Consider the following 55461-nt stretch of genomic DNA (forward strand, 5'->3'; position numbering starts at 1 on the left):
ACGTATGGATGATCAGCCCGGCGTAACGCTCATCCAGGTCGAAGCGCCCGCGCTGCCAGAACCACGCCACCAGTTGCAGCAATGGAATGACGAACGCGCAGGCAAACACCAGCCCGCACCAACTGCTGGCGGCCAAAGCCTTGAACCCGCGCAGGTGATAAAGCGCTTTGCCCCGTGGCCGCTCGTTGCTCGCCCGGCTGGCGCCACGCGCACGGCGCTCGCCGTACAACAGCAACATCACCACCAGCAGTAACAGGCTGGCCAGTTGTGCGGCGCTCGACAGGCTGAAGAAGCCGTACCAGGTTTTGTAAATCGCCGTGGTGAAGGTATCGAAGTTGAACACCGACACTGCGCCGAAATCCGCCAGCGTCTCCATCAATGCCAAGGCCACACCGGCACCAATCGCTGGCCGGGCCATTGGCAAGGCCACGCGCCAGAATGCTTGCCATGGTGATTGGCCGAGCACTCGCGCAGCCTCCATCAGACCTTTGCCCTGGGCCAGAAACGCCGTGCGCGCCAGCAAATAGACGTAGGGATAGAACACCAGCACCAAGACCAGAATCACCCCACCGGTGGAGCGCACGCGCGGCAACCGCAAGCCACTGCCGAACCACTCGCGAAGCAGGGTTTGCACAGGACCTGCGAAATCCAGCAGCCCGACAAAAACGAACGCCAGCACATAGGCCGGGATCGCAAACGGCAGCATCAATGCCCAGTCCAGCCAACGTCGCCCGGGGAATTCGCAGAGGCTGGTCAACCACGCCAGGCTCACGCCCAACAACGTGACTCCAACCCCGACGCCGAGGATCAACGTCAGGGTGTTGCCCAGCAGGCGTGGCATCTGGGTGTCCCACAGGTGCGACCAGATCTGCATATCGACGGTTTGCCACGACAGCAGCAACACACTCAGCGGCAGCACCACCAGGGCGGCAATGACGAAAACCAGCGGATACCAACGGCGTTGGGCGGGATGGGCCAAGGAAAGTCTCTAAAAAGTGCGGAGCCGACGCAGTAATGCAGCCGGCCCCATTTTGTGGCGAGGGAGCTTGCTCCCGTTGGGTTGCGAAGCAGCCCTTGGTCAGCTACTTCATTTCTTCAGCCAAAGCGTGTCAGCCAATTTTACGACCGCTTCGCGCTCGAACGGGGCGGTGCGGCGTTCCGACAAGCCCCCTCGCCACAACAACAGTGGAGTCAGTTCCAGCCGGCGCGGTCCATCAGGCGAATGGCTTCTGCCTGGCGCAGGCCAGCGACTTCAACCGGCAGAGTGTCCGGAATGAACTTGCCCCAGGCCTCGACTTCAGCGGACGGTTTCACGCTCGGGTTGGCCGGGAATTCCTGGTTAGCGTCAGCGAAGATCTTTTGCGCTTCAGGTGTGGTCATCCATTCCACCAGCGCCTTGGCGGCTTCCGGGTGCGGGGCGTATTTGGTCAGGCCAATGCCCGACAGGTTCACGTGTACGCCACGGTCGGCCTGATTCGGCCAGAACAGTTTGACCGGCAGATCCGGCTTCTGCTGGTGCAGACGGCCGTAGTAGTACGTGTTGACGATACCGACGTCGCATTGCCCGGCGTTGATCGCCTGCAGTACGGCGATGTCGTCAGAGAACACGTCAGTGGACAGGTTGCGCACCCACCCCTTGAGGATCTCTTCGGTTTTTTCGGCACCGTGGGTTTCAATCAGGGTTGCGGTCAACGACTGGTTGTAGACCTTCTTCGCGGTACGCAGGCACAAACGACCTTCCCACTGCTTGTCAGCCAGTGCTTCGTAGGTGGTCAGGTCCGAGGGTTTTACCCGGTCGGTGGAATAGGCGATGGTCCGCGCCCGCAGACTCAGACCGGTCCAGGCGTGAGACGCAGCACGGTATTGCAGGGGAATGTTGGTGTCGATCACCTTGGAGGTGAACGGCTGCAGGATGCCCATTTGCTCGGCCTGCCAGAGGTTGCCGGCATCGACGGTCAGCAGCAGGTCAGCGGTGGCGTTCTGGCCTTCGGCCTTGATGCGCTGCATCAGCGGCGCTTCCTTGTCGGTGATGAACTTCACCTTTACGCCGGTTTTTTGGGTATAGGCATCGAAGACCGGTTTGATCAGCTCGTCGATACGCGAGGAGTAGACCACCACCTCGTCAGCGGCCTGGGCAGTGGTGCTGATCAGGGTCAGGGCGAGGGCTGTCAGTAGACGCTTCGGTGCCAACATGGGAGCGGTCTCTCGAAATCAAAAATGAGCCGAAATGATAAGGACTCACATTTAGCTTCTCAACCGATCACGCCGTGGAGGAGTTACCAGATGTTGCACCATCGGGGATTGAGGGTGAATGTGCCGCCGCCTTCGCGAGCAAGCCCGCTCCCACATTGGAATGCACTTCCCTGTGGGAGCGAGCTTGCTCGCGATGAGGCCATCAGCCTCACCAAAGACTTCAGGCCTTGGCCAATGCCGGCAGATCCCCGATCAATCCAAGCGCTTCGCGCACGAACAGCGCCTTGGCTTCGGGCATCTGGTCGACCATTTTCAACCCGGTATTACGCAACCAGCGCAGCGGCAAAGGGTCAGCCTGGAACAAGCGCTCAAAGCCTTCCATCGCCGCCATCAACGCCAGGTTGTGCGGCATGCGTCGACGCTCATAGCGGCTGAGGACTTTCACATCCGCCAGGCGCTCGCCACGGCTGGCCGCCTGCAGCAGCACTTCGGCCAGAACCGCAGCGTCGAGAAAACCGAGGTTGACGCCCTGCCCGGCCAACGGGTGAATGGTGTGAGCGGCGTCACCGATCAGCGCCAGGCCTTCGGCCACATAGCGCTTGGCGTGGCGCTGACGCAACGGCACGCAAAGTCGCGGGTCGGCGCTCAGCACATTGCCCAAACGCCCTTCGAAGGCGCGTTCCAGCTCACGACAGAAACCTTCGTCATCCAGCGCCATCAGACGCTCGGCTTCGCTCGGGGTGGTCGACCAAACGATCGAGCACCAGTCTTGCTGACCGTCACGCTCCAAGGGCAGGAAAGCCAGCGGGCCGTGGTCGGTAAAACGCTGCCAGGCGGTCATTTGATGCGGCAGCGAGCTGCGAACGCTGGTGACGATGGCGTGATGCAGGTAATCCCATTCGCGGGTCGCGACACCCGCAAGACGACGCACCGCCGAGTTGGCGCCGTCCGCCGCGATCACCAGCGGTGCACGCAGTGTGCGGCCATCGGCCAGGGTCAGCAGCCAGTCGTCGCCGGAACGGCGCATCTGTTCCAGGCGCGCATTGGCCAGCAGTCCGAGGTCGCAATCATGCAGGCGATCGAGCAGTGCATCCTGCACCACCCGGTTTTCGACGATATGCCCCAGTGCCTCGGCGTGGACGCTGGTGGCCGAGAAATGAATCTGCCCGGTGCCGCTGCCGTCCCAGACGTGCATATCGGTATAAGGGCTGCTACGCCGGTTGACGACACCGTCCCACACGCCCAGACGCTCGAGGATCCGCTGACTGGCGGCCGACAAGGCGCTCACTCGAGGCTCGAATGCCGACTGCGCATCGAAGGGTTTGACACTCATGGGGCTGCCGTCGAGCAGCAGGACTTCCAGCCCGCTGTTCTGTAACGCCAGCGCCAACGCGCTCCCGACCATTCCGGCCCCGACAATCAGCAGATCTGCGCGCATTTCCATGCTTTAAGCCTGTCTCGCTTGCGGCGTGAGCCGCACGTAAAGGGTTTTATCGACCACGCTGCCCGCGCCGTCCTGAATATCGAAACACCGGGATGACCACTCAACCATCGGAACGTGTTCCCAACCCCATGGCTTGCCGGGCGAACCAGCGTTTGGCCGGCGGCAACAGGTCGAGGCCCAACAGGCCGATGTTGCGCCCCAGCGAAACCAGCGGCTGGGTACTGCCGAACAACCGGGTGACCTGATCGGAGAAGCCCACGGTGAGGTTCTGGTCCAGGCGCTGGCGTTCGCGGTAAGCCTGCAAGGTGGCGAAGTCGCCCGGTGCACTCGGGCTGGCGAGCAGCGCTTCGGCCAAGGCCTGGGCGTCGCGCAGCGACAGGTTGAAGCCCTGGCCGGCAATCGGGTGCAGGCTGTGGGCAGCGTTGCCCAGTACGGCCAGATGCGGACGCACCTGCTCTTCGGCCTCGATCAGTGACAATGGGTATAGATTCCGCGCGCCGACCTGCTTGAGCGTGCCGAGGCGATAGCCGAACACGCCCTGCAACTCGCTGAGGAAACTGCGTTCATCGAGTGCCGCCAGACGCTGCGCGTCCATGCCCAGGCGAGTCCAGACCAGCGCGCAGCGGTTTTCCGGCAGCGGCAGCAAGGCCATCGGGCCGTCATCGGTGAAGCGCTCGAACGCCATGCCGTTATGGGCTTCGCTGGGGGTAATGTTGGCGATCAACGCACTTTGGTTGTACGGACGCTTTTTGACACCGATCCCCAGTTGCTCGCGCAAGCCCGAACGACCGCCATCGGCCAGCACCGCGAGCTCGCACTCCAGTAGGGTTTCATCGTTGAGGGTCAGGCGGTAGCCGTCTTCCAGCGGTTCCATGCGCGTGACTTCGGCCGGGCAGCGCCAACTGACCACGTCCTTGTCCAGCCCCTGCCAGAGGCATTGGCCCAGCCAGGCGTTTTCCACCACGTAACCCAAGGCCGGAACGCCCTCTTCCATGGCCGACAGTCGCGCTGTGGAGAAGCGCCCACGGTCGGAAACATGGATCTGTTTGATCGGCTCTGCACGGCGGGAGATTTCCTGCCACAGGCCCAACCGCTGATAAATCTGCCGAGCGCCGAAAGACAGCGCCGAGGAGCGCGCGTCGTAGCTTGGCTGGTAGCTGTCGCCGGGGGCAAACGGTTCGATCAGTACGATCTTCCAGCCACGAGCACGGGCACCGGCCTGCAAGGCCAACGCCAGGCTGGCGCCCACCAGACCGCCACCGATGATTGCCAGGTTGACCCGGTTCATGCCGCCCGGGTCCGGGCAGCGGCCATCAAGGCCTCGATCTCGGCGACCGTTCTCGGCACGCCGTTGGTCAGGATTTCACAGCCCTGCTTGGTTACCACTACGTCATCCTCGATGCGCACGCCAATGCCGCGCCATTTCTTCGCCACGTTCAGATTATCCGGGGCAATGTAGATGCCCGGCTCGACGGTCAGCGCCATGCCGACTTCCAGCACCCGCCATTCACCGCCGACCTTGTACTCGCCGACGTCATGCACATCCATGCCCAGCCAATGGCCGGCGCGGTGCATGTAAAACGCCTTGTAGGCTTCGCTGGCAATCAACTCATCGACATCGCCCTGCAACAAACCGAGCTTCACCAGGCCGGAGGTAATCACTTGAACCGTCGCCTCGTGCGCCTGGTTCCAGTGCTTGTTCGGGGCGATCTGGGCAAACGCGGCGGCTTGCGATTCCAGCACCAACTCGTAGATCGCCTTCTGTTCCGGCGAATACTTGCCGTTGACCGGCCAGGTGCGGGTGATGTCGCTGGCGTAACAGTCGATCTCGCAACCGGCATCGATCAGCACCAGATCGCCGTCCTTGAGCAGCGCGTCATTCTGCTGGTAATGCAGGATGCAGCTGTTGCGTCCGGCGGCGACGATCGAACCATAAGCCGGCATTTTCGCCCCGCCTTTGCGAAACTCGTAATCGAGCTCGGCTTCCAGGCTGAACTCATGCAAGCCGACACGGCTGGCCTGCATGGCGCGGACGTGCGCCTGCGCGGAGATCCGTGCGGCTTCGCGCATCACCTTCACTTCTGCCGCCGATTTATACAGGCGCATGTCGTGCAGCAGATGATCCAGCGCAACGAATTCGTTCGGTGGCTGGGCGCCCAGGTTCGCCTTGGAGCGGATCACATTGATCCAGTCCATCAGGTGACGGTCGAACTCCGGATTGCTGCCCATGGCCGAATACACCCGGTCGCGGCCTTCGATCAGGCCCGGGAGGATGTCGTCGATGTCGGTGATCGGAAAGGCATCGTCGGCGCCGAAATCCCGGATTGCACCTTCCTGCCCGGCACGCAGGCCATCCCACAGCTCGCGTTCGGCGTTGCGTTCACGGCAGAACAGAATGTATTCGCCATGCTCACGGCCGGGTATCAGCACGATGACGGCCTGAGGCTCGGGGAAACCGCTGAGGTACTGGAAGTCACTGTCCTGCCGGTAAACGTGCTCGACGTCGCGATTACGGATCGCCACGGCCGCAGCCGGCAGGATTGCGATGCTGTTGGGTTCCATCTGCGCCATCAACGCCTTGCGGCGGCGGGTGTATTCCGATTTAGGGATATGAATCATGGGCAGATGGAAGTCCCTTGCAAACGATCAGTGCAGAGAAGGTTTGGCAGCAGCGGCTTGCGCCGGTTTTTTGGTCTCGGTGAACAGCAGCAATGGCGCGACCCGCAGGTACTCCATGACTTCCATATAGTCGCTTTCGCCGTCGTCGGACTCTTCCAGCGCGTCTTGCACCTGAGCGATAGCCGCGAGATCCTGCAGGACTTCGGTGGCTTCAGTGCTCAGCATGCTGCTGTCACGGCAGTTCAGGCCGAAACCGCTAAGGAAACCCTGGCACCATTGGCCCAGCGCTGCCGCGCGCTCGGTGAGCGGTGCGTCATCGGTCGGCAACAGCAGAACGACGGTCATGTCATCGCTGGTCAGCTCGCCCTTGACCATCTCTTGCAGGCCGATCAGGGCGTTGCGGACGTTGTCTTGTGGTTCGCCTTCGAGCAGCTCGGCGGCATCGACCAGCCAGCCATCGGCTTCAAAACCGGCGCCGGCGCAGCTGCGACCGAGCAGCAGGCCGTGCAGTTCGGCAGGCGAGACAGGATGGCCGCTGGTGCTCAGCAGGGTGGCGAAGGCTTGATACGGAGAATTCTGAATGGGCATGGGCAGCTAGGCGCCAGACGGCGCTATGTCTAGAATGAAGGCCTTGTATCCTACATCGACAGACTCGCCAAGACTATTAAAGGCTGTCCGCCAGCAATCAGACAAATCCCGTGGAACACGTATGGAAGACACCGACTTGCAAGCGCTGATGGCCAGACTCGAGCTGCTAATTACCCGAGTCGAGCAACTTAAGAGCCAGAACGGACTCTTATTAGCTCAGGAAAAGACCTGGCGCGAGGAACGCGCGCACCTCATTGAAAAAAACGAAATCGCCCGGCGTAAGGTCGAATCGATGATTTCGCGCCTCAAGGCCCTGGAGCAAGACTCATGAGTTCAAGCAATAGCGTTACCGTGCAGATCCTCGATAAAGAGTACTCGATCATTTGCCCCCAGGAAGAGCGCAGCAATCTGGTGAGCGCCGCCCGTTACCTGGACGGCAAGATGCGCGAAATCCGCAGCAGCGGCAAAGTGATCGGCGCCGATCGCATCGCGGTGATGGCCGCGCTGAACATCACCCACGATCTGTTGCATACGCGAGAACGTCCTGACGTACAGGCCAGCGGCTCGACCCGCGAGCAGGTGCGTGATCTGCTTGATCGGGTGGATCTGGTGCTCGCCACCGATCCGGATGTCAGCAAAGGCTGATTCCCGAGGGAGGTTGCGGTATACTCGCGCCACTCCCTGGGGTGCTTGCCAGTTGACGATGTCCCTGAGCCGATTCGCACTACCCTGGAAGTTGCACGTTGGGCTGGTGTGCATGTCCGCTAGACGGAAAGCCTTAAAGCCTACTGCATCTTCCACCTTGAACTTTCGGGTTCAAGGGCTAAGTCGACAGCGGTTCATCCGGGGAGCCTGGATTCAAGCCGATGCCGGTTTTTGCCGGCATCGGCTTTTTACGATGTCACCGCCCTGGTGCCCTCGACACTCGAACAGCCCATGACGATGACCGAACCTGCGCCGCTATCCCGCCCGCAACTTCGACGCATGCTGCGCCAGGCACGTCGCGCACTGAGCAACAGTGAGCAACGCCAGGCTGCTCGCGGGCTGTATCGACAATTGGCGCAACACCCGCTGTTCCGCCGCGCAAAACACATTTCCCTGTACCTGCCTACCGACGGTGAAATCGACCCGCGCCTGCTGCTGCGCGCCGCTCAACGCCGGGGCAAGGCGACTTACCTGCCCGTACTCAGCGCCTGGCCGCGAACCAAGATGGTCTTTCAGCGCATTCGCCCCGGTGAAAAGCTGCGGCCCAACCGCTTTCGCATTCTTGAACCTCGGGTCAACCAGGCCAAGCAACGCAAGGTCTGGGCACTGGATCTGGTGTTGTTGCCGTTGGTCGGCTTTGACGAACACGGCGGACGCCTGGGGATGGGGGGCGGTTTCTACGATCGCAGCCTGGCCTATCTGGCACGTCGCAAGACCTGGCGCAAGCCGACGCTGCTGGGCCTGGCCCATGAATGCCAGAAAGTCGAAAAGCTGGATCAAGCGAGCTGGGATGTACCGATGCAAGGAACGGTGACTGACAGGAAGTGGTATTTCGCGGACTAGATCTGGACGCCACTGCCATCAGCGGCGTCGCTTGCAGCGGTTTTAGCGCTTGTGCGGCTTTAGAGGTTGTTTCTGTTGTTGCGCGACTTCGATCGGTGCATCAGTCTTGTTCGCCCACAGGCTTTGCGCATAACCCGTGGTTACGACGCCCAGGCCGAACACAATCACTAAAATCCACAGTAAATCCGGTTTGCGTTTCATCGATTGCCCCCCTCAAGGCATGTCGCACACGATGACAGCAACGGTACCGAAATAGGCCGTGCTTGCCGCGTCTCGCTTAAAAGTCCGGCATTTTGCGGTAACGTGAAGCGACACGCAAACGCTGACGTCAACCGACCGTCGGTTTGTCATAAAATCGCCGGGTAACGTTCCCGACCACCGATTTCGGAGCAAAACAGATGGCCTACTGGCTTATGAAATCCGAGCCCGACGAGCTCTCGATCAAAGGCCTGGAGAAGCTCGGCGAAGCCCGCTGGGACGGCGTTCGCAATTATCAGGCACGTAATTTCCTGCGGGCCATGGCGGTCGGCGACGAGTTTTTCTTTTACCACTCCAGCTGCCCCGAACCGGGCATCGCCGGGGTCGGACGAATCATCGAAGCAGCGTATCCGGACCCAACGGCGCTGGAACCCGAGAGTGCTTACTTCGACCCGAAGGCCACACCCGAGAAAAATGCCTGGAGCGCGATCAACGTCGCCCATGTCGAGACCTTCTCCAAGGTGTTGAAGCTCGATTACCTGAAACAGCAGACGGCACTGGCAGAGATGCCACTGGTGCAGAAAGGCTCGCGATTGTCGGTGATGCCAGTGACCGCTGAGCAGTGGGCGGCGGTGATTGCTTTACGCTCGTGAGCAATGCGGCGACTGCACGAATGCTATCGCGAGCAAGCTCGCTCCCACACTGAATCGGTGTCCATCCACAATGTTGTGAACGGCACTAACCCCCTGTGGGAGCGGGCTTGCTCGCGAAGAGGCCCGCCCGGACAACGGAAGGCTTATTGAATGATCAGGTTGTTGAACAACAGATCGTCAACCACCGGCTTGCCGGTTTCGTCATTCATCACTTGCTGGGTCTGCTTCAAGGCTTCCTGACGCAGCTTTTCTTTCGCTTCGACGTTGTTCATGGTTTCAGTGGTTTGCTGGGCGAACAGTGCAACCAGCTGATTGCGGATCAATGGCTCGTTGGCCTTCACAGCCTTGACCGCTTCGTCACCGGTTACCCGCAACGCCACATCAGCCTTGTAGACCTTGAGCTTCGGGGTGCCATCCAGCCCGTAGTTACCCACGAACGGTGGGCTCAGGCTGATATAGCTGACTTTCGGCGCTTCGCCTTCTTTGGCTTCTTCGGCCATCGCTGCCACAGGCAGAGACAGGGCCAGCATCAACATGATCCACGCTTTCACAATTCGCTCCTCATCCGGTTTGCGGCCTAGCATAACCACCCGCAGCCCAAGCACAAAGCTTATGGCTGCCTATCAGGGGCGGGCATGCTCGTTGACCCGTTGACTCACACACCTACACTTATCGGCCATCACTCCCAAAGGAATAGCCCTGATGAAAGCCGTGCTGTGCAAAGCCTTCGGCCCTGCCGAATCGCTGGTGCTGGAAGAAGTCGCGAGCCCTGTCGCCAAGAAGAACGAAATCCTCCTGGACGTGCATGCGGCCGGGGTGAACTTCCCGGACACGCTGATCATCGAGGGCAAATACCAGTTCAAGCCGCCCTTCCCGTTTTCGCCGGGCGGTGAAGCGGCTGGAGTGGTGAGCGCGGTGGGCGAAAAAGTCAGCCACCTCAAGGTGGGTGACCGGGTCATGGCACTGACCGGATGGGGCAGTTTTGCCGAACAAGTCGCGGTGCCGGGCTACAACGTGCTGCCTATCCCGCCGTCGATGGACTTCAACACCGCCGCCGCCTTCAGCATGACCTACGGCACTTCGATGCACGCGCTGAAACAGCGCGGCAACCTGCAACCCGGGGAAACCCTGCTGGTGCTCGGCGCTTCGGGCGGTGTCGGCCTGGCCGCCGTGGAAATCGGTAAAGCCATGGGTGCCCGGGTCATCGCTGCCGCCAGCAGCGCCGAGAAACTCGCCGTGGCCAAGGCTGCCGGCGCCGATGAGCTGATCAACTACAGCGAAACCAACCTCAAGGACGAAATCAAGCGCCTGACCGACGGCAACGGCGCCGACGTGATCTACGATCCGGTAGGTGGCGACCTGTTCGACCAGGCGATCCGCGCCATTGCCTGGAACGGCCGCCTGCTGGTGGTCGGTTTCGCCAGCGGACGCATCCCGGAACTACCGGTGAACCTCGCTCTGCTCAAGGGTGCTGCTGTACTCGGGGTGTTCTGGGGCTCCTTCGCCCAACGCCAGCCGCAAGACAATGCCGCGAATTTCCAGCAACTGTTCGGCTGGTTCGCCAAAGGCAAGCTCAAGCCGCTGGTGTCGCAGGTTTACCCGCTGGCTCAGGTCGCCAATGCCATCAATGATCTGGGTCAGCGCAAGGCCGTTGGAAAGGTGGTGGTGCAGGTACGGTGAACCAGACTCCCTGCTACGCTTCGAGTCTGTTTACCCATCACAGGACGGAGGATGAGCATGATGCTGCGCACATTGTTATTGGGTCTGGCCGTTTTACCTGCATTGGCGATGTCAACGCAGGCAACGGCAAATCAAAGTGACAAGACCGCTCAGGGCCTGAAAAATGTCACCGTACTGATCGTCCGGCACGCGGAAAAACCCGATCAGGGCATGGGGCTCAGCCCTCGTGGCGAGCAGCGCGCCGAGGCTTATGCACATTATTTCGACCCGCTGCAGCTGGGCAGCAAGAACCTGGTACCGCAACGCCTGATCGCCACCAGCGACAGCAAGTCCAGCGCGCGACCACGGCTGACCCTGACACCGCTGTCCCAGCGTCTGCACCTTCCGATCGAGCAACCCTATGCCGATGATGAAGTCGACAAACTGGTCAAATCGCTGGGCAAGAACAACCAGGCCCCGGTTGTATTGATCGCCTGGCATCACGGGCACATCGACAATCTGATCGAAGCGTTCGGTGGCGATGGCCAAGCGTTGACCGGGCAGAAATCCTGGCCGGAAGACGTCTATGACTGGCTGATCGTATTGCGCTTCGATGACCAGGGAAGTTTGGTCGAATCCCACAGCAAGAAGATTCAGGAACATCTGCTGCCCGGAGATGGCAGCTGATTACCCGGATCGCCCCCCTTCCTTCCACCTGAAGAGCGCATGTTCATAAAAGAACATGCGTTCCCGTTCACTTCTCTCGATTTCCTTGACGACAAGCGGTGCTTTTTTCGGTAACGAAACTGTAACATTCGCATCCGCAGTCAAAACAAGAAATTTGGAGCTCTTGAATGTTTGCTTTCTTTCGTCCTGCCGCACATCAGGCTCCATTGCCTGAAGAACACGTAGACAGCACCTACCGGCGCTTGCGCTGGCAAATCTTCGCCGGGATTTTCTTTGGCTACGCCGGTTATTACCTGCTGCGAAAGAACTTCTCCCTGGCCATGCCGTACCTGATTGACGAAGGCTACACCCGTGGTCAGTTGGGTCTGGCGATGTCGGCGATCGCGATTGCCTACGGTTTGTCGAAGTTTTTGATGGGGCTGGTGTCCGACCGTTCCAACCCGCGTTACTTCCTGCCCTTCGGCCTGCTGGTATCGGCCGGGGTCATGTTCATTTTCGGTTTCGCACCGTGGGCAACGTCCAGCGTAACCATGATGTTCATCCTGCTGTTCATCAACGGCTGGGCCCAGGGCATGGGCTGGCCGCCAAGTGGCCGGACCATGGTGCACTGGTGGTCGCAGAAGGAACGCGGTGGCGTGGTGTCGGTCTGGAACGTCGCGCATAACGTCGGCGGTGGCCTGATCGGCCCGTTATTCCTGCTTGGCATGGGCCTGTTCAATGATTGGCACGCAGCGTTCTACGTCCCGGCCGCCGTAGCGTTGCTGGTGGCCGTGTTCGCCTTCATGGTGATGCGCGATACCCCGCAATCGGTAGGCCTGCCGCCCATCGAGAAATACAAGAACGATTACCCTGAAGGCTACGACGCCAGCCACGAAGACGAATTCAGCGCCAAGGAAATCTTCGTCAAATACGTGCTGCGCAACAAAATGCTCTGGTACATCGCCATGGCCAACGTCTTTGTCTACCTGCTGCGCTACGGCGTACTGGACTGGGCGCCGACCTACCTGAAGGAAGCCAAGCACTTCGACGTGGATAAGACCTCGTGGGCGTACTTCTTCTACGAGTGGGCAGGTATTCCGGGCACGCTGCTGTGCGGCTGGATGTCGGACAAGATCTTCCGTGGCAACCGCGGCCTGACCGGCATGGTGTTCATGGCACTGGTGACCGTGGCGACTCTGGTTTACTGGCTGAATCCGGCCGGCAACCCGACCATCGACATGATCGCGCTGTTCTCCATCGGCTTCCTGATCTACGGCCCGGTGATGCTGATCGGTCTGCAAGCGCTGGAACTGGCACCGAAGAAAGCCGCCGGCACTGCGGCAGGTTTCACCGGCCTGTTCGGGTATCTGGGTGGCTCGGTCGCGGCCAGTGCAGCGATGGGCTACACCGTGGACCATTTCGGCTGGGATGGCGGTTTCGTGTTGCTGGTCGGTGCATGCCTGTTGGCAATGGCTTGCCTGGCACCGACCTTGTGGCACAAGCAAGTCGCCAGTCAGGGCCGTGAAGCGCTCGCTTAAGCCTTACAGCGCTTGAGCCGCGCCTCCAGATTCCGGTCTGGCATGGCGTGGCTGCGCAGGGCGTGTGCGGTCTGCTCGACATAATCGCGAGTGGTGCCGTAACGCCCGCAAGCGCTTTCGAACACCTGGCTCAGCACATGGTCCGGCAAGTTACCGGCATAGCTGGGCAGGTGCCGCTCCAACACAAACCCCAATGCCTGAACCTTGTTTCCGTCTTCCAGCCGGCAATTGAGCCAGTGCGGGCGATAAGACGGCACCGGCATTTCGCGCTGCCAAAGCGCGTACAGCGAGGCTTCCAACTGGTCATCCGGCAGCCGATAGGCAAAGCCGCTGCAAGAGCCGCCGCGATCCAGCCCAAACACCAGCCCTGGCATTTCCGGCGTACCGCGGTGTTCGTGGGACCACAGGTACAAACCGCGATGGTAACCATGCACGCGTCCGCGCACCCGCTCGACGGCGGTGCATTCCGGGCGCCAGATCAATGAACCGTAAGCGAATAACCAGACCGGCCCGCCCTTGTGCCGGGCCATGGTGGCCTGCATCGAGCTGAGCAATTGTTCGTGAGTCAGCTGCGCGCCCAGATCGAGCCGCGGAGGGTAAGCCAGATTCAAACAAGCAGATTCAATGGCGGTCATGGCAAAAGGTGTTCAGTCCCACAAGTATTACAGGATGTAAGCAAGATTAACGTCATAGAACATATAGCAGTAAACGTAAAACGAAAAGTACTAAAGGACGTATGACCCTTCTATATCAAGGACTGCGCCAATGAAGGAGCCCGGTATATAGCCTAATACTCTTTGGAAAATATCCTAAATACCCGAATGAAATATGCATAAACCTTGTGTACGTTCAGAATCAACCGTCATTTAACAGATCTTTCTGACGTATTCGTCTGATACCCTGCCGCCCCTTCTTTGAATGCAGGCGTATAGCAGCCTCCACAGGCGCAAGCCGAATTACCAATAGAGGTCGCAAGATGAAAAACCTGAGAATGTACGGTCTGCTGTTGTTGGCGCTGGCCACCCCGGCGCTGGCAGTCGAAAGCCCAACTCAAGAAGACAAGGGATTCTGGTATCTGCAGGCCAGTCTCTATACCAAACACTATTCGCCAGACCCCGATCACAATAACAATCAGGATCTGATCGGCCTTGAACGCAATGAAGCATCCGGCTGGTTGTTTGGCGCCGCGACTTTTCGTAACTCGTTCAGCCAGCGTTCGTATTACGCCTACGCGGGGAAGCGTTACGAGAGCGCCAACTATCCGGTGTATATAAAGCTGACCGGTGGATTACTCCAGGGTTACAGCGGCGAGTACAAGGACAAGATTCCGCTCAACCACTTCGGTGTGGCGCCCGTGATCATTCCATCACTGGGCGCTCATTACGGCCCGGTCGCCGCCGAGCTAGTTCTGCTCGGCTTTAATGCAGCCATGATCACCACCGGGGTACGTTTCTAGCTTGCTTGCGGCCGGGGCGCGTAGGCGAAGACATCAGCGCGCATCTGGTGCGCGTCCATCCCGGCGTTGACCAAGGCGTCCAACGTGCCGTAAACCATCGCCGGCGAACCGCTGGCATACACATGCAGGGATTTCAGGTCGGGGAAATCCTCGCAAACCGCCTCGTGCAGCATGCCGCAACGCCCTTCCCAACCGCACAGATCGCTGACGACCTTGTGCAGGAACAGGTTGGGCAGCTTCAGCCATTCATCCCAATGCTCGATCTGATAGAAGTCTTCCGGTCGCCGCACGCCCCAGTACAGGTGCACCGGATGCTTGAATCCCTTGGCCCGGCAATGCTCGATCAGGCTGTGGATCTGCCCCATGCCGGTACCGGCGGCCATCAACACCAGCGGACAGTCAGGCAACTCGGCCAGATGCGTATCGCCGAAGGGCATTTCAATGCGCACCATGCGATTGCGCTGCAACTGCTCGATCAGGCTGAGCGCACTGGCTTCACGCGCCAGCACATGCAGTTCCAGATCTCGTCCTGAATGCGGCGCAGAGGCCAGCGAGAAGGCAGATTTCTCGCCATTCTCGCGCTCGAGCAGCAGGTACTGCCCGGCGTGATAGCGCGGCGGCTTGCCTGCCGGTGCCCGCAGTCGAACCCGCCAGGTGTCACCGCCAACGTCTACGCATTCAGTGACCTGACACGACAGGCTGCGCACCGGTAATTCTCCCAGCGCAAGGACGCCATCCCACAATACGATGCAGTCTTCCAGCGGCTCTGCTATGCAAGTGTAGAACTCGCCGTGATCGCGCACATCGCCGGTCTGTTTGACCCGACCTTCGACCAGCAACGCCGCGCAAACGTGGCAGTTGCCATTACGGCAGCTTTGCGGGCACTCATAGCCCAGGCGCCGCGCCCCATCGAGAATCCGCTCGCCGGGCAGTATCTCAAGCACTGCTCCGGACGGCTGCAAGGTTACACGCATCAATCTATTCCTAACTGATTCCAGATGGCATCGATCCGGCGTGTCACCGCCTCATCCTTGACGATTACCCGGCCCCACTCACGGGTGGTTTCGCCAGGCCATTTATGCGTGGCATCGAGCCCCATCTTCGAGCCCAGGCCGGAAATCGGCGAGGCGAAGTCGAGGTAGTCGATCGGCGTGTTATCGATCATCACCGTATCGCGCTTGGGGTCCATGCGCGTGGTGATGGCCCAGATCACGTCGTTCCAGTCGCGGGCGTTGATATCGTCGTCAGTGACGATAACGAACTTGGTATACATGAACTGTCGCAAAAACGACCAGACACCGAGCATTACCCGCTTGGCATGGCCGGGGTACTGCTTTTTCATGGTCACGACGGCCATGCGGTACGAACAGCCTTCAGGCGGCAGGTAGAAGTCGGTGATCTCCGGGAACTGCTTTTGCAGGATCGGCACGAACACTTCGTTCAGCGCCACACCGAGAATCGCCGGCTCATCCGGTGGACGGCCGGTGTAGGTGCTGTGGTAGATCGGCTTGATCCGGTGGGTGATGCGTTCGACGGTGAACACCGGGAAGCTGTCGACTTCGTTGTAATAGCCGGTGTGGTCGCCGTACGGACCTTCATCGGCCATTTCGCCTGGATGAATCACGCCTTCAAGGATGATCTCGGCGGTGGCCGGCACTTGCAGGTCGTTGCCACGGCACTTCACAAGCTCGGTGCGGTTACCACGCAACAGGCCGGCGAAGGCGTACTCGGACAGGCTGTCCGGCACCGGCGTTACCGCGCCGAGAATGGTTGCAGGATCGGCACCCAGCGCCACGGATACCGGGAATGGCTGGCCCGGATGTTTTTCGCACCACTCGCGATAGTCCAGCGCGCCGCCACGATGGCTCAACCAGCGCATGATGACTTTGTTGCGGCCAATCACTTGCTGGCGATAGATGCCGAGGTTCTGGCGATCCTTGTTCGGGCCTTTGGTGACCGTCAGGCCCCAGGTAATCAGCGGGCCGACGTCGCCGGGCCAGCAGGTCTGCACTGGCAGCATTGCCAGGTCGACGTCATCGCCTTCGATGACCACTTCCTGGCAGATGGCGTCCTTGACGACTTTCGGCGCCATGGCAATGATTTTGCGGAATATCGGCAGCTTGGACCAGGCGTCTTTCAGCCCCTTTGGCGGCTCCGGCTCTTTGAGGAAGGCCAGCAGTTTGCCAATCTCGCGCAGTTCGCTGACGGCTTCGGCGCCCATGCCCAAGGCTACGCGCTCAGGCGTACCGAACAGGTTGCCAAGCACGGGGATGTCATAACCGGTCGGGTTTTCGAACAGCAGCGCCGGGCCCTTGGCCCGCAAGGTGCGATCGCAGACCTCGGTCATTTCCAGCACTGGTGACACCGGAACCTGGATGCGCTTGAGTTCGCCGCGCTGTTCCAGGCCGCTGATAAAGTCGCGCAAGTCGCGATACTGCATGCGTTAGCCTCGTTTTGGCCATGGCGTTCGGGGGCATGAGTTTAGCCTCGAACCCATCCGTTCAGAAGAGTGACCAGGCAAATCATCAAAGGTCAGATAGCAAAAAGCCGGGTTTCCCCGGCTTTTGCTGGCCTGATCGATTTACTTGCGTTTCATCGACAGGAAGAACTCATCGTTGGTCTTGGTCTGTTTCAGCTTGTCGACCAGGAACTCGATGGCAGAGACTTCATCCATAGGATGCAGCAGCTTGCGCAGGATCCACATGCGCTGCAGCTCGTCGTCGGCAGTCAGCAACTCTTCGCGGCGGGTGCCGGAGCGGTTGATGTTGATCGCCGGGAAGACGCGCTTTTCAGCGATCTTGCGATCCAGAGGCAGCTCCATGTTGCCGGTGCCTTTGAATTCTTCGTAGATCACTTCGTCCATCTTCGAGCCGGTTTCAACCAGCGCGGTAGCGATGATGGTCAGCGAGCCGCCTTCTTCGATGTTCCGTGCGGCACCGAAGAAACGCTTTGGTTTCTCCAGGGCGTGAGCATCGACACCACCGGTGAGGACCTTGCCGGAGCTCGGGATCACGGTGTTGTAGGCACGCGCCAGACGAGTGATGGAGTCGAGCAGGATGACCACGTCTTTCTTGTGTTCAACCAGGCGCTTGGCCTTCTCGATCACCATTTCGGCAACCTGCACGTGGCGGGTTGGCGGCTCGTCGAACGTCGAGGCAACCACTTCGCCGCGCACGGTGCGCTGCATTTCGGTTACTTCTTCCGGACGTTCGTCGATCAGCAGCACGATCAGATGAACTTCAGGGTTGTTACGCGCGATGTTGGCAGCGATGTTCTGCAGCATGATCGTCTTGCCCGCTTTTGGCGGAGCAACGATCAGACCGCGCTGGCCTTTACCGATCGGAGCGCACAGGTCGATGACACGACCGGTGAGGTCTTCGGTGGAACCGTTACCGGCTTCCATCTTCATGCGCACGGTCGGGAACAGCGGGGTCAGGTTCTCGAAGAGAATCTTGTTTTTCGCGTTCTCGGGACGATCGTAGTTGATCGTGTCGACCTTGAGCAGTGCGAAATAACGCTCGCCTTCCTTTGGAGGACGGATCTTGCCAACGATGGTGTCACCGGTGCGCAAGTTGAAGCGACGGATCTGGCTCGGCGAGACGTAGATATCGTCTGGGCCGGCGAGATAGGAGGCGTCTGCAGAGCGGAGGAAGCCGAAGCCGTCCTGGAGAATCTCCAGCACGCCATCACCGGAGATTTCCTCGCCGCTTTTCGCGTGCTTTTTCAGCAAGGAGAAAATCACGTCCTGCTTGCGCGAACGGGCCATATTTTCTATGCCCATCTGTTCGGCCAATTCGAGCAGTTCGGTAATCGGCTTTTGCTTGAGTTCAGTCAGATTCATATAGGAATGACGTAATCATTTATGGAGGGGGGGAAATTAAGCTTTTGGCTTAATGAGGCCGCGCCGCAGAGAAGGCGACAGGATCGCGTACTTATTCGAAAAGGAGAGCGTCGGCGACGGCTTGCAGGGGGCGCTGGAGAAACCAGTGCGGGGCCGAATGTAACACCTGAGTTTCGGAGCGTCTAGCCCTGAATAACGAAAAAGCCCCGCTATTTGCGGGGCTTTTTGGATGACTCTTGCAACGACGCTTAGATGTTGGCGTCGAGGAAGGCAGCCAGTTGCGACTTCGACAGCGCGCCAACCTTGGTCGCTTCGACGTTGCCGTTCTTGAACAGCATCAGGGTCGGGATACCACGTACGCCGTGCTTGGCCGGGGTTTCCTGGTTTTCGTCGATGTTCAGCTTGGCAACGGTCAGCTTACCTTTGTAGGTTTCAGCGATTTCGTCCAGAACCGGAGCGATCATCTTGCATGGGCCACACCACTCAGCCCAGTAGTCGACCAGTACAGCACCTTCGGCCTTGAGTACGTCAGCTTCGAAGCTAGCGTCGCTAACGTGTTTGATAAGATCGCTGCTCATGGAAGTCTCCAGGTTGTAAGCAAAAAAACGTGGCCCATCATAGCCGCCCTTCCCTCGTTCAGGAAGCCGCAGATGATTGAGTCTCGCTATGGCGGTGCATGAGTTTGGGTATAGCTCAAGTCACGCGGTGGCGGGGGTCACGAAGGAAATTCCAGTGCGCAGGGCCGCGTTGCGCACGTGCTCCTGCATAGCCTTCTGCGCAGCCCCGGATGCCCGGCGGGCCAGCGCCCGAAGGATCTTGCGGTGCTCCTGCCAGGTTTCCATGGCCCGTTCGGCCCGGATGAACGGTAGTTTCTGGCTCTCCAGAAAGAGCTCGGCACTCGCCGTCAGAATGCTCAACATCGCCTGATTACCGCTGGCCAGCAGGATTCGCCGATGAAATTCGAAGTCCAGCCGCGCCGCCGCGTCGAAGTCTCCGGCGCGCAACTCGTCGCGCATCGCGGCGACGTTATCTTCAAGGGCATCGAGCTCATCGGCGCTCAATGTCACCGCCGCCAACCCCGCCGCAAAACCTTCCAGGGCATAGCGCAGTTGAAAGATATCCACAGGCGAGGCTTGAGCCGCGAACGGCCAACTCACTCCCGACACTGCCGGGGATGGCTCGATTGCCTGCACGAACACCCCTTTGCCTGGCTGCACGCTGATCACTCCCAAGGCACTCAAGGATGACAACGCCTCACGCAGCGACGCCCGGCTCACGCCCAATTGCAGGGCCAGATCACGCTGCGAAGGCAGCACGTCCCCCGGCCCGAAACCCTGTTCGGTAATCAGTTTACGGATGGCGTGCAGCGCCACTTCAGGTACGGCGCGGGAGATTGAATTCATGGTTTTTTCAGACGAGCCAGACCAGTGAGCGGCTAGTTGTAAAGCTAATCGCCGAGTCAGGCAAGTCATGCCCCACAGGGGTTCGGGCGCTTTGGTCGATGCCCGATGAAGGTGCGAAAAAACCGGCAACTGTTCAGACCAGTAAGACCGATCAACACCAGTAAATCCGTGGCTTTGCAGGTATTTCGCTGGAGGTTGGCATGGGCTGTGCTCTGTCGATTCGCAGAAATCACTTGCCGAATCCGGAGAATTGCCATGACCCAGCGTTGCAGCGCCCTGCTCACTGCCCTGTTCGCCAGCCTGATGTTCTGTCAGCTCCCCGCCCATGCCGACGGCCTGGAGGATGTGGTCAAGCGCGGCACGCTCAAGGTCGCCGTGCCTCAGGACTTCCCGCCGTTTGGCTCGGTGGGTCCCGACATGAAACCCCGCGGCCTCGACATCGACACCGCTGCGCTTCTGGCCGACCAGCTCAAGGTCAAACTCGAACTGACGCCGGTCAACAGCACCAACCGCATTCCATTCCTGACCACCGGCAAGGTCGACCTGGTGATCTCCAGCCTTGGCAAAAACCCTGAGCGCGAGAAGGTCATCGACTTCTCCCGCGCCTATGCGCCCTTCTATCTCGCGGTGTTCGGCCCGCCAGAAGTTGCCATCAACGGCCTGGATGAGCTCAAGGGCAAAACCATCAGCGTCACCCGTGGCGCCATCGAAGACATCGAGCTGACCGCCGTCGCCCCGCAAGGCGCAACCATCAAGCGCTTCGAAGACAACAACTCGACCATCGCCGCCTACCTCGCAGGGCAAGTCGACCTGATCGCCAGCGGCAACGTGGTGATGGTGACCATCAGCGAACGCAACCCGAAACGCATTCCAGCGCTGAAAGTGAAGCTCAAGGATTCGCCGGTCTACGTCGGCGTGAACAAGAACGAGCCGGCGCTGCTGGACAAGGTCAACCAGATCCTCGCCACCGCGAGGACCGACGGCAGCCTGGAGAAAAATTCCCAAACCTGGCTCAAGCAGCCGCTGCCGGCCGATCTCTGATCGTCGTGACGGCGCTTAATCGAGGAAACTGTCCATGGCCTATCAGTTCGACTTTTTACCGGTGGTGCACAACACCGACCTGCTGCTGCGCGGTGCGCTGTTCACCCTTGAGCTGACGGCCATCGGCGCACTGCTCGGGGTGAGCCTGGGGATTGTCGGCGCCGCGGTGCGGGCGTGGAACATCCGTCCGTTTGCCGGGATCTTCGGGGTTTACGTCGAGTTGATCCGCAATACACCGTTTCTGGTGCAACTGTTCTTCATTTTCTTCGGCTTGCCATCGCTAGGCCTGCAAATCTCCGAATGGCAGGCCGCGGTGCTGGCGATGGTGATCAACCTCGGCGCCTATTCGACGGAAATCATTCGCGCGGGCATTCAAGCGATCCCGCGTGGCCAGCTGGAAGCTGCGGCAGCGTTGGCGATGAGCCGTTTCGAAGCCTTCCGCCATGTGGTGTTGCTGCCGGCGCTGGGCAAGGTCTGGCCGGCCCTGAGCAGCCAGATCATCATCGTCATGCTCGGTTCGGCGGTGTGCTCGCAGATCGCCACGGAAGAACTCAGTTTTGCCGCCAACTTCATTCAGTCGCGCAACTTCCGCGCCTTCGAAACCTATGCCCTGACCACGCTGGTCTACCTGTGTATGGCTTTGATGATTCGCCAGTTGCTGAACTGGATCGGTCGACGGTTTATAGCAAGGAGCGGCCAATGAGCGATTTCACCTTCTGGGACATCGTCCGCAACCTGCTCACCGGCCTGCAATGGACCCTGGCGCTGTCGCTGGTGGCGTTTATCGGTGGCGGGCTGATCGGCTTGCTGATCATGACCCTGCGTATCTCGAAAAACGCCCTGCCGCGCAATTTTGCCCGTACCTATATCGAACTGTTCCAGGGCACGCCGCTGCTGATGCAGCTGTTTCTGGTGTTTTTCGGCATAGCGCTGCTGGGGATCGAGATTTCGCCATGGCTGGCGGCGGCGATTACCTTGACGCTGTTTACCAGCGCTTACCTGGCGGAGATCTGGCGCGGCTGCGTCGACTCGATCGCCAACGGTCAGTGGGAAGCCTCGGCGAGCCTGGCACTCAATCCCTTTGAACAGCTGCGCTACGTGATCCTGCCGCAAGCCCTGCGCATTGCCGTGGCACCGACCGTGGGCTTCTCGGTGCAGGTGGTCAAGGGCACGGCGGTGACCTCGATCATCGGCTTCACCGAACTCACCAAAACCGGCGGCATGCTCGCCAACGCAACCTTCGAACCCTTCATGGTCTACGGCCTCGTGGCGCTCGGTTACTTCCTGCTCTGCTACCCGTTGTCCCTCAGTGCCCGCTACCTGGAAAGGAGACTGCATGCCTCTGCTTAGAATTTCCGCCCTGCATAAATATTACGGCGATCACCATGTGCTCAAAGGCATCGACCTGAGCATTGATGAGGGCCAGGTGGTGGCGATCATCGGTCGCAGCGGCTCGGGAAAATCGACCCTGCTGCGCACCTTGAACGGCCTGGAGTCGATCAACGACGGGGTGATCGAAGTCGACGGCGAATACCTCGACGCCGCCCGCGCCGACCTGCGCAGCCTGCGACAGAAGGTCGGCATGGTTTTTCAGCAATTCAACCTGTTCCCGCACCTGACGGTGGGCGAAAACGTCATGCTCGCGCCGCAAGTGGTACAGAAAGTCTCCAAGACCAAAGCCGCCGAGCTGGCGCGACAGATGCTGGAGCGGGTCGGGCTCGCGGAGAAATTCGATGCGTTCCCGGATCGACTGTCCGGCGGCCAGCAACAGCGTGTCGCGATTGCCCGGGCCCTGGCGATGTCGCCGAAAGTGCTGCTGTGCGACGAAATCACCTCGGCGCTCGACCCGGAGCTGGTCAATGAGGTGCTGAGCGTGGTCCGGCAACTGGCCAGGGACGGGATGACGCTGATCATGGTCACCCACGAAATGCGCTTCGCCCGCGAAGTCGGTGACAAACTGGTGTTCATGCACCAGGGCAAGGTGCACGAGGTGGGCGATCCGAAAGTGTTGTTTGCCAATCCGCAGACGGCGGAGCTGGCGAACTTCATTGGTACCGTAGAAGCAGCGGGCTGAGAGATCTTCGGAGTCTGCAAGGCCGTCATCGCGAGCAAGCTCGCTCCCACATTGGTTTGGTGTCGCCCACAGTACTGAAGGCAACAAAGAACCCTGTGGGAGCGAGCCTGCTCGCGATTGAGCGCGAAGCGGTCACGGCACTCCTGCGCTGGATCAAGGCTTTAATCACTACGCGTTGGCGGCAGCGGTTGATCGTGGCAGGATGGTCGGGTTATCGACCGAGACCTCTAAACCATGCCTGAATCCCAAGCCAAGAATCTGTCCCTGATCGCCGCTATCGACCTGGGCTCGAACAGCTTTCATATGGTCGTGGCCAAGGCCATCCACAATGAAATCCGTATTCTCGAGCGGCTTGGCGAGAAGGTTCAGCTGGCCGCGGGGATCGACGAAGAGCGCCGACTTACCGAAGAATCCATGCAGCGCGGGCTCGATTGCCTAAAGCGCTTTGCCCAACTGATCAACGGCATGCCACCGGGCGCCGTGCGGATCGTCGGCACCAACGCCCTGCGCGAGGCCCGCAACCGTGGCGAATTCATCCGCCGCGCCGAAGAAATCCTCGGTCACCCGGTAGAAGTCATCTCCGGTCGTGAAGAAGCCCGCCTGATCTACCTTGGCGTCTCCCACACCCTCGCCGACACACCGGGCAAGCGTCTGGTGGCCGACATCGGCGGTGGCAGTACCGAATTCATCATCGGCCAGCGCTTCGAGCCGCTGCTGCGCGAAAGCCTGCAAATGGGCTGCGTCAGCTACACCCAGCGCTATTTCCGCGACGGCAAGATCACCCCGGCCCGTTACGCCCAGGCCTACACTGCGGCGCGGCTGGAGATCATGAGCATTGAGCATGCCCTGCACCGCCTGACCTGGGATGAAGCCATCGGCTCCTCGGGCACCATTCGCGCCATCGGCCTGGCGTTGAAGGCCGGCGGCCACGGGGCTGGCGAGGTCAATGCCGAAGGCCTTTCCTGGCTCAAGCGCAGGCTGATCAAACTCGGTGACGTCGAAAAAATCGATTTCGAAGGCCTGAAACCTGATCGCCGGGCGATTTTCCCGGCCGGCCTGGCGATTCTTGAAGCGATCTTCGACGCACTCGAATTGCAACGTATGGATCACTGTGAGGGCGCCCTGCGTGAAGGCGTGCTCTACGACCTGATGGGCCGTCATCACCACGAAGACGTCCGCGAACGCACCCTCAGCTCGCTCATGGAGCGTTACCACGTCGACGTGGGACAGGCCGACCGCGTCGAACGCAAGGCACTCCACGCGTTCGACCAGGTGGCCGATGACTGGGACCTTAATGACGGTGTCTGGCGCGAATTGCTGGGTTGGGCCGCCAAGGTCCACGAAGTCGGGCTGGATATCGCCCACTATCAATTCCACAAGCACGGCGCCTACCTGATCGAACACTCCGATCTGGCCGGTTTTTCCCGTGAAGACCAGCTGATGCTGGCGCTGCTGGTACGCGGCCACCGCCGCAACATTCCCAAGGACAGGTTTGCCGAGTTCGGCGATGACGGCATCAAGCTGATTCGCCTTTGCGTACTGCTGCGCTTCGCGATTCTGTTCCATCACATCCGCGGCACCCAAAAGATGCCGCAGGTCACGTTGCAGGCCAACGGCGACACCCTGGATGTGTTGTTCCCGGAGAACTGGCTGGACGAAAACCAGCTGACCCAGGCCGACTTCGCGCTGGAAGCGGAATGGCTGACCCGCGTCAACTTCGTGCTTAACGTTCGCTAACACCGCTCGATTACGCACAGCAATACCAATGTGGGAGCGAGCTTGCTCGCGATAGCGGTGCAGCAGTCAACATGGATGTTGAATGTCATTCCGTCATCGCGAGCAAGCTCGCTCCCACATTTATTGGCCTTCCATGGCCTTTGCGTGAGGCCTCAGTTCACAGTCAGAATCGGGCTGCCCAAACGCTCCAGCAAGGTTGCCTGGGCGCTGCGCGGGTTCTGGTTGCCGGTCGGTGTGTTGCGGATGTAACGACCGTCCGACTGCAGGCTCCAGCTGTGGGTGTTATCGGTGAGGTAAAGCTCCAGCTCTTTCTTGACCCGGGTAATCAGCTTCTTGCCTTCCACCGGGAAGCACGTCTCGACGCGTTTATCGAGGTTGCGCTCCATCCAGTCGGCACTCGACAGGAACATCTGCTCTTCGCCGCCGTTGAGGAAGTAGAAGACCCTTGTGTGCTCCAGGAAACGACCGATGATCGAGCGCACATGGATGTTGTGCGAAACCCCGGCGATACCCGGCCGCAGGCAGCACATGCCGCGCACCACCAGATCGATCCGCACCCCGGACTGGCTGGCCTTGTACAACGCGCGGATGACCTTCGGGTCGGTCAGCGAGTTGAACTTGGCGATAATCTGCGCCGGCTTGCCGTCGAGGGCGAACTGGGTCTCCCGGGCAATCATGTCGAGCATGCCCTTCTTCAGCGTGAACGGCGCGTGCAGCAGTTTCTTCATGCGCAGGGTTTTACCCATGCCGATCAACTGGCTGAACAGTTTGCCGACGTCTTCGCACAAAGCATCGTCGGAGGTCAGCAAGCTGTAGTCGGTGTACAGACGGGCATTGGCGGCGTGGTAGTTGCCGGTGCCCAAGTGGGCGTAGCGGACAATCTCGCCGGCCTCGCGGCGCAGGATCAGCATCATCTTGGCGTGGGTCTTGAAGCCCACCACGCCGTAGATCACCACCGCGCCGGCCGCTTGCAGACGGCTGGCCAGTTGCAGGTTGGACTCTTCGTCGAACCGCGCACGCAATTCGATCACCGCGGTGACTTCCTTGCCGTTACGCGCCGCATCAACCAGCGCATCGACGATCTCCGAGTTGGCGCCGCTGCGGTAAAGGGTCTGACGGACCGCCAACACATGCGGGTCCTTGGCCGCTTGGCGCAGCAAGTCGACCACCGGAGTGAAGGACTCGAACGGGTGCAGCAGCAGAATGTCCTGCTTGCTGATCACGCTGAAAATGTTCTCGCTGTTCTGCAGCAGTTTCGGGATCTGCGGGGTGAACGGCGTGTATTGCAGTTCCGGGTGACTGTCCAGGCCGGTGATGCTGAACAGCCGCGTCAGGTTGACCGGACCGTTGACCTGATACAGCTCGGTCTCGCTCAGGTTGAACTGCTTGAGCAGGTAGTCGGACAGGTGTTTCGGGCAGGTGTCCGCGACTTCCAGACGCACCGCATCACCGTAACGACGGGAGAACAGCTCACCGCGCAGGGCGCGGGCCAGGTCTTCGACGTCTTCGGTGTCGACCGCCAGGTCCGCGTTTCGGGTCAGGCGGAACTGATAGCAGCCCTTGACCTTCATGCCCTGGAACAGGTCGTCGGCGTGAGCGTGGATCATCGACGACAGGAACACATAGTTGTCACCGGTGCCACCGACCTCTTCCGGCACCTTGATCACACGCGGCAACAAACGCGGGGCCGGGATGATCGCCAGGCCGGAATCGCGACCGAACGCATCGATACCTTCGAGTTCGACGATGAAGTTCAGGCTCTTGTTCACCAGCAACGGGAACGGGTGCGTAGGGTCGAGACCGATCGGGGTGATGATCGGCGCGATCTCGTCGCGGAAATAGCGGCGTACCCAAGTCTTGAGCTTGGTGGTCCAGTAACGGCGACGGATGAAGCGGACCTGATGTTTTTCCAGTTCCGGCAGCAGGATGTCGTTGAGGATCGCGTATTGGCGATCGACGTGACCGTGTACCAGATCGCTGATACGCGCCAGCGCCTGATGCGGTTGCAGGCCGTCGGCACCGGCTTGTTCACGGGCGAAGGTGATCTGCTTCTTGAGCCCGGCAACACGGATCTCGAAGAACTCGTCCAGGTTGCTGGAGAAGATCAGCAGAAACTTCAGCCGTTCCAGCAACGGATAGGACTCATCCAGCGCCTGCTCCAGCACGCGGATGTTGAACTGCAGTTGCGACAGCTCGCGATGGATGTACAGGCTGCTGTCATCCAGGCCTGGAATCGCGACTGCCGGCGCCGCCGGTGCCGCTTCGGCTACCACCACCGCGGGTGGGGCAGGCTCCAGCGCAGGCTCGATTTCGACGACAGGCTCAACCAGCGGTTGAGCTTCTTTTACGGCAACTTCAGTGAGTCCTTCGGTATTCATCGGATGTTCCTGGGAGGGCTATTGTTGCTCTCGTAACAATTGAGCGGCACGTACGGCAAAGTAAGTCAGGATGCCATCAGCTCCAGCACGTTTAAAAGCGGTCAGGGACTCTAGGATAACCCCTTCGCTCAACCAGCCATTCTGGATTGCTGCCATGTGCATCGCGTATTCACCGCTGACCTGATAGACAAAGGTCGGCACTTTAAATTCTTCTTTGACCCGGTAAAGGATGTCCAGGTACGGCATGCCTGGCTTGACCATGACCATATCCGCGCCTTCTGACAAGTCCGCCGCCACTTCGTGCAGGGCTTCGTTGCCGTTGGCCGGGTCCATCTGATAGGACGCCTTATTGGCCTTGCCCAGGTTCAGCGCCGAACCCACCGCATCGCGGAACGGACCGTAATAGGCGCTGGCGTACTTGGCCGAGTAAGCCATGATCCGCACGTTGACGTGACCGGCCAGCTCCAGCGCTTCACGGATCGCCTGGATGCGGCCGTCCATCATGTCCGACGGAGCCACCACCTGCGCACCGGCAGCGGCGTGGGACAAGGCCTGTTTGACCAGCGCATCGACGGTGACGTCGTTCTGCACATAACCTTCTTCGTCCAGAATACCGTCCTGGCCGTGGGTGGTGAACGGGTCCAGCGCTACGTCGGTAATCACCCCCAGCTCCGGGAAGCGTGCACGCAGGGCGCGGGTGGCGCGCTGGGCGATACCCTCCGGGTTCCACGCCTCGGCAGCGTCGAGGGATTTGAGTTCGGCCGGGGTCACCGGGAACAGCGCCACGGCTGGAATACCCAGCTCGACCCACCGGGCCGCTTCTTCGAGCAACAGGTCGATGGTCAGACGTTCGACGCCTGGCATCGAGGCAACCGCTTCGCGACGGTTTTCACCGTCGAGCACAAAAACCGGAAGAATCAGGTCATTGGTGGTCAGGACGTTTTCACGGACCAGACGGCGAGAAAATTCATCACGACGATTGCGACGCAGGCGGGTTGCAGGAAACAAACGGTTGGCGGGGGTAAAGCTCACGGCAGACTCCTGAGCCCGCGCTGACGGGCGAGCGTGACAGTTATAAGCGGCCATTATGACTAACGTATGACAGTTATGTGCACCCCTGTGACCTGTAGTCGCAACCATTGTCCTTGTAGGAAATGTTCACGTCGAGACACATTTCGACACTTTCCTGAATGTGCCTGAAGGGTTAGGCTGCGCGTTCATTTCGCCAGCACCCAGACAATGCTCCAACAATTTCTGCATGACTTCGGCTACTTTGCCCTTTTCCTCGGGACGTTCTTCGAAGGCGAAACCATTCTGGTACTCGCAGGCTTCCTCGCGTTCCGTGGATACATGGACATCAACCTGGTGGTAATCGTGGCGTTCTTCGGCAGTTACGCCGGCGATCAGCTGTGGTACTTCCTGGGGCGCAAACACGGCCGCAAACTGCTGGCGCGCAAACCACGCTGGCAAATGATGGGCGATCGGGCGCTGGAGCATATCCGCAAGCACCCGGACATCTGGGTGCTGAGCTTTCGCTTCGTCTACGGCCTGCGCACGGTAATGCCCGTGGCCATCGGCCTGTCGGGTTATCCGCCGGGACGCTACCTGATACTCAATGGTATTGGTGCGGCGATCTGGGCCAGCGCCCTGGCGGCTGCTGCTTACCACTTTGGCGCGGTGCTCGAAGGCATGCTCGGCAGCGTCAAGAAGTACGAGCTGTGGGTACTGGGCGCCCTGCTGGTGCTGGGCTTCTGCCTGTGGCTACGCCGGCGCTTCAAGAATGCTCGCCTCGCCAAGCAGATCTACGAAGACGAGCAGGTCCAGAAAGCCGAAAAGGCCAAGGCCAGCGAACCTACGACGCCAGTCGAGTGATGCGGTTTCTGCAGCAGTAGAGACCGATGCCGCTGAGCAGGCTGTAACTGAGCACGCCGACCCAGCCCACCGCGCTGGCCGGCCATAGCCCGACCAGCGGCGCCAGCCAGACCAGCGGCAGATTCAGCGCCAGCCGCAGCAACTCCAGTTTCAACGCCTGCGGGCGATTCTCCAGGGCCACGCCCAGCACAAACAAACCCAGCGCCACCGCCCCCCAGCCCAACACCAGGGCCGCGGTCGGCAAGCTTCGCTCCAGATTCATCAGGTAGCTGCCCAGCGCGATATACAGGCAAAACTGCAGCGCGATATAGACCTGCTGCCGTCCGTCCAGCGGCACCTCGAATTTGCGGAACTGACTCAGGTCCGGCTTGTTCATCGGGTACTTCGCCGCCACATCCGCCGGCCGCCAACCGGTGCGCATGAACCAGATTCGCAGCTTGTCCCACCAGCGTTCGGCACGTCGTGCATCAGCCCATAACTGCGCATAGAACTGCACGTTCGCCCACAACGGATTCCAGCTCGCCAACGGTGTGGTCACGCCAAAAATCACCGGTTCGTTGTCGTCCTCTTCCTGGAACGAACCAAACAACCGGTCCCAGATAATGAACACCCCTCCGTAGTTACGATCCATGTAGAGCGCGTTCTGCGCATGGTGAGCCCGGTGGTTGGAGGGCGTGACGAAGAACCATTCGAACCAGCCGAGCTTGGGAATGTGTTTGGTGTGAACCCAGAATTGGTACAGCAGATTCAGCGCCGCGACGCTGACGAACACCATTAGCGGCACGCCGAGTACCGCCATCGGCAGGTAGAAAATCCAGCTCAGCAGGAATCCGGTGCTGGTCTGGCGCAATGCCGTGGAGAGGTTGTAGTCCTCGCTTTGGTGGTGCACCGAATGCGCCGCCCAGAGGATGTTGCGCTCATGCCCCATGCGGTGCAGCCAGTAGTAGCAGAAGTCATAGGTAACAAAGGCGAACACCCAGACCCAAACGCTTTCGGCCGACAGCTCGAACAGCGCCAGATGCTTCAGGGCGAACGCATACGTCACCAGCCCCACACCTTTGGTCAAGAGGCCAGTGGTGGTCGACAGCACGCCGGTGCTGAGGCTGTTGATTGCATCGGCCAGGCGATAATGACTCACCCCGCGCCAACGGTCCGCCAGCAGCTCGACGGCAATCAACACAAAGAAAAACGGCACCGCATACAGAATGAAGTCCATGACGCGACCTGATCGCAAAGGTGATGACTGATCCTAGGTGTAGCCGTGAAATAACCCTATGGCAACGAGTGACAAATTAGTGGACATTTAACGCCATGAATCTGGAGAAAACCCATGAGCAAAAAAGTTGCAGTGATACTTTCCGGCTGTGGCGTGTATGACGGCGCCGAGATCCATGAAAGCGTGTTGACCCTGCTGCGCCTCGACCAACGCGGTGCACAGGTGCAATGTTTCGCCCCGGATACCGCGCAATTGCATGTGATCAACCACCTGACGGGCGAAGAAATGCCCGAGTCGCGCAACGTGCTGGTGGAGTCGGCGCGCATCGCCCGCGGACACGTGAAAGACCTGCGTGAAGCCAACGCCGAAGACTTCGATGCGCTGATCGTGCCCGGTGGTTTTGGCTCGGCGAAGAACCTGTCCAACTTCGCCATCGAAGGCGCCGGTTGCAGCATTCAGCCAGAAGTCCTGGCGCTGGCCGAAGCCTTTGCCGAAGCCGGCAAACCGGTTGGCCTGATCTGCATCTCGCCGGCGTTGGCGGCGAAAATCTACGGCCCGGGCGTAACCTGCACCATCGGCAACGACGCCGATACTGCCGCCGCCGTGACCCGAATGGGCGCGACCCATGTCGATTGCGCCGTCGGCGAGATCATTGAAGACAAGGCCCGCAAACTGGTCAGCACCCCGGCCTATATGCTGGCGCAATCAATCAGCGAAGCGGCTTCCGGGATCAACAAGCTGGTAGATCGGGTTTTAGAGCTGACGCATGAGAATGATGCGTAACACATGACTAATGTGGGAGCGAGCTTGCTCGCGATGGGGTCAGCAAATTCAACATTGATGTCAGCGGCTAGGCCGCTATCGCGAGCAAGCTCGCTCCCACAGGGTTCACTGCACGACTCAAGACTTTCGGGTCAGCCGGGTGATGATCCGGTCCAGCGCATTGGCGAACGCCTGCTTCTCGCGATCGCCAAACGGCGCCGGCCCGCCGCTCATCTGCCCCTGCTCACGCAGGTCGGTGAACAGGTTACGCACCGCCAGCCGATCGCCCATGTTCTGCGCATCGAACTCCTTGCCCCGCGGATCCAGCGCCGCGACACCTTTCTTCACCAAGCGGTCGGCCAGCGGCACATCGCTGCAAATCACCAGCTCACCCGGCGCTGCGTGCTCCACCAGGTAATCGTCGGCGGCATCCGGGCCGCTCGGTACCACGATCAGCTTCACCAGCGCCAGGCCCGGCTTGATCTGCGGCTGCCCGGCCACCATCACCACCTCGAACTGGCGCTTTAGCGCAAACTTCACCACCAGGTCCTTGGCTGCCCGAGGGCAGGCGTCAGCATCGATCCAGACACGCATTGTGTATTTCCTCTTCCAAAAAGCATCGTCGGCTCCCACAGGCTTTACGCAATCCTGTGGGAGCGAGCTTGCTCGCGATTGTGAGCGCAGCGAATGCTTGTTAAGAAGCCTGAACCCGCCGCTTCTCCTCCACTCGACTACGGCTGTACAAGACGACAATCGCCAAAATCGCCACCGCCTGCGCACCCAGCGAATAAGCGTCAGCGTGAATCCCCAGCCAGTCGAAGTCAAAGAATGGCACCGGACGAGTGCCGAAGATCCCGGCCTCCTGCAAGGCCTTGACGCCATGCCCGGCGAACACCACCGACAGCGCGCAGAGCAAACCGGCGTTGATCCCGAAGAACAGCGCCAGCGGCAGTTTCGCCGAACCGCGCAGGATCACCCAGGCCAGACCGATCAACAGCACCAGCGCCGTGGCGCCACCCGCCAATACCGCGTTATGCCCGGCCGGGCCGGCTTGCAGCCACAGAGTTTCGTAAAACAGCACCACTTCGAAAAGCTCGCGATAGACCGAGAAAAACGCCAGCGCAGCAAACCCGAAACGCCCGCCGCCGCTGACCAGGCTGCTCTTGATGTAATCCTGCCAGGCCGCCGCGTGACGACGGTCGTGCATCCACACCCCGAGCCAGAGCACCATGACACTGGCAAACAATGCGGTGCAGCCTTCCAGCAACTCGCGCTGGGCACCGCTGACATCGATCACGTACGCCGCCAGCGCCCAGGTCGCCAGACCCGCCACCAACGCCAATCCCCAACCGATGTTGACGCTGCGAATCACCGACTGCTGACCGGTGTTGCGCAAGAACGCGAGCACGGCGGCCAGCACCAGAATCGCCTCCAGCCCTTCGCGCAAAAGAATCAGCAGGCCGGAGACATAGCTCAGCGACCAGCTCAGGCCATCGCTACCCAGCAGGTCCGCGGACTCCTTCAACTTGGTCTTGGCAAACGCCAGCCGTTGCTCGACTTGCTCGATCGGTAGCCCGTCCTGCAACGACTGACGGTAAGCCATCAGGGATTTTTCAGTGTCTTTGCGCACTACGGTGTTGACGTTGTCCAGCGAGCTTTCGACCAGTTCGAAGCCCTCCAGATACGCCGCTACCGAGAGGTCATAAGCCTGTTCGCGGTCGCCGGCGCGGTACGCAGCCAGGCTCTTGTCGAGGGTCGCGGCGGTGTAATCGAGCAACTGCGCCGGGCCACGCTTGACCTGCGGCGGTTGGGCGCGCTGGGCGCGGAACGTAGCGGCCGCCTGAGGGCCTTCGGCCGCCAGCACTTCCACCGGGGTCTGTCGGGCCAGGTCGGCAAGGTTGAAGCTCTTTTCACTTTTGGCCGCAGCCGGATCGGCGCTGAACGCGGCGATGTAGGTCGCCAGATCCCAGCGCTGACGCTCGTCGAGTTGGTCGGCGAAGGCCGGCATGTCCGTGCCTTCGATGCCCTGCCCCAACGTGCTGTAGATCGCGTACAGGCTCAGGCGGTCGAGCCGCGTGGCATCACGCAGATTGGCCGGTGGCGGCGTCAGGCCAACACCTGCAGGACCATCACCGGCACCGGTGTCGCCATGGCACACCGCGCAGTGCTGCGCATACAACGGCGCACCACGCGTGGGATCCGGGGTAATGATCGGTGCCTGGCTGACTTCATAGGCCACCGCCAGCTTCGCGCCCAATTGCCGCGCCTGTCGGGCCACCTCCGCACCGTCCTGACGCTGGGTCACCGCGTTGCGCAGATTGCTCACGCCCTGCTCAAGCTCGGCGCGCTCGGGTTTGGCTGGCAGCGCGGCAATCAGCCCCTGCAAGACGTCGAGAAACTCCAGCTGCTCGCGGTATTCGCCGTCATCGATGACCTGGCCCGCCTCCACCGTCGCCGGGTAATCGGCACCAATGTAATCGAGCAAATGCAGTGCCTGTGGCGCGCCTTCCACCGTGTCGGCCAGCAGATTGAAACTGCACAGGGCAAACAAAGGGAGCACCAGCCAGGCCAGGAAACGGGACGGGGCAGTCATGAATGAATCTCAATTGATAATACGAAGTAACACATTGTTCACTCTCAATGCTTCCCACTCAAGCTTTGTCGTCCACAGTTTGAGGATTCGGACACCTCCCGGATGGTGGCACTCATAGAAAAAATGAAATTAAAAAGCCATTACATAGCCAGTATCCGCGCTTATAATGCCGCGCCCTCGTTATTGCGATCGGGTATTTAAGCTCCTCTTTTTATGAGGAATTGGCATGGAGAGCCATCTTCCCTGTCGATTGGTTCACCCGGCCCGACCAGCACGCTCGGCTGTTTAAACTCAGGGAAGAAGTACCCATGGCATCCCGCGCCCTCACCTCGATCGCGCTCAGCGCAGTCACTTTGCTTGCCGGTTGTTCGGCCTTTCGCAGCTACGACACGGAACTGCAACAAACCAACCAGCAGTTGGCCAGCGGTAACGTCGACGCCGCACTGACCCTGCTGGAAAAGAACAACACAGGCGAAAACAAGGACCTGCTCTATTACTTCGAGAAAGGTGAACTGCTGCGCGCCAAGGGCGACCTGACCGGCAGCCAGGCCGCGTGGAGAAGCGCGGACCAGGTCGTCGGCACCTGGGAAGAGTCGGTCAAGCTGGATACCGACAAGTACCTGGCCCAGTTCGGCAGCTTTCTGGTCAATGACAAGGTTCGCCGCTACGAAGGGTATGACTACGAAAAAGTCATGCTGACCACGCAAATGGCCTTGAACCTGCTGGCCGTGAACGATTTCGACGGCGCCCGTACCGAAATCAAGAAGACCCACGAACGTGAAGCAGTGATCGCCGAACTGCGCGACAAGGAATACCTCAAGCGCGAGGACGAGGCCGAGAAGCAAGGCGTCAAGACTCAGTACAAGGACCTGCAGGGTTACCCGGTGGCGAGTCTCGACGCGCCTGAAGTGGTTGGCCTGAAGAACAGCTATCAGAGCGCGTTCAGCCATTACCTGGCCGGTTTCGTCTACGAAGCCCTGGGCGAAAAAGACCTGGCCGCGCCGGGTTATCGCAAAGCCGCCGAACTGCGCCCGAACACGCCGTTGCTCGAACAAGCGCTGCTGAACCTGGACAAGCCGGCTGGCAAGAATGACGAAAGCGACATCCTGATCGTCGTGCAAAGCGGCCTGGCGCCGAGCCGTGACTCGATCCGCATTCCGTTGCCACTGCCGATCAGCAACAACGTGGTGATTACCCCGCTGTCATTCCCGGTGATCAAGCCTGACACCTCGACCGTGACGTACGCACAGATCGGTGTCGACGGCCAGCAACAGAACCTGACCCAACTCAACAGCACCACCGCCATGTCCCGCCGCGCACTGCGTGACGACATGCCGGGGATCATCCTGCGCACCACCGTCCGCGCCGTGACTCGCGCCGTGGCGCAAAAGAAGATCAACGAGACCAATCCACTAGCCGGTCTGGCCGTAGGCATCTCGTCGGCGGTGATGGAAGGGGCGGATACCCGCACCTGGCGCACCCTGCCCGACAACACCCAGGTGGTGCGCCTGCGCCTGGCCAAAGGCGAGCACCAACTGAGCCTGCCAAACGCTCTGGGCGGTTCGCGAATCACGGTCAAGGTCGATCAGCGCTACCAGGTGATCAGCCTGCGTACGGTGGGCAATCAGGTGTTCGCCAGTGGCGTCGCCGCCCACGTGATCCCAAGCGCCACCCCGCAAGTCGTGGCCAGCGTCAAACAACCTTAAGCGGAGCTTCTCCATGCGTTTCAAACTGATTGCTGTCGCCGCCCTGGCTCTGCTGGCCGGTTGCGCCACCCCGCCGCCACCTGCGCCTGGCAGTGCCGCGAGCAAAGTCGTGGTGATGAACAAGTTCAACAACATCGCCATCGGCGCGATGCGGGTCGCCCGTGAAAACGGCTTCCTGACCGTCAAGGTCGCGCTGAACAACACCAGCCACACCAACATGACGATGTACTACCGCTTCGTCTGGCTGGGTGACGACGGCTTCCCGGTGGCCGATGAGGAAAGCTGGAAAACCCTGAACCTGTATGCCGCGCAGGCCACGTTCCTGCCAGCCATTGCGCCTGTGCCCAAGGCCACTGACTTCCGCCTTGAAGTCAAAACCCCTTAAGCCTTCCCCTATTTCGTGACAGAGAGACATCCCATGTTTGCACGCTTTTCGTTCCTCGCCGTGGTCGCCCTTCTGGCCAGCGGTTGCGCCAACAACTCGCCGGTCCTGGGCGGGAAAAACATCGGTTACGGCGACAGCAAGGCTGTTGAGCTGGTGACCAACGAATTCGGTTCCACTGACTTGCAGATGATCGCCGAGTCCATGACCCGCTCCCTGGCCCAGTCCGGCATCTTGCAGGGCCGTCCGGTCGTGCAGGTCTACGACGTGAAGAACAAGACCAGCGAATACATCGATACCCGCGAAATCACCACCAGCATCAAGACTCAACTGATGAAGTCCGGCACTGCCCGCTTTGCCAGCGACAACACCGCGATGCAGAGCCAGGTTGACCAGCTCAAGCTGCAAAACCAGAGCGGCCTGTACAAGAAAGGCACCGTGGCCAAGACCGGCAACATGATCGCCGCCAAATACCGTCTTGAAGGTTCGATCAGCTCCATCGTCAAGCGCAGCAGCGATTACAAGGACGTTTTCTACAAGTTCAGCCTGCAACTGATCGACGTTGAAAGTGGCCTGGCCGAGTGGATGGACGAGAAAGAGATCCGCAAAACCACGGAGCGTTAAGCAATGCGTGCATGGATTGGCATCATGGCCCTGGCCTGCGCGTTTGGCGCGCAGGCGGCCCCGAAAATCGCGGTCACCGACCTCGCCTACCAAGAGCGCGTGGAGCAGTACATCCACATCGTCTCCGCACAGAGCAACATGCAGGCGGGCATGTACCACGCCAGCGGCTCGTCGAGCTATAACGAGATCGAGGCCACTAGCAGCTACATCGAGCAAGGCGAACTTCGCAAGTTCACCGGCGACATCAAGGGCGAGATTCTCAAGTCCGGGATGTTCCAGCTGGTGCAAGGCACGCCGTACACGGCCAAGTCCAAGGAAGACGTCTTTGATGTGATCAAGCGGATCAAGGCCGGTAACTACAAGGGCGCCGACTATGTGTTGTTCGGCACCCTGTCGGATATCGACTTCACCCGCGACATCACCTCGCTGGCCAACACCGACAGCTATTCGGCGATTCTCGGCCTGAACCTGGTGGCGGACTTCAGCCTGATCAACACCCGGACGTTTGAAATCACCTCGGCGTTCACCGCCATGGGTGAAGGCCAGGACACCAAGCTGGTCAACGGCGAAGACGTCAAAGTGTCGCTGAACCGTCCACGGGTGGTACGTGATGTGTCCAAGTCGCTAGGTGAGGATGTGGCCCGTCAGTTGGCCGAGCAACTCGGTCGCGGCGCTCAGCAACAGCCGGGGCAAGCACCACTGCGCAATAACCTGCCGCAGGATACGGCGCCGGTCATTCTGCGCTGAGTCACCTCCGAGGGGACGAAAAAGGTGACCTCTAGAGGTCAATGGCGGTAAGTCAAGGAGACAGGCTCGGCACGCTCCCCTGTAGCAGCTGCCGAGGCTGCGTTCGGCTGCGAAGCAGTCGTGAAATCAGGCAACGCGCTCTTTCAGGCAAACCGCGTACGCAGGATTTACGAGGACTGCGTCCTCGAACGCAGCCTCGCAGGCTCGGCAGCTGCTACGGGGGGAGCGTGCCGAGCCTTCCCCTTACCGCCATTAACCTCTAGAGGTCGCCTTTTTTGTGCGTTGCGGGTGTTACACCGCAGCTCTGCGAATGGTCGCCAGCAGCCCGGCCGCACCGATGAACAGTCCGGCAAACGTGCGATTCATCCGTCGTTGTTGCTTGGGTGTGCGCAGCAGTCGCAGAACTTTGGAAGCGAGGCCGGTGTAGCCGGCCATCACGATCAGGTCGACGCAGATCATGGTTACGCCAAGGATCAGGTACTGCGCCACCAACGGCGCGTGCGGGTCGATGAACTGCGGCAGCACCGCCAGCATGAACACCAGCGCCTTGGGGTTGCTGACATTCACCAGGAACCCGCGAAACACCAGCGCCAGCGGTTTGCCGATCTGCCGAATGGCCGCGTCATCGCTCATATTGCTGGGCAGTGCACGCCATTGCTTGACCGCCAGATACACCAGATACGCCACGCCAAACCATTTGATCGCGTAGAAGGCCGTGGCCGACGTGGCGAGGATTGCGCCCACACCGGCGGCGACAATCGCAATCTGCATCGCCAGCCCCAGCTGCAGGCCAAGGGCGTTCCAGTAGCCGCGCCAGAAACCGTATTGCAAACCACAGGACATCGACGCAATAGCACCGGCGCCCGGGGAAAGACTGATCACCCAACAGGCGGCAAAAAACGCCAGCCATGTCTCAAGCACCATCACACACCTCGACTCAGACTCGTTATAAACGTCTAAGCTAATGCGCTGGCCTACGAATGACTATCGATTTTTTGCAGAAAAATGGCCCTGCCGACCAGCGTTAGCGGCAGCCTGGCCGATTTTCCGAAGCCGCGCGGCAACTGTTCGTGCCGCGCCAGCGTCATACCGAACGCTGGCTGGCCTCCATCAGGACAGCGCTTCCAGCTCCGCCTGCATGCTTTCGAGCAGTTCCAGCGCTTCCATCCAGGTTTCTTCAAGCTCGGCTTCGCGAACCTTCAGCTTGGCCTGTTCGGCCAGCAGATCACGCAACTCGTCCTTGCGGGCGGCTTCGTAGACGGCGCTGTCGCCGAGGCTGGTTTCGATCTTCGCCAGCTTCTCGTGCAACTTGCCCAACTCGGCTTCGAGCTTGTCAGCCTCGCGCTTGTGCGGTGCCAGTTGCTGACGCAACGCAGCAGCGGCCTGACGCTGGGCTTTCTTGTCGGTCTTGTCCGGATTGACCGGCGAGTTGTTCACCGGTGCATTGCGCTGGCGATAATCGACCAGCCAACGGGCGTAGTCTTCCAGATCGCCGTCGAACTCTTCGACCTTGCCATCGGCCACCAGGAAGAAGTTATCCGTGGTGCTTTTAAGCAGATGACGATCGTGGGAAACCACCAGCACTGCGCCACTGAATTCTTGCAGGGCCATGGTCAGCGCCAGGCGCATTTCCAGGTCCAGGTGGTTGGTCGGTTCGTCGAGCAGCAACAGGTTTGGCCGACCCCAGGCGATCAACGCCAGTGCCAGTCGGGCCTTTTCGCCGCCGGAGAAATTCAGCACCGGCTCGTCGATCCGTGCACCGCGGAAATCGAAACCACCGAGGAAGTCGCGCAGAGTCTGCTCGCGCTCGGTCGGCGCCAGACGCTGCAAGTGCAGCAGCGGGCTGGCTTTGGAATCCAGCGAGTCCAATTGGTGCTGGGCAAAGTAGCCGACCACGGTGTTTTCGCCACGGGTCAACCGGCCGGACAACGGCTCGAGTTCACCGGCGAGGTTTTTGATCAGGGTCGATTTACCGGCACCGTTGGGGCCGAGCAAACCGATCCGTGCGCCAGGAATCAGTTGCAGCTTGACCTTCTCCAGCACGGCTCGCTCGCCATAACCCAGACGGGCGTCGGAGAGATCAATCAACGGGCTGGAAATCTTCACCGACTCGCGGAAGACGAAGTCGAACGGCGAATCGACGTGGGCGGCGGACAGCTCTTCCATCCGCTCCAGCGCCTTGATCCGGCTCTGGGCCTGACGGGCCTTGGTGGCCTGGGCCTTGAAGCGGGCGATGTAGCTTTCCATGTGCGCACGTTGCGCCTGTTGCTTCTCGTAGGCCTGTTGTTGCTGGGCCAGACGTTCGGCACGGGCACGCTCAAACGCCGAGTAGCCACCGCGATAGAGGGTAATCTTGCGCTGGTCGACGTGAGCCACGTGATCGACCACGGCGTCGAGGAAATCGCGGTCGTGGGAAATCAGCAGCAAGGTGCCGGGGTAGCTCTTGAGCCACTCTTCCAGCCAGATAATGGCGTCGAGGTCCAAGTGGTTGGTCGGCTCATCGAGCAGCAACAGGTCCGACGGGCACATCAGCGCCTGCGCCAGGTTCAGACGCATCCGCCAGCCACCGGAGAAATCTCCGACCTGACGATCCATCTGCTCGTTGGTGAACCCCAGGCCCGCGAGCAACTTGCGCGCCCGGGCGTCGGCGGTGTACCCGTCGGCGCTGTCGAGTTCAGCGTGCAGACGCGCCTGTGCGGCACCGTCATGGGCTGCTTCGGCCGCAGCCAGGTCCTGCTGGACCTGACGCAGGCGCAGGTCGCCATCGAGCACGTAGTCGACCGCCAGGCGCTCGAGCGTGTCGACCTCCTGACGCATGTGGGCGATACGCCAATCGGCCGGCAGGAAGCAGTCGCCCGAGTCCGGGTGAAGTTCACCCCGCAACAAGGCGAACAGGCTGGATTTGCCGGCGCCGTTGGCACCGATCAGGCCGGCTTTGTGACCGGCGTGCAGGGTCAGCTCGGCGTCTTCTAGCAGACGTTGCGGGCCACGTTGTAAAGTCAGGTTCTGAAGTCGAATCATAATGGCGGCGGAGTCTACCAGCTTCGCTCGCAACTGGCGCGAGTAGCACTATGTCCTCTGACCTGTGGAGCTTTTCCCTGACCCTTTACACCCGACCGGGTGTTGAAGACGCCTGCCTGAAACTGCAAGCAGCCGGCGCCGACGTTTGCCTGTTGTTGTGCGCAGCCTGGCTCGGACAGCGCGGCGTGAGATGCAATGCGCAACGCCTGCAACAACTCCAGCACCTGGCCGGGCCGTGGCATACGGAAGTCGTGCAACCGCTTCGACAACTGCGAACGCAGTGGAAGGCCGCAGCCCTCGCCGACGAGGAACTGAACACGTTACGCACGCAGGTCAAAGCGCTGGAGCTGGAAGCGGAGCGGCAACTGTTGTTGCGTCTGGAGAATGCGGCGCAAGCGTGGCCGCAGGGTCAAGCCAAAGACTTGGCCGTGTGGCTGGAAGGGTTGGCGGCGAGCGCCGCCAACCTGAACCGCGATGCGCTGAATCAGTTGCGCGTCGCGGTGACCGGCACTTAGGAAGCGCTGGTCGGGGTGTTGGTAGTGCTTGCAGCCGCTGCCGGTACAGGCGAAGCGGCTGGCGTGCTTGCAGCCGCTGCCGGTACAGGCGAAGCGGCTGGCGTGCTTGCAGCTGGAGCAGGTGAAGCTGCCGGTGCGGGCGTCGCAGGCTTGGCAGCCGCAGGGGCGGTTGCCGGTTTTGCGGCGGCTGGTTTGGCAGCGGCTGGTTTGGCCACGACTGGCTTTTTCACCGCCGGCTTGGCGGCTGGTTTGGCAGCAGACGTTGCAGGCTTGGTAGCAGCTGGTTTGGCAGCAGCTGGTTTAGCCGCCGGCTTGACCGGCGCTTTGGCAGCTGCGGGTTTGGCCGCTGGCTTGGCGGCAGGTTTTGCAGCAACCGGTTTAGCGGCTGGCTTGGCAGCCGGTTTCACCGCAGCGGTTTTTGCTGCCGGTTTGGCAGCTGGTTTCGCAGCAGCAGTTTTTGCAGCTGGTTTGGCAGCCGGTTTAGCTGCGGCAGTTTTCGCTACTGCAGGTTTGGCGGCGGCAGTTTTAGCAGCAGGTTTGGCTGCTGGTTTGGCTGCTGGTTTAGCGGCAGCTGGTTTGGCAGCGGTCGGTTTGGCAGCCGGTTTAGCAGCACTGGCAGCGACTGGTTTTTTCGCTGCAGGTTTGGCGGCCGCTTTCGCTGGAGCCTTGGCCGGTGCTTTGGCAGCTGCCGGTTTGGCAGCCGGTTTTTTCGCAGCGCCAGCTGCGGCGGCTGCGGCGGCTGGCTTGGCCGAACGCAGGGTCAGCGTTTTGCCGACGGCCTCTTTCACGCGACCAATACCCTGAGCCAGTTTCAGGCTTTCCTGGGCATCGCGCTTAAGCTGCAGAATGTAGCCGCGCGTCTCGGACTGACGCTCTTTGAGCGCATCGAGCAGGTCTTCAAGTTCTTGTACCGCATCTTTGGCCTTGGCTTGTGCCTTGGCTTTGCCGGCCGCCGCAGCGTCCTGCAATTTGGTGCGAGATTTGTGCAGTTTTTCCTGTGCTTTTCCGCGCTGCTTTTCCAGTTTGGCGAGCAGTTTTTCAGCATCAGCCAAGGCTTGGGAACAAGCGTTTTCCAAATGCTCGAGCAAGCTGCCCGAGAGCTGATGGAGTAAGTGCAACGGAGTATTTACAGGCTTCTTATTGGCCGACATGGTTTACCTCCTGGCTGACGTGAGTGCGGCTCATACTAGACCTCTGCTGCTACCGCCGCTAGGGCATGTTGACAGTATCGATTGCCGGGCGTTGCAGCGATTTGAAAATGTTCTGCACACACTTAAAAGCAGTTCACCGGTCACGGCATTCTCACTGGCATAATCCTCCCCATCCCAGGCTGGAGAGTGCCCATGTCGCGTTACCTTTTTTTACCCTTGTGCGTGTTTTTTTCAATGGCTCAAGCCGCAGAAAAAACCACGGAAACTGACGCCCATGATCTCGCCTACAGCCTCGGTGCCAGTCTGGGTGAACGTCTGCGCCTGGAGGCACCCGATCTGCAAATCCAGGCACTGGTGGAAGGTTTGCAACAAGCCTATCAAGGCAAGCCACTGGCGCTGAAAGATCAGCAAATCGAGCAGATCCTGGCCGAGCACGAAGCGCAAATGGCCGAGCAGCCCGCCGTGCCGCAAAGCGAAGTTGCCCTGGACAAGGAGCAACGTTTCCTGACGGCCGAGAAGGCAAAACCCGGGGTTCGCGAACTGGCGGATGGCATCCTGCTGACCGAACTGGTCGCGGGCAACGGCGCCAAGGCCGGACCCAATGGCAAGGTGCAGGTTCGCTACATTGGCAAGCTGCCCGACGGCACGGTGTTCGATCAGAACAGCCAGGCGCAATGGTTCAGCCTCGACAGCGTGATCAGTGGCTGGCGCAGTGCGTTGCAACAGATGCCGGTGGGTGCGAAATGGCGTCTGGTGATTCCATCCGCGCAAGCCTACGGTGCCGATGGCGCGGGGGACCTGATTGCACCGTTCACGCCTCTGGTATTTGAAATCGAACTGCTCGGCGCGACGGGCTGAGCAATCGCCCAAACGAAAAACGGTGCGCAGTGCGCACCGTTTCAGAGATCGTTTATATCGAGGAGAAACTCAGGCTTGCTCTGGAGTTTCTTCCTTGTGGGCCGTGTGCAGTACTTCGATCAGGCAATCTTCCAGTTCGAAGCGCTCGTGCAACAGACCACCAAGCTCCTGGAATTTCTCGGCAACGCACTTGCCTGCATCGCAGAGATCGTTGAACGCCAGCAGCTTCTCGGTGATCACGTCGATGCGCGGGTAAATGGTTTCAGCCAATTCAAGCCCGCGTGTATCACCGAACGCCTTGGCCTCGCCCGTCAGTTGTTCGTAGATTTCGAAGTGACCGGCAGAGACGTAATCGACCAGGACACCACAGAACTCCTGCAACGGCTTGCGGTTTTCACCCAGAGCCTCGGGCTTGGCGCCGAGAGCATCATAGGCCCGAACCAGTTCGTGACGCTCCTGCAACCAACGATCGATCAGCAGATGCACTCCACCCCAGCGTTCCTGAGCATTCTGACAACTTTCGAGCATGGTGATCTCTCTTCCCTTATGGGTAATGCCGCCCGCACTCGCCGCAAGACTTGAAGATCAAGATTTGGCCAGGCTGAGCACCATCGGGTAACAATTCCAATGATACGTGCGGGCCAGATTATGCCCGCACGCCAACAGCTTCAAGGTACGCAGGAGAGAAAGTTCATACAAGTGTTTAATCACCTGCCCTGCCCCGGTGCGACGACTCGCCGCTGGGCGGTCGCTGATACGCGTACCAGACCAGCTGCACGATCTGGTAAGCCCCGAGAGTCGTCACTCCGACAAAAAACAACAGACTCCATTCGGGAATACTCAGGTCGAACAGCGTCCAGGTAATTTCCGCGCAGTCAGCCGTTCCGCTGAATACCCGTTTCACGACACACTGCCAGGGCATCTGGGTGAACAGCCCTTCCAGGCCCGGAGAGCACCCCGACACGTGTTGAACCGGATCGCCTTGCAATACCACCTGACGCCACGCCACCACCATTCCTGCCAGGCTGCTGAACAGACTGAGCAGCCAATAGAGTAAACAGCCCAGGCGATTGGGCCCGTGCAGCGCGGCAATCAGGCAGACCGTCGTGAACAGGGCGAGAAAAAACCGCTGTACCAGGCACAACCCGCACGGTTTGAGCCCGATTGAGAATTCCAGATAGTACGAGGCGCCCAAGGCCAGGGCACCTGCGATGAAAGCCATGAAAAACAAGGAGCGTGTGCTGGCCAAAGACATGGCTTATCCGTAACAGAAGAGACAGGCGGTTACGGTAGAGGAAAGCCCTCTGGCCTTTCAAGGCAACACCGTGTCGAGACTTCGCCACAGATGTAAGGAATTCCCGACAGAAGAGACAGGACTAAATGTAGTCCATTGTAAGACGCTGCCTACAACTCGCGTGGCGGAGGGATATTTCGCGATTTTCAAACGACCAGGTCGCCTGCCAGGGCGACCCGATCATCCAGCACCTTATGCGCGCGCAGGCACCGGCAGCGGCGCGGCCAGCAGGCGCTTGTCCAGCAGGACCAGGCCTTCCTGGAAGAGCTGATTGCTGCGCTCGGTGTCACCCAACTGAGCCAGCAGACGTGCGAGCTCGGCACAGGCCTCGGGGTTGCGCTGAACCCGCAGGCTGCTTTCCAGATAGTCCCGCGCCTTGCCCCACAGGCTGCTTTGCAAACACAGCCGGCCCAGGGTCAGCAGCAAGCTTGCGTCGCCAGGGTGGTCCTTCAACCAACCCTCGGCCGTGTGCAGTTGCCGTGCCGGGTCGCTGCCGCGCAGCAAGCCATACAGCCGCGCCAGATGGCTGTCATATTTACGCTTGAGTGCTCCGCGCAAAACCTCTTCTGCCTCGACTTCAGCCCCCAGTTGCCGCAACTGTTCGGCATAGGCAAGCACCAACTGCGGCTCCTGGCGCTGAGCGGACGTCAGCTGTTCCCAGGCGCGATTGAGCGCCTGCAATCCGACCACACCGTCTTCCTCCCGGTGGGCTGCCAGGGTGAGATTTTCACCCCAGGCACGACGTTCCAGTTCCGCCAGCTCGCTGGCCGGCAGCGCCTTGTCCTTGCGCAATTCCGGTAACAGGCGAATAACCGCCGACCAGTCGCCACGCTGCTGATGCAAACGTTGCAACTGACGCAAGACCTGAACGCTGTGCGGATGACGCTCGTGCATGGCCTGAAGGGTTGTCAGCGCACCGTCGGTATCGCCACGATCGGTCTGCAACTGCGCGTGGCTCAAGGCAATCGCCAACTCGGCCTGAGGTTGGCGCTCCAGCGCACGCTCCAGCAAGCTGTCGCTTTCGTCATAGTGCCCCTGCTCGTTCGCCGCTCGTGCAGCACCCAGGTAGTAGAGCAGCGGCTGGCGTTCGGCTTCAGCGGCGCGATACAGGTGACGCTGAGCGCTGGCCCAACGGCCTTCAGCCAGATCCAGCTGACCGTGCTCGATTGCCACTTGTACGCGACGACTGCGGTTGCGATTCGACCATGGATTGACCACACCGCTGGAAGTGGCCACCAACTCGATCAGCATCTTGATGCCCCACAGCACCAGCCAGATCACCGCCACCAGTACCAACGTCGCCCACAGGCTCGATTCGTAGCGGAAGGTCTTGTAGGCGATCAGCACGTAACCCGAGTGCTGGGCGATGGCCAGCCCCAACCCACCGGCAGCGGCGATGAGCAAAAACACAATCACATAAAGTCGCTTCATGGGCTGGTCACCGGCGTAGTGCCTGCGGCAGGCTTCACCGAGTCCCCGGCACTGACGTTACGCCGCTCCAGGTAGGCCTGCACCGTGCTCAGGGTGGTTGCCAGGTCAGGCGTGATGACCGTTACCGGCTGCTTGCTCAACACGGCAACCTGTTCAAGCATTACTTTGCTTTGCGGGTTGTCCTGATTGAAGCTGCCCTTGAGCACATCCCGCGCTTCGGTCAGCGCCTGGGTATACACCGGCGCCTGGCCGTTGAGCGCAGCCCATTGCGCTTGTTCAAGCGCCAGGCTCAGCGCCAGACGGACCTGGGTCAGGCTTTGCCCGGCGAGCAACGGACGAATGTTTTTATCGGCATTGAAATCGATGCGAATGTAGCGCGAAATCTGGTCCCACCATTGCGCCCAGCGACTGGCGCCATCGCCATCGGACGTCAGGGCCGACAGCGAATCGCGTTCATGAAACTCCGGGGCGAGTTCGCTGAGCTCGGCCACCTGATCACGCAAGGCACCCAGTTGCAGGAACAACCCGGTACGATCCGGTTGCTCGGTACTGCGCAACGCAGCAAGACTTTTTGCAATCTGCTCGCGGGCGGCGAAAGAACCCGGATCATTCTGCTCGCGAAGGATTTCATCCGCACCTTGCACCAGTGCCTGAGCGCTGCTGATGTCCTGCAAGGCAGACAGGCGCAAGCTGGCCAGACGCAGCAGGTGCTCGGCCTCGGCCAAACGCCAATCCTTGCGGCTGGCACCCAGAACCGTTTCCAGACGCTGATTCAAGCGCTGCTGGTCGCCCTGCAACTGGATCACCAGACGTCGCCGGCCCTCCAGTTCATCGGCAGGCGGCAGTTGCTCAAGCTGTGCCGTCAGGCGCTGCTCATTGAGCTTGAGGCTTTGCGCCTGATCGTTCAGGGCCTGCAATTGCCCCAGCTGTTGCTGATTATTGGCTTGCAGGCTGCGCACCTGCCAGATCCCCCAACCACCCGCGGCAACCCCCGCAGCACCCAGCAACATTGCCAGGATCACCAGCCCGTTGCCACGACGCGGCTCAGGGCTCTTTACAGTTTCAACCGACGCATCGAGCGCTGGCTGGACGTTATCTTTTGGCAAGGCTGTTTCGCTCACGTATCCATCCTTTGCATTAGAGAACGGGCCGGGTTTCCCGCAACGCCGTTAGCAAAGCCGCGGCACTGGCGCCACGACAATCCACAACTGTTTGGGCGCCGGCGGCCAGCGCCATCACGGCTACCCGAGGGCTTGGAACAAACAAAGGCAACCGCGACAACTCAGGCCAGGCACTGCCCGCCAATTGGCGCAGGTGCTCAAATCCCTGCCCACTGCTGACCACTACGCCGTTCAAGCGTTCCGCTTGAATCCGCTCAGACAATGCCCCCTCGGCATACCGCGGCAAGCCGCGACGGTACAACTCCAGATAATCGACACTAGCACCTTGCTCACGTAAACGCTCTGCGAGCAGTTCACGTCCACCCTCACCGCGCATGATCAACACACGGGCATCGGGTCGGGCGATAGCCTCGCGCAACGGCGTCAATTCAAGCAATGCTTCGCTGTCATCGCCCTCCACCGGGAAGCTGACGTCCAACCCATGATCCTGGAGGATCTGCGCAGTCGCCGCACCCACGCTGAACCATTTCAAGCTCAGAGATTGCGAGCAGTACCGATCAACCAGATCCACACCGATTCGGGCGGCCGGTTTGCTGACCACGATGACCGCGCAATAGCGATCCATACCCTGAATCACCGCGCGCATTGTCTCAGAGACTGGAATCGGCTCTATTTCCAAAAGCGGCAAGCTGCTGCTGAAAATCCCCTTTTCGGCAAGAATATCGGTCAGCATCGCCGAATCATCCGCGGGACGCGTCAACAGCAGGCGCCACCCCGTCACTCGTGACCTGCCTCGCCATAGACCGACTTCAAAATGTCGTTGGCACCCTGGCCAAGAAGGTCTTCGGCAACTTGCACACCCAAGGCTTCGGCATCGCTGCGTGGCGCACGACCCTCGGCACGGAGCAGCAGCCCCCCCTTCGGATCTCCCACCAGGCCGCGTAGCCAGATCTGCTCGCCTTCAAGCACCGCATAGCACGCGATCGGCACCTGACAGCCGCCGTTCAAATGCTTGTTCAGCGCACGTTCGGCGGTGACCCGCGTGGCGGTATCCTGGTGATGCAGAGGGGCAAGCAGGGCATGAATGTCAGTGTCGGCGCTGCGGCATTCGATACCGACTGCACCCTGGCCCCCTGCTGGAAGACTGTCATCGACACTGATCGACGAACTGATGCGATCTTCAAAGCCCAGGCGAATCAAACCGGCTGCCGCAAGGATGATTGCGTCGTACTCACCGGCGTCGAGCTTGGCCAGCCGAGTGTTGACGTTGCCGCGCAGAAAGCGGATTTGCAGGTCCGGGCGACGGGTCAGCAGTTGTGCCTGGCGACGCAGGCTGGAGGTGCCGACCACGCTGCCTTGAGGCAACTCGTCGAGGCTTGCATAGGTGTTGGAAACAAAGGCGTCACGCGGGTCTTCGCGTTCGCAGATGCAAAACAGACCGAGGCCTTCGGGGAAGTCCATCGGCACGTCTTTCATCGAGTGCACAGCAATGTCGGCTTCATTTTCAAGCAGCGCGGTTTCCAGCTCTTTGACGAACAGGCCCTTGCCGCCGATTTTCGACAGCGGCGAATCGAGCAGCTTGTCGCCGCGACTGACCATAGGCACCAGCGTCACGACCAGACCCGGGTGGGCTTGCTCCAGACGAGCTTTGACGTATTCGGCCTGCCACAAGGCCAAGGCACTTTTGCGGGTAGCGATGCGGATTTCGCGAGGGGACATGGATCAATCCGTACTGAATAGATACAGCGGATAATAACAGCTCAGGCAAATCCGCTTTGACTTGTATCAGAAACAGCGCAGCCTCCCTGGCCTCACCTGTCTGGTAAAGGAGAGTGAAATCCGTGCGCGAACGGCGGGCTAAAGCTGTTGCATCATCTTGCGCACACCCGCGACATGGCGTCGGCTGACAATCAGTGCATCACCGTTGAGACCTTTGAGAAACAGCTGGAAATGCCCGAGCGGCGTGCGCTGCAAGCGTTCGATACGCTCACGGGCTACCAGTGCATTACGGTGGATGCGTACGAACCGGTCGCCAAATTCGTCTTCGAGGGCTTTCAACGGCTCGTCCAGCAGAACCTCGCCACTTTCGTGGCGCAAGGTCACGTATTTGTGGTCGGCGATGAAATAGACCACTTGAGCCAACGGAATCAGCTCGATGCCTTTACGGGTTCGCGCACTGATATGGCTGCGTGGGCCGCTGCCGCTTTCTGCCGCCGGCCGAGTCAGCGCCGCAAGCTGGACGCGGTTGGGGCGCTCGGCTTTTTTCAGGGCGTCGAGCAACTGCTCCGAACGCACCGGCTTGACCAGGTAGCCCACCGCGCCTTGCAGGGCATCCACGGCAAATTCATCCTGAGCCGTACAAAACACCACCGCCGGTGGCGTCTCGCGTTCGCACAACCTTGCAGCGACTTGCAAACCGTCGAGGCCAGGCATGCGGATGTCGAGCAGCACGATATCGGGCTTCAGGCTGTCGATCAGGGTCAATGCCTCATCGCCATTGGTGGCGCTGGGCTCCAGGACACTGTACCCCTCGAGCTCGCCGACCATACGGCTCAGGCGCTCGCGGGCTTGGGGTTCGTCATCAACGATCAGGACATTCATATTGCGCTGGATTCCTGCGTGAGTCTCGCACAAGGATAGCGTAGACAGGTGAAGTGACATCCGTCACCGCGATCCACGCTAAGACTAGCGCGAGCGCCAAAAAGTGCCGTACGTCGGGTTGCAATATTTATCGGTGCCTGCGCAGTTCCATTCGAAGCCAGCCGCGACGTGGCGTCACCGTAGGGATTGTTGCTACACAATATGAACACCCCTCTTCTCTTATAGTCGGCTTCGGCACTGACGTTGCACGCTTCGATGAGGCTCGGCACATGATCGACAAATGCGCTGACCCTCACGTCCAACTGTAGACGCTTGCCGCGACGACAGTGCTCATTTGACAAATATCGTTGCGTAAACGCGGCAGCGACTCAATTGAGTATGGTCGGTCAAATAAGAAAAAAACGTAGCGACCAGTGTCACCGACAGGATTGGCAACCCTGTTATTATCCACCGCAGGTTTTAACGCCAATTTCCTTCAGCCGATCACGAGCGAATTCATGAGCACTGACAAGACCAATCAGTCCTGGGGCGGCCGCTTCAGTGAACCCGTCGACGCCTTCGTCGCCCGCTTCACCGCCTCTGTCACTTTCGACCAGCGCCTCTATCGTCACGACATCATGGGCTCCGTCGCCCACGCCACGATGCTGGCCAAGGTCGGCGTGCTGACCGATGCCGAGCGCGACAGCATCATCGACGGCCTGAAGACCATCCAGGGCGAAATCGAGGCCGGCACCTTCGACTGGCGCATCGACCTTGAAGACGTGCACATGAACATCGAGGCGCGCCTGACCGACCGCATCGGTGTCACCGGCAAAAAGCTGCACACCGGCCGCAGCCGCAACGACCAGGTGGCGACCGATATCCGCCTGTGGCTGCGTGACGAGATCGATCTGATCCTGGGTGAAATCACCCGCCTGCAAAAAGGCCTGCTGGAACAGGCAGAGCGCGAATCCGGCACCATCATGCCCGGCTTCACCCACCTGCAAACCGCACAGCCCGTGACCTTCGGTCATCACATGCTGGCCTGGTTCGAAATGCTCAGCCGCGACTACGAGCGTCTGGTCGATTGCCGCAAGCGCACCAACCGCATGCCGCTCGGCAGTGCCGCACTGGCCGGCACCACCTACCCGATCGACCGCGAGCTGACCGCCCAATTGCTGGGCTTCGACGCCGTTGGCGGCAACTCGCTGGACAACGTTTCGGATCGCGACTTCGCCATCGAGTTCTGCTCGGCTGCGAGCATCGCGATGATGCACCTGTCGCGCTTCTCCGAAGAGCTGGTGCTGTGGACCAGCGCGCAATTCCAGTTCATCGATCTGCCTGATCGTTTCTGCACCGGCAGCTCGATCATGCCGCAAAAGAAAAACCCCGACGTCCCGGAACTGGTGCGCGGTAAAAGCGGCCGGGTGTTCGGCGCGCTGATGGGCCTGCTGACGTTGATGAAAGGCCAGCCATTGGCCTACAACAAGGACAACCAGGAAGATAAAGAGCCGCTGTTCGACGCCGCCGACACCTTGCGCGACTCGCTGCGGGCCTTTGCCGACATGATCCCGGCGATCAAGCCAAAGCACGCCATCATGCGTGAAGCGGCGCTGCGCGGCTTCTCTACGGCCACCGACCTGGCGGATTATCTGGTGCGCCGCGGCCTGCCGTTCCGTGACTGTCACGAAATCGTCGGTCACGCGGTGAAGTACGGCGTGGAAACCGGCAAGGATCTGGCAGAGATGAGCCTGGAAGAACTGCGCAAGTTCAGTGACCAGATCGAACAGGACGTGTTTGCCGTCCTGACCCTGGAAGGCTCGGTGAATGCCCGTAACCACATCGGCGGCACCGCGCCGGCGCAGGTGAAGGCCGCTGTGGTTCGCGGTCAGGCGCTGCTCGCCAGCCGCTAAATCGCTAAATCGCTAAAAGCATCGCGAGCAAGCTCGCTCCCACAGGTTCAGCGTGATCCTTGTGGGAGCGAGCTTGCTCGCGATGACTGACTTCAGATCACCACAAGACTTACTTCCTGGAAGCGATCATCGCCAAAAACCCTGGCATCGCCGCTTCCTTGTCTGCCGCAATGCGCTTGGCATGCGGTGTCTGCTCCAATCGCTCAAGCAATGCCTTGGCGGCTGGCAACTCGGCCAACAAATCCAGATCGAAGAGCTTTTTGCCGACTGAGCAGGCGATGCTGACGCTGTACAGGAAGTACAGATCCGCCACGCTCAAAGTTGAGCCCGCGACATATGGCGCAAACTTGCCGTGACGTCCCAGCGCCGCAAATCCCAGCAGCAGCTCGGCCTTGGCTTTTTCCTTGATCGCTTCCGGCACCGTCATGCCGAAAAAGGCCTCAGGGAAACAGGCGCGAGCCGGCAGTTCGATGTACAGCTCGATTTCCTTGGCCAGCGCCAGAACCTGGGCTCGCTCGAACGGTGTTTTAGGCAGCAGCGCAGGACCCGATTGCGTGTCTTCGAGGTACTGAAGAATCACACTGGTCTCGTTGACGTACCCTTGTTCGACACCCAACACCGGAACCTTGCCACGCGGGCTGATGGCCAGCGCCTCTGGGCTTTGACTGGCATAAAACGCTACTTCCTCAAAGGGCAGGCCCTTCTCCAGCAACGCATGTTTGACCATGTTGTAGTAGTTGCTGACGGAAAATCCATAAAGCTTGAGCATCACATAGCCTCCAGGCCGTGCAGGGGGGTTGGCAGCCACTGTTATAGAACGTCGAGGCAGCTCTCGCCAGCAGCATCACATGGCTGAATGCAGGTAAACTGGCGACCTTTCCTTTTGGAGCCTGCCATGAGCGAGCCTAGCGATATCGACAACGACGAAGAAGAATTCGCCGAAACCACCCTGATCGAAGCCATCGAAAACCAGATCGAAAGCGACAACCCGCCAGCAGCCAAGGCGACGTTCAACAAACTGACCCTGGTCGGTTACGAGCGTGAAGAAATTCTGAACCTGATGGCCCACGTTCTGGCCGTTGAAATCGACGCACTCCTCGAAGAAGACCGCGCGTTCAATACCGAATGGTATGAAGCCGCACTGCGCGCATTGCCAGAGTTGCCGCCAGAAAAGAAATAAACGCCTATCGCGCGGGCACGGCTCTCATTGTGGCGAGGGAGCTGCGCCTGCCAGCACGTTCAACTGCCTGCAACGAAAAGCTCTAAGCCAACACTGGACAGCTCGCCCGAGTGCGTTCACCTTAGGGGCGCTATCGTCTAATTCCTAGAAAGTCTGGAGTCCTTATGTCGCTTACCCCTGAGCTGGTTGCCGAACTGGAAATCCTTGCACTCTTCAACCTGGACAGTTCCCAGGAAGGTTTGAAAATTCATCAGACCGCTGCCCCGAAAGCCATTGCCGCCGCACAACGCCTGTTCGACAAAGAGTTGATCACCCAGCCCGATGGCGGTTATCTGACCAGCCTGGGCCGTGATGCCGCACAGAATATTCAGACCGTTCTGACCATTCTGTCTGTCCAAGAAACCGCATAATCGCTGCCGTATCGCCCACGGGAACCCCTGTTACGGGATTTCCGCGGGCAGACTGTCGCCCGTCGATAGAAATTTGACGCCAGAAACCAAAATTCAGCTTAAAAGTCCTGAGCATCAGGCTGTAAACTGCCCATCGCCCTGAGACCTTCCCACGTTCGAGCACTGCGAGCCGGTTTGAGCTGACATGACCCGCACCCATGAAATCCGCCCTGATCTGGACGAAGGAATCGATCGCAAGGTTCTGAGCCAGTTGCGTGCGCGCTTTCTGAAGCTCAATGACGGCCGGCTGGCCCGCGCCATGGAAGGGTTGTCACCCCGCCAGCAAGGGGTTTTGACCCTGCTGCCGCTGTTCTTCCACGTCAATCACCCGCTGCTGCCAGGTTACGTCTCAGGGAGCACACCGGCCGGGCTGTCGAATTTCGAACCTGACGCCACGGCGCTCACCGAAGCGCAACGCCTGACCCGCTCCTTCTCCTACAAGCCCCGCCACGGCAATCCGCCGCGGCCGATTCAGGGTTTGTTCCTCATGGGCAGCCTCGGCACGCTCGCCCAGGCCGATCAAAGCGACATGGACGTGTGGGTTTGCCACGCCCCGGACCTGAGTGAAAGCGAACTCGCCGAACTGCGTAAAAAATGCCAATTGCTCGAAACCTGGGCCGCCAGCCAGGGCGCCGAGGCGCATTTCTTTCTGATCGACCCGCAACGTTTCGTCCGCGGCGACCGCGACACCCAATTGAGCTCCGACGACTGTGGCACGACCCAGCATTACTTGCTGCTCGATGAGTTCTATCGCACCGCCATCTGGCTCGCGGGGCGCACGCCGATCTGGTGGCTGGTGCCGGTGTACGAAGAGGCCGGCTACGACCAGTACACCCATACATTGCTGTCCAAACGCTTTATCCGCGCCGACGAAACCCTCGATCTCGGTCACCTGGCGCATATTCCGCCCGGCGAATTCATCGGGGCCGGGCTCTGGCAGTTGTTCAAAGGTATCGAGTCACCCTACAAATCGGTGCTCAAACTGCTGCTGACCGAGGTCTATGCCAGCGAACACCCGAACGTCAAATGCCTGAGCCTGCGTTTCAAGCAAGCCGTGTTCGCCAACCGTCTCGATCTGGATGAGCTCGACCCGTACATTGTGGTCTACCGGCGCATTGAGGAATACCTCACCGCCCGGGGCGAGCCGGAACGGTTGGAGCTGGTTCGACGCGCCTTGTACCTCAAGGTCAATCGTAAGCTGACCGGCAACAGTGGCCAGCGCAGCAAAAGCTGGCAGCGCCTGCTGCTGGAGCGGCTGGCTGAAGAATGGGGCTGGGATCAGCGGCAATTGGCAATGCTCGACAGCCGCAGCCAATGGAAGGTCCGTCAGGTCAGCGCCGAACGCCGGGCCCTGGTGAATGAACTCAACTACAGCTACCGCTTCCTGACCCAGTTCGCCCGCACCGAACAGAGCGTCAGCCTGATCAACAAGCGCGACCTCAATGTACTGGGTCGCAGGCTGTATGCCGCCTTCGAACGCAAGGCCGACAAGGTCGAGTTCATCAACCCCGGGATCGCACCGGATCTTGCCGAAGACACACTGACCCTCGTCCAGTCAGCAAACAAGAAAGAGCCTGGGCAGACCCACTGGGGTTTGTACAACGGCAACCTGGGCAATCTGGAGTGGGAACATTTCGCGCCGATCAAGCGCAGCCGCGAACTGCTGGAACTGCTGACCTGGTGCCACCGCAACGGCGTGATCGACAGCAGCACGCGCCTGGCCTTGCACCCCGGCAGCAGCGACCTGAGCGAGTTCGAGCTGTTCAACCTGCTGGGCAGCCTGCAACAGACCATCGCGCTGCCCCTGACCAGCGTCAGCGAAGAACAACTGCTGCATGCCAGCGTGCCGAGTGAGGTGCTGATTCTGGTGAACGTGGGCGTCGACCCGCTCAAGCACCACCGCGACCTGAACATTCTGATGACCACCGAGCGCACAGACTCGCTGAGCTATGCCGGGGTACGCGAAAATCTGGTGCTGACCCTTGACCAGGTCACGCTCAACAGCTGGAACGAAGTGCTGGTCAGCCGCTACGACGGCGCCCACGCTCTGCTCGATTGCCTGCGCGACTACCTCAACAACCTGCCGGGCGGGCCCCAGCAACCCCGATTGCGCGTGCGCTGCTTCTGCCATAACCGTGCACAGTTCATCGCCCAGCGTGTCGAAGAAGTTCTCGATACCGCGCAGAACCTGCTGCTCAGCAATCTCAATCATCGCTACCTGATTCAGGTCCAGCAGCATTACCACGTACTGGAGCTGGTGCCCGGCCAGGTCAATCATGTCGCGCTGGCCAGCCTGCCGGCACTGCTCGATTACCTGAACCAGGACCTGACCCGTTACAGCCCGCTGCAACTGGACCCGATGGCGCTGGCAGATCACGACCTGGCGCTGATCCTGCCGATGGGCCAGCCCGACTGCATTCAGGTGTTTTACCGCATCAACGATGCCCACGCCGAGTTGTACGTGCTGGATGAATTCAATGCCCTGTGGCAACAGCGCCAGCCGTATCACGATGAGCAAAGCCTGTTGGTACCACTGCAACGTTTCCTGCAATCGATCCTGTATCGCCGTGACGCGCTGTTGCCGATGGACCCCACCCAACCGGTGGCAGCCCTGGAGACCCTGTACTACCAACTGCTGCCATCGGGCACCAACCGGGCACGCCGGGTCGAGCCACGGCCCGCGCCGCAGACTCCGGTGAACAAGCCGTTCTACGACGTCCAGGCGATCGTCGGCAAAGCCGTACCGGGGCAAGGCCAGGTCACCCTGTATTGCAATCAGCGAGAGTTTTCCGAGCTAGAGCACGGCGACCAGCTATTTGCCATGGTCGCGCAGGAGATCGTCGGGCAGCGTCGCGAGGCGCAACACTATCGCTGCTACATCACCGACCTGGACCTGTCCGGCCTGCTCGGTGATGGTCAGAGTTCCAGCAATCTTTACCTGCGCTACAAGGCAGACCTGGAGCGCGCATTGAACAAGGCGCTCGAACAGGCCTGAGGTGTGTCAGAACGT

General features: G+C 60.2%; 56 protein-coding genes, 1 other RNA gene and 1 pseudogene (2 of these 58 running past the window's edge). 26 read left to right on the plus strand and 32 right to left on the minus strand.

All coding sequences use genetic code 11. From position 1 onward, the window contains the following. The 6 genes from AC1DIG_RS12340 to AC1DIG_RS12365 all read right to left on the minus strand — a co-directional run. Window positions 1–979: the 5' portion of an ABC transporter permease gene (locus tag AC1DIG_RS12340; protein ID WP_477767534.1), read on the minus strand. Its footprint begins 638 nt before the window's first position; the window shows 979 of its 1617 coding nt (coding positions 1–979); the start codon lies at window positions 977–979; its stop codon lies off the left edge, out of view. A 212-nt stretch (window positions 980–1191) separates the two neighbouring features. Continuing rightward, complete coding sequence (locus tag AC1DIG_RS12345) at window positions 1192–2193, minus strand: extracellular solute-binding protein (RefSeq protein WP_477767535.1); 1002 nt, start codon at window positions 2191–2193, stop codon at window positions 1192–1194. A gap of 220 nt (window positions 2194–2413) precedes the next feature. Continuing rightward, window positions 2414–3631 carry a 2-octaprenyl-3-methyl-6-methoxy-1,4-benzoquinol hydroxylase gene (locus AC1DIG_RS12350; protein WP_477767577.1) on the minus strand — a complete coding sequence of 406 codons (1218 nt, stop codon included), beginning with the start codon at window positions 3629–3631 and terminating at the stop codon, window positions 2414–2416. Window positions 3632–3737: 106 nt separating this feature from the next. Continuing rightward, on the minus strand, window positions 3738–4925 hold the full coding sequence (gene ubiH / locus AC1DIG_RS12355) for a 2-octaprenyl-6-methoxyphenyl hydroxylase (RefSeq protein WP_477767536.1): 1188 nt from the start codon (window positions 4923–4925) through the stop codon (window positions 3738–3740). Next, window positions 4922–6256, minus strand: a complete 1335-nt coding sequence (gene pepP / locus AC1DIG_RS12360; protein ID WP_477767537.1) for a Xaa-Pro aminopeptidase — start codon at window positions 6254–6256, stop codon at window positions 4922–4924. The genes ubiH and pepP overlap by 4 nt, the downstream gene beginning before the upstream one ends. A 27-nt stretch (window positions 6257–6283) precedes the next feature. Then, window positions 6284–6844: a YecA/YgfB family protein gene (locus tag AC1DIG_RS12365; protein WP_477767538.1), complete on the minus strand. Its 561-nt coding sequence runs from the start codon at window positions 6842–6844 to the stop codon at window positions 6284–6286. Between the two features lie 121 nt (window positions 6845–6965). On the opposite strand from AC1DIG_RS12365, the gene AC1DIG_RS12370 reads away from it, so the two are divergent. The 4 genes from AC1DIG_RS12370 (at window position 6966) to AC1DIG_RS12385 (ending at window position 8392) form a co-directional block, all read left to right on the plus strand. Then, window positions 6966–7175, plus strand: coding sequence for a TIGR02449 family protein (locus tag AC1DIG_RS12370; protein WP_007982902.1), 210 nt, complete (start codon window positions 6966–6968; stop codon window positions 7173–7175). Next, on the plus strand, window positions 7172–7489 hold the full coding sequence (locus tag AC1DIG_RS12375) for a cell division protein ZapA (protein ID WP_019694181.1): 318 nt from the start codon (window positions 7172–7174) through the stop codon (window positions 7487–7489). Before AC1DIG_RS12370 ends, AC1DIG_RS12375 begins: the two co-directional genes overlap by 4 nt. A 30-nt stretch (window positions 7490–7519) precedes the next feature. After that, window positions 7520–7698: non-coding RNA, 6S RNA (gene ssrS, locus AC1DIG_RS12380), on the plus strand. An 88-nt stretch (window positions 7699–7786) separates the two neighbouring features. After that, a complete protein-coding gene (locus tag AC1DIG_RS12385) occupies window positions 7787–8392 on the plus strand; it encodes a 5-formyltetrahydrofolate cyclo-ligase (RefSeq protein ID WP_103317899.1) in 606 nt (201 codons plus the stop codon). 42 nt (window positions 8393–8434) lie between these two features. On the opposite strand, the gene AC1DIG_RS12390 is transcribed toward AC1DIG_RS12385, so the two are convergent. Continuing rightward, entirely contained in the window at window positions 8435–8593 is a 159-nt protein-coding gene (locus tag AC1DIG_RS12390) for a hypothetical protein (protein WP_178098566.1), read from the minus strand. Window positions 8594–8790: 197 nt separating this feature from the next. Here AC1DIG_RS12390 and AC1DIG_RS12395 point away from each other — a divergent pair, with 197 nt between their 5' ends. After that, window positions 8791–9243, plus strand: a complete 453-nt coding sequence (locus tag AC1DIG_RS12395) for an EVE domain-containing protein (protein WP_477767539.1) — start codon at window positions 8791–8793, stop codon at window positions 9241–9243. Between the two features lie 143 nt (window positions 9244–9386). Here the strand turns inward: AC1DIG_RS12395 and AC1DIG_RS12400 are convergent, their stop codons facing one another. Further along, on the minus strand, window positions 9387–9794 hold the full coding sequence (locus AC1DIG_RS12400; protein WP_477767540.1) for a flagellar basal body-associated protein FliL: 408 nt from the start codon (window positions 9792–9794) through the stop codon (window positions 9387–9389). A gap of 151 nt (window positions 9795–9945) precedes the next feature. Here AC1DIG_RS12400 and AC1DIG_RS12405 point away from each other — a divergent pair, with 151 nt between their 5' ends. From AC1DIG_RS12405 to glpT, 3 genes are all read left to right on the plus strand, one after another. Then, window positions 9946–10923: an NADPH:quinone oxidoreductase family protein gene (locus AC1DIG_RS12405; protein WP_477767541.1), complete on the plus strand. Its 978-nt coding sequence runs from the start codon at window positions 9946–9948 to the stop codon at window positions 10921–10923. A gap of 51 nt (window positions 10924–10974) precedes the next feature. Next, window positions 10975–11589, plus strand: a complete 615-nt coding sequence (locus tag AC1DIG_RS12410) for a flagellar basal body-associated protein FliL (RefSeq protein ID WP_477767542.1) — start codon at window positions 10975–10977, stop codon at window positions 11587–11589. Window positions 11590–11756: 167 nt separating this feature from the next. Further along, window positions 11757–13106 (plus strand): glycerol-3-phosphate transporter, encoded by a 1350-nt coding sequence (gene glpT / locus AC1DIG_RS12415; RefSeq protein ID WP_054594577.1) that lies wholly within the window; start codon window positions 11757–11759, stop codon window positions 13104–13106. On the opposite strand, the gene AC1DIG_RS12420 is transcribed toward glpT, so the two are convergent. After that, window positions 13103–13741: a gamma-glutamylcyclotransferase gene (locus AC1DIG_RS12420; RefSeq protein ID WP_477767543.1), complete on the minus strand. Its 639-nt coding sequence runs from the start codon at window positions 13739–13741 to the stop codon at window positions 13103–13105. The two genes, glpT and AC1DIG_RS12420, sit on opposite strands and share 4 nt — an antisense overlap. Window positions 13742–14082: 341 nt before the next feature. Between AC1DIG_RS12420 and AC1DIG_RS12425 the strand changes: the two genes are divergently transcribed. Further along, window positions 14083–14562, plus strand: a complete 480-nt coding sequence (locus AC1DIG_RS12425) for a sn-glycerol-3-phosphate transporter (RefSeq protein ID WP_477767544.1) — start codon at window positions 14083–14085, stop codon at window positions 14560–14562. Here AC1DIG_RS12425 and AC1DIG_RS12430 read toward each other — a convergent pair. The 5 genes from AC1DIG_RS12430 to AC1DIG_RS12450 form a co-directional block, all read right to left on the minus strand. Further along, the gene (locus tag AC1DIG_RS12430) at window positions 14559–15536 is read right to left on the minus strand and encodes a CDP-6-deoxy-delta-3,4-glucoseen reductase (protein WP_477767545.1); all 978 of its coding nucleotides are present in this window, start codon (window positions 15534–15536) and stop codon (window positions 14559–14561) included. The genes AC1DIG_RS12425 and AC1DIG_RS12430 overlap by 4 nt on opposite strands. Further along, window positions 15536–17002: a 4-hydroxy-3-polyprenylbenzoate decarboxylase gene (gene ubiD, locus AC1DIG_RS12435; protein WP_216744308.1), complete on the minus strand. Its 1467-nt coding sequence runs from the start codon at window positions 17000–17002 to the stop codon at window positions 15536–15538. Before ubiD ends, AC1DIG_RS12430 begins: the two co-directional genes overlap by 1 nt. A 141-nt stretch (window positions 17003–17143) precedes the next feature. Next, window positions 17144–18403 carry a transcription termination factor Rho gene (rho, locus tag AC1DIG_RS12440; protein ID WP_007899384.1) on the minus strand — a complete coding sequence of 420 codons (1260 nt, stop codon included), beginning with the start codon at window positions 18401–18403 and terminating at the stop codon, window positions 17144–17146. Between the two features lie 248 nt (window positions 18404–18651). Further along, the gene (trxA, locus tag AC1DIG_RS12445; protein WP_003206727.1) at window positions 18652–18981 is read right to left on the minus strand and encodes a thioredoxin TrxA; all 330 of its coding nucleotides are present in this window, start codon (window positions 18979–18981) and stop codon (window positions 18652–18654) included. A 120-nt stretch (window positions 18982–19101) separates the two neighbouring features. After that, window positions 19102–19806: a FadR/GntR family transcriptional regulator gene (locus tag AC1DIG_RS12450; protein WP_477767546.1), complete on the minus strand. Its 705-nt coding sequence runs from the start codon at window positions 19804–19806 to the stop codon at window positions 19102–19104. Between the two features lie 255 nt (window positions 19807–20061). Here AC1DIG_RS12450 and AC1DIG_RS12455 point away from each other — a divergent pair, with 255 nt between their 5' ends. The 5 genes from AC1DIG_RS12455 (at window position 20062) to ppx (ending at window position 24658) form a co-directional block, all read left to right on the plus strand. Beyond that, window positions 20062–20847, plus strand: coding sequence for a transporter substrate-binding domain-containing protein (locus AC1DIG_RS12455; RefSeq protein ID WP_477767547.1), 786 nt, complete (start codon window positions 20062–20064; stop codon window positions 20845–20847). 34 nt (window positions 20848–20881) lie between these two features. Further along, the gene (locus AC1DIG_RS12460) at window positions 20882–21550 is read left to right on the plus strand and encodes an amino acid ABC transporter permease (protein WP_477767548.1); all 669 of its coding nucleotides are present in this window, start codon (window positions 20882–20884) and stop codon (window positions 21548–21550) included. Then, window positions 21547–22197 carry an amino acid ABC transporter permease gene (locus AC1DIG_RS12465; RefSeq protein WP_477767549.1) on the plus strand — a complete coding sequence of 217 codons (651 nt, stop codon included), beginning with the start codon at window positions 21547–21549 and terminating at the stop codon, window positions 22195–22197. The genes AC1DIG_RS12460 and AC1DIG_RS12465 overlap by 4 nt, the downstream gene beginning before the upstream one ends. Further along, window positions 22184–22921, plus strand: a complete 738-nt coding sequence (locus tag AC1DIG_RS12470) for an amino acid ABC transporter ATP-binding protein (RefSeq protein WP_477767550.1) — start codon at window positions 22184–22186, stop codon at window positions 22919–22921. The genes AC1DIG_RS12465 and AC1DIG_RS12470 overlap by 14 nt, the downstream gene beginning before the upstream one ends. Window positions 22922–23155: 234 nt before the next feature. Further along, window positions 23156–24658: an exopolyphosphatase gene (gene ppx, locus AC1DIG_RS12475; RefSeq protein ID WP_477767551.1), complete on the plus strand. Its 1503-nt coding sequence runs from the start codon at window positions 23156–23158 to the stop codon at window positions 24656–24658. A 152-nt stretch (window positions 24659–24810) separates the two neighbouring features. On the opposite strand, the gene ppk1 is transcribed toward ppx, so the two are convergent. Both ppk1 and hemB read right to left on the minus strand, forming a co-directional pair. Continuing rightward, window positions 24811–27036, minus strand: a complete 2226-nt coding sequence (ppk1, locus tag AC1DIG_RS12480) for a polyphosphate kinase 1 (RefSeq protein ID WP_477767552.1) — start codon at window positions 27034–27036, stop codon at window positions 24811–24813. Between the two features lie 18 nt (window positions 27037–27054). Continuing rightward, window positions 27055–28068, minus strand: coding sequence for a porphobilinogen synthase (hemB, locus tag AC1DIG_RS12485; protein WP_477767553.1), 1014 nt, complete (start codon window positions 28066–28068; stop codon window positions 27055–27057). Between the two features lie 207 nt (window positions 28069–28275). Here hemB and AC1DIG_RS12490 point away from each other — a divergent pair, with 207 nt between their 5' ends. Then, a complete protein-coding gene (locus tag AC1DIG_RS12490; RefSeq protein WP_477767554.1) occupies window positions 28276–28908 on the plus strand; it encodes a DedA family protein in 633 nt (210 codons plus the stop codon). Here AC1DIG_RS12490 and AC1DIG_RS12495 read toward each other — a convergent pair. After that, window positions 28889–30124 carry a sterol desaturase family protein gene (locus AC1DIG_RS12495; protein ID WP_477767555.1) on the minus strand — a complete coding sequence of 412 codons (1236 nt, stop codon included), beginning with the start codon at window positions 30122–30124 and terminating at the stop codon, window positions 28889–28891. The genes AC1DIG_RS12490 and AC1DIG_RS12495 overlap by 20 nt on opposite strands. A 114-nt stretch (window positions 30125–30238) precedes the next feature. On the opposite strand from AC1DIG_RS12495, the gene elbB reads away from it, so the two are divergent. Next, a complete protein-coding gene (elbB, locus tag AC1DIG_RS12500; protein WP_477767556.1) occupies window positions 30239–30907 on the plus strand; it encodes an isoprenoid biosynthesis glyoxalase ElbB in 669 nt (222 codons plus the stop codon). Window positions 30908–31024: 117 nt separating this feature from the next. On the opposite strand, the gene AC1DIG_RS12505 is transcribed toward elbB, so the two are convergent. Together AC1DIG_RS12505 and AC1DIG_RS12510 are read right to left on the minus strand one after the other, a co-directional pair. After that, a complete protein-coding gene (locus tag AC1DIG_RS12505) occupies window positions 31025–31480 on the minus strand; it encodes a YaiI/YqxD family protein (protein WP_477767557.1) in 456 nt (151 codons plus the stop codon). Window positions 31481–31580: 100 nt separating this feature from the next. After that, on the minus strand, window positions 31581–33479 hold the full coding sequence (locus AC1DIG_RS12510; protein ID WP_477767558.1) for an FTR1 family protein: 1899 nt from the start codon (window positions 33477–33479) through the stop codon (window positions 31581–31583). A gap of 308 nt (window positions 33480–33787) precedes the next feature. Between AC1DIG_RS12510 and AC1DIG_RS12515 the strand changes: the two genes are divergently transcribed. Genes AC1DIG_RS12515 through AC1DIG_RS12530 form a run of 4 tightly spaced genes read left to right on the plus strand, consistent with a single transcriptional unit; the run spans window position 33788 to window position 36938 of the window. Continuing rightward, window positions 33788–35185, plus strand: a complete 1398-nt coding sequence (locus AC1DIG_RS12515; protein ID WP_477767559.1) for a COG3014 family protein — start codon at window positions 33788–33790, stop codon at window positions 35183–35185. A gap of 13 nt (window positions 35186–35198) precedes the next feature. Beyond that, on the plus strand, window positions 35199–35570 hold the full coding sequence (locus AC1DIG_RS12520; RefSeq protein WP_054594595.1) for a YcfL family putative periplasmic lipoprotein: 372 nt from the start codon (window positions 35199–35201) through the stop codon (window positions 35568–35570). Window positions 35571–35603: 33 nt separating this feature from the next. Beyond that, a complete protein-coding gene (gene lpoB, locus AC1DIG_RS12525; RefSeq protein ID WP_054594596.1) occupies window positions 35604–36191 on the plus strand; it encodes a penicillin-binding protein activator LpoB in 588 nt (195 codons plus the stop codon). 3 nt (window positions 36192–36194) lie between these two features. Beyond that, window positions 36195–36938 carry a penicillin-binding protein activator LpoB gene (locus tag AC1DIG_RS12530; protein ID WP_477767560.1) on the plus strand — a complete coding sequence of 248 codons (744 nt, stop codon included), beginning with the start codon at window positions 36195–36197 and terminating at the stop codon, window positions 36936–36938. A gap of 291 nt (window positions 36939–37229) precedes the next feature. On the opposite strand, the gene AC1DIG_RS12535 is transcribed toward AC1DIG_RS12530, so the two are convergent. Together AC1DIG_RS12535 and AC1DIG_RS12540 are read right to left on the minus strand one after the other, a co-directional pair. Further along, window positions 37230–37862: a LysE family transporter gene (locus AC1DIG_RS12535; RefSeq protein ID WP_103317873.1), complete on the minus strand. Its 633-nt coding sequence runs from the start codon at window positions 37860–37862 to the stop codon at window positions 37230–37232. Window positions 37863–38048: 186 nt separating this feature from the next. Next, window positions 38049–39959, minus strand: coding sequence for an ATP-binding cassette domain-containing protein (locus AC1DIG_RS12540; RefSeq protein ID WP_477767561.1), 1911 nt, complete (start codon window positions 39957–39959; stop codon window positions 38049–38051). A gap of 50 nt (window positions 39960–40009) precedes the next feature. Between AC1DIG_RS12540 and AC1DIG_RS12545 the strand changes: the two genes are divergently transcribed. After that, on the plus strand, window positions 40010–40474 hold the full coding sequence (locus AC1DIG_RS12545) for a TIGR02444 family protein (protein ID WP_477767562.1): 465 nt from the start codon (window positions 40010–40012) through the stop codon (window positions 40472–40474). Here the strand turns inward: AC1DIG_RS12545 and AC1DIG_RS12550 are convergent. Next, window positions 40471–41625, minus strand: coding sequence for an AlgP family protein (locus tag AC1DIG_RS12550; protein WP_477767563.1), 1155 nt, complete (start codon window positions 41623–41625; stop codon window positions 40471–40473). The genes AC1DIG_RS12545 and AC1DIG_RS12550 overlap by 4 nt on opposite strands. Window positions 41626–41817: 192 nt before the next feature. On the opposite strand from AC1DIG_RS12550, the gene AC1DIG_RS12555 reads away from it, so the two are divergent. Continuing rightward, entirely contained in the window at window positions 41818–42483 is a 666-nt protein-coding gene (locus AC1DIG_RS12555) for an FKBP-type peptidyl-prolyl cis-trans isomerase (RefSeq protein ID WP_477767564.1), read from the plus strand. A 69-nt stretch (window positions 42484–42552) separates the two neighbouring features. On the opposite strand, the gene rsd is transcribed toward AC1DIG_RS12555, so the two are convergent. From rsd to AC1DIG_RS12595, 8 genes and pseudogenes are all read right to left on the minus strand, one after another. Further along, on the minus strand, window positions 42553–43011 hold the full coding sequence (rsd, locus tag AC1DIG_RS12560) for a sigma D regulator (RefSeq protein ID WP_145014189.1): 459 nt from the start codon (window positions 43009–43011) through the stop codon (window positions 42553–42555). A 175-nt stretch (window positions 43012–43186) separates the two neighbouring features. Then, window positions 43187–43738, minus strand: a complete 552-nt coding sequence (locus tag AC1DIG_RS12565; protein ID WP_477767565.1) for a disulfide bond formation protein B — start codon at window positions 43736–43738, stop codon at window positions 43187–43189. Window positions 43739–43969: 231 nt separating this feature from the next. Further along, a complete protein-coding gene (locus AC1DIG_RS12570; RefSeq protein ID WP_477767566.1) occupies window positions 43970–45208 on the minus strand; it encodes a heme biosynthesis HemY N-terminal domain-containing protein in 1239 nt (412 codons plus the stop codon). After that, entirely contained in the window at window positions 45205–46329 is a 1125-nt protein-coding gene (locus AC1DIG_RS12575) for a uroporphyrinogen-III C-methyltransferase (RefSeq protein ID WP_477767567.1), read from the minus strand. Before AC1DIG_RS12575 ends, AC1DIG_RS12570 begins: the two co-directional genes overlap by 4 nt. 16 nt (window positions 46330–46345) lie before the next feature. Then, the gene (locus AC1DIG_RS12580; RefSeq protein ID WP_477767568.1) at window positions 46346–47110 is read right to left on the minus strand and encodes a uroporphyrinogen-III synthase; all 765 of its coding nucleotides are present in this window, start codon (window positions 47108–47110) and stop codon (window positions 46346–46348) included. Then, entirely contained in the window at window positions 47107–48048 is a 942-nt protein-coding gene (gene hemC, locus AC1DIG_RS12585; RefSeq protein WP_477767569.1) for a hydroxymethylbilane synthase, read from the minus strand. Before hemC ends, AC1DIG_RS12580 begins: the two co-directional genes overlap by 4 nt. A gap of 138 nt (window positions 48049–48186) precedes the next feature. Then, on the minus strand, window positions 48187–48930 hold the full coding sequence (locus tag AC1DIG_RS12590) for a LytR/AlgR family response regulator transcription factor (protein ID WP_477767570.1): 744 nt from the start codon (window positions 48928–48930) through the stop codon (window positions 48187–48189). Beyond that, window positions 48927–49172: pseudogene (locus AC1DIG_RS12595) on the minus strand (sensor histidine kinase); the annotation flags it as partial. The pseudogene AC1DIG_RS12595 and the gene AC1DIG_RS12590, both read right to left, overlap by 4 nt. Window positions 49173–49427: 255 nt before the next feature. Here AC1DIG_RS12595 and argH point away from each other — a divergent pair. Further along, window positions 49428–50822: an argininosuccinate lyase gene (gene argH / locus AC1DIG_RS12600; protein WP_477767571.1), complete on the plus strand. Its 1395-nt coding sequence runs from the start codon at window positions 49428–49430 to the stop codon at window positions 50820–50822. Window positions 50823–50931: 109 nt separating this feature from the next. Here the strand turns inward: argH and AC1DIG_RS12605 are convergent, their stop codons facing one another. Next, window positions 50932–51591, minus strand: coding sequence for a glutathione S-transferase family protein (locus AC1DIG_RS12605; protein WP_477767572.1), 660 nt, complete (start codon window positions 51589–51591; stop codon window positions 50932–50934). Between the two features lie 126 nt (window positions 51592–51717). On the opposite strand from AC1DIG_RS12605, the gene AC1DIG_RS12610 reads away from it, so the two are divergent. The 3 genes from AC1DIG_RS12610 to AC1DIG_RS12620 all read left to right on the plus strand — a co-directional run bounded on the left by AC1DIG_RS12610 (window position 51718) and on the right by AC1DIG_RS12620 (window position 55446). After that, window positions 51718–52002: a hypothetical protein gene (locus AC1DIG_RS12610; protein WP_477767573.1), complete on the plus strand. Its 285-nt coding sequence runs from the start codon at window positions 51718–51720 to the stop codon at window positions 52000–52002. A 164-nt stretch (window positions 52003–52166) separates the two neighbouring features. After that, the gene (locus AC1DIG_RS12615) at window positions 52167–52412 is read left to right on the plus strand and encodes a TIGR02647 family protein (RefSeq protein ID WP_019694230.1); all 246 of its coding nucleotides are present in this window, start codon (window positions 52167–52169) and stop codon (window positions 52410–52412) included. Window positions 52413–52596: 184 nt separating this feature from the next. Continuing rightward, window positions 52597–55446: a class I adenylate cyclase gene (locus tag AC1DIG_RS12620; protein WP_477767574.1), complete on the plus strand. Its 2850-nt coding sequence runs from the start codon at window positions 52597–52599 to the stop codon at window positions 55444–55446. Between the two features lie 6 nt (window positions 55447–55452). Here the strand turns inward: AC1DIG_RS12620 and rnk are convergent, their stop codons facing one another. Continuing rightward, window positions 55453–55461, minus strand: partial view of a nucleoside diphosphate kinase regulator gene (gene rnk / locus AC1DIG_RS12625; RefSeq protein ID WP_123581052.1) — the final stretch only. Its footprint extends 402 nt past the window's final position; only the last 9 of its 411 coding nucleotides appear in the window; its start codon lies beyond the right edge, outside the window — the gene reads right to left on this strand; the stop codon is at window positions 55453–55455.

The sequence above is a fragment of the Pseudomonas sp. 05N431 genome (assembly GCF_056397005.1).

Coding starts and splice junctions, on each gene's coding strand:
- AC1DIG_RS12345 (WP_477767535.1), bottom strand. CDS start 2,193: ATGTTGGCACCGAAGCGTCTACTGACAGCCCTCGCCCTGACCCTGATC.
- AC1DIG_RS12350 (WP_477767577.1), bottom strand. CDS start 3,631: ATGCGCGCAGATCTGCTGATTGTCGGGGCCGGAATGGTCGGGAGCGCG.
- ubiH (WP_477767536.1), bottom strand. CDS start 4,925: ATGAACCGGGTCAACCTGGCAATCATCGGTGGCGGTCTGGTGGGCGCC.
- pepP (WP_477767537.1), bottom strand. CDS start 6,256: ATGATTCATATCCCTAAATCGGAATACACCCGCCGCCGCAAGGCGTTG.
- AC1DIG_RS12365 (WP_477767538.1), bottom strand. CDS start 6,844: ATGCCCATTCAGAATTCTCCGTATCAAGCCTTCGCCACCCTGCTGAGC.
- AC1DIG_RS12370 (WP_007982902.1), top strand. CDS start 6,966: ATGGAAGACACCGACTTGCAAGCGCTGATGGCCAGACTCGAGCTGCTA.
- AC1DIG_RS12375 (WP_019694181.1), top strand. CDS start 7,172: ATGAGTTCAAGCAATAGCGTTACCGTGCAGATCCTCGATAAAGAGTAC.
- AC1DIG_RS12385 (WP_103317899.1), top strand. CDS start 7,787: ATGACCGAACCTGCGCCGCTATCCCGCCCGCAACTTCGACGCATGCTG.
- AC1DIG_RS12390 (WP_178098566.1), bottom strand. CDS start 8,593: ATGAAACGCAAACCGGATTTACTGTGGATTTTAGTGATTGTGTTCGGC.
- AC1DIG_RS12395 (WP_477767539.1), top strand. CDS start 8,791: ATGGCCTACTGGCTTATGAAATCCGAGCCCGACGAGCTCTCGATCAAA.
- AC1DIG_RS12405 (WP_477767541.1), top strand. CDS start 9,946: ATGAAAGCCGTGCTGTGCAAAGCCTTCGGCCCTGCCGAATCGCTGGTG.
- AC1DIG_RS12410 (WP_477767542.1), top strand. CDS start 10,975: ATGAGCATGATGCTGCGCACATTGTTATTGGGTCTGGCCGTTTTACCT.
- glpT (WP_054594577.1), top strand. CDS start 11,757: ATGTTTGCTTTCTTTCGTCCTGCCGCACATCAGGCTCCATTGCCTGAA.
- AC1DIG_RS12420 (WP_477767543.1), bottom strand. CDS start 13,741: ATGACCGCCATTGAATCTGCTTGTTTGAATCTGGCTTACCCTCCGCGG.
- AC1DIG_RS12425 (WP_477767544.1), top strand. CDS start 14,083: ATGAAAAACCTGAGAATGTACGGTCTGCTGTTGTTGGCGCTGGCCACC.
- AC1DIG_RS12430 (WP_477767545.1), bottom strand. CDS start 15,536: ATGCGTGTAACCTTGCAGCCGTCCGGAGCAGTGCTTGAGATACTGCCC.
- ubiD (WP_216744308.1), bottom strand. CDS start 17,002: ATGCAGTATCGCGACTTGCGCGACTTTATCAGCGGCCTGGAACAGCGC.
- rho (WP_007899384.1), bottom strand. CDS start 18,403: ATGAATCTGACTGAACTCAAGCAAAAGCCGATTACCGAACTGCTCGAA.
- trxA (WP_003206727.1), bottom strand. CDS start 18,981: ATGAGCAGCGATCTTATCAAACACGTTAGCGACGCTAGCTTCGAAGCT.
- AC1DIG_RS12450 (WP_477767546.1), bottom strand. CDS start 19,806: ATGAATTCAATCTCCCGCGCCGTACCTGAAGTGGCGCTGCACGCCATC.
- AC1DIG_RS12455 (WP_477767547.1), top strand. CDS start 20,062: ATGACCCAGCGTTGCAGCGCCCTGCTCACTGCCCTGTTCGCCAGCCTG.
- AC1DIG_RS12460 (WP_477767548.1), top strand. CDS start 20,882: ATGGCCTATCAGTTCGACTTTTTACCGGTGGTGCACAACACCGACCTG.
- AC1DIG_RS12465 (WP_477767549.1), top strand. CDS start 21,547: ATGAGCGATTTCACCTTCTGGGACATCGTCCGCAACCTGCTCACCGGC.
- AC1DIG_RS12470 (WP_477767550.1), top strand. CDS start 22,184: ATGCCTCTGCTTAGAATTTCCGCCCTGCATAAATATTACGGCGATCAC.
- ppx (WP_477767551.1), top strand. CDS start 23,156: ATGCCTGAATCCCAAGCCAAGAATCTGTCCCTGATCGCCGCTATCGAC.
- ppk1 (WP_477767552.1), bottom strand. CDS start 27,036: ATGAATACCGAAGGACTCACTGAAGTTGCCGTAAAAGAAGCTCAACCG.
- AC1DIG_RS12490 (WP_477767554.1), top strand. CDS start 28,276: ATGCTCCAACAATTTCTGCATGACTTCGGCTACTTTGCCCTTTTCCTC.
- AC1DIG_RS12495 (WP_477767555.1), bottom strand. CDS start 30,124: ATGGACTTCATTCTGTATGCGGTGCCGTTTTTCTTTGTGTTGATTGCC.
- elbB (WP_477767556.1), top strand. CDS start 30,239: ATGAGCAAAAAAGTTGCAGTGATACTTTCCGGCTGTGGCGTGTATGAC.
- AC1DIG_RS12505 (WP_477767557.1), bottom strand. CDS start 31,480: ATGCGTGTCTGGATCGATGCTGACGCCTGCCCTCGGGCAGCCAAGGAC.
- AC1DIG_RS12510 (WP_477767558.1), bottom strand. CDS start 33,479: ATGACTGCCCCGTCCCGTTTCCTGGCCTGGCTGGTGCTCCCTTTGTTT.
- AC1DIG_RS12515 (WP_477767559.1), top strand. CDS start 33,788: ATGGCATCCCGCGCCCTCACCTCGATCGCGCTCAGCGCAGTCACTTTG.
- AC1DIG_RS12520 (WP_054594595.1), top strand. CDS start 35,199: ATGCGTTTCAAACTGATTGCTGTCGCCGCCCTGGCTCTGCTGGCCGGT.
- lpoB (WP_054594596.1), top strand. CDS start 35,604: ATGTTTGCACGCTTTTCGTTCCTCGCCGTGGTCGCCCTTCTGGCCAGC.
- AC1DIG_RS12530 (WP_477767560.1), top strand. CDS start 36,195: ATGCGTGCATGGATTGGCATCATGGCCCTGGCCTGCGCGTTTGGCGCG.
- AC1DIG_RS12535 (WP_103317873.1), bottom strand. CDS start 37,862: ATGGTGCTTGAGACATGGCTGGCGTTTTTTGCCGCCTGTTGGGTGATC.
- AC1DIG_RS12540 (WP_477767561.1), bottom strand. CDS start 39,959: ATGATTCGACTTCAGAACCTGACTTTACAACGTGGCCCGCAACGTCTG.
- AC1DIG_RS12545 (WP_477767562.1), top strand. CDS start 40,010: ATGTCCTCTGACCTGTGGAGCTTTTCCCTGACCCTTTACACCCGACCG.
- AC1DIG_RS12550 (WP_477767563.1), bottom strand. CDS start 41,625: ATGTCGGCCAATAAGAAGCCTGTAAATACTCCGTTGCACTTACTCCAT.
- AC1DIG_RS12555 (WP_477767564.1), top strand. CDS start 41,818: ATGTCGCGTTACCTTTTTTTACCCTTGTGCGTGTTTTTTTCAATGGCT.
- rsd (WP_145014189.1), bottom strand. CDS start 43,011: ATGCTCGAAAGTTGTCAGAATGCTCAGGAACGCTGGGGTGGAGTGCAT.
- AC1DIG_RS12565 (WP_477767565.1), bottom strand. CDS start 43,738: ATGTCTTTGGCCAGCACACGCTCCTTGTTTTTCATGGCTTTCATCGCA.
- AC1DIG_RS12570 (WP_477767566.1), bottom strand. CDS start 45,208: ATGAAGCGACTTTATGTGATTGTGTTTTTGCTCATCGCCGCTGCCGGT.
- hemC (WP_477767569.1), bottom strand. CDS start 48,048: ATGTCCCCTCGCGAAATCCGCATCGCTACCCGCAAAAGTGCCTTGGCC.
- AC1DIG_RS12590 (WP_477767570.1), bottom strand. CDS start 48,930: ATGAATGTCCTGATCGTTGATGACGAACCCCAAGCCCGCGAGCGCCTG.
- argH (WP_477767571.1), top strand. CDS start 49,428: ATGAGCACTGACAAGACCAATCAGTCCTGGGGCGGCCGCTTCAGTGAA.
- AC1DIG_RS12605 (WP_477767572.1), bottom strand. CDS start 51,591: ATGCTCAAGCTTTATGGATTTTCCGTCAGCAACTACTACAACATGGTC.
- AC1DIG_RS12610 (WP_477767573.1), top strand. CDS start 51,718: ATGAGCGAGCCTAGCGATATCGACAACGACGAAGAAGAATTCGCCGAA.
- AC1DIG_RS12615 (WP_019694230.1), top strand. CDS start 52,167: ATGTCGCTTACCCCTGAGCTGGTTGCCGAACTGGAAATCCTTGCACTC.
- AC1DIG_RS12620 (WP_477767574.1), top strand. CDS start 52,597: ATGACCCGCACCCATGAAATCCGCCCTGATCTGGACGAAGGAATCGAT.